Origin of the sequence: Bacillus sp. AR8-1, from assembly GCF_008042345.1 — a bacterium.
Lineage (GTDB): Bacteria > Bacillota > Bacilli > Bacillales > Bacillaceae_G > Bacillus_A > Bacillus_A cereus.
The window spans coordinates 230,686-288,356 of the sequence record NZ_QNUB01000005.1; the positions used below are offsets into that span (position 1 = coordinate 230,686).

Consider the following 57,671-nt stretch of genomic DNA (forward strand, 5'->3'; position numbering starts at 1 on the left):
AAGCAATTAAAAAAACTAGGCGTTAAATCTATCGTTGTTCTTGCACATAACGGAGGTATAACAGATGGGAACGGCGTAACAAATGGTGATATCGTCCGATTAGCAAATGAGACTGATCCAGAAGTCGATGTTATTTTTGGTGGGCATAGCCACACCTATGTAAATGGAACTGTTAATAATAAACTTGTCGTACAAGCAAATTCATATGGTATGGCTTTTGCTGATGTTGATGTAAAGATTGATCGTAAAACACAAGATATTGTTGAGAAAAAAGCAGAAATTGTTACAACTTACCATGAAGGCATAGAGCCTGATAAAAAAATCAAGAAGAAGATGGAGAAATATCAAGCAAAAATCGCACCTCTTGTTAATGAAGTTGTAGGTAAGTCTATTGCGCCACTAGATCGCAAACTCAATACGGCTGGTGAATCTACTCTTGGAAATTTAGTTGCTGATGCCCAGCGTACAACAATGCAATCTCAAATTGCACTTATGAATCCTGGTGGTATTCGTAATGACTTAGATGCTGGTGATATTACATGGGGAGAGATATATGGTATTCAACCATTCGGAAATCAATTAATAAAAGTAAATTTAACAGGTCAAGACATTCGTGATATTTTAAATCAACAATGGCAAAAAGACATAACAAGAATGCTTCAAATTTCAGGAATCCAATACACTTGGGATGCGAACAAGCCTAATGGAGAAAAAGTAACAAGTATTCGCTTAACAAATGGAGAAGAAATCATTCCTTCTAAAACTTACAGCGTCGTTGCGAACGCATTTCTAGCTTCAGGTGGAGATGGATTTGTATCCTTTAAAAACGGTAAAGATGCTGAAACAGGACCAACTGATTTTGAAGCATTAGTAGATTATATAAAAAAATCAAAAGAACCAATTCAGTCTATTATTGATGGAAGAATTCAAAAAATAAATTAGTTTTTTATTAATCTCAAAAACAACTAGATTACCTGTGCACTATACTTTTTAGTGTGCAGGTAATCTATTTTTTTGATTTGAAATAGTCTAACTGTGGCCAATGGGTATACTGTCTAGATGCAGAGTGCCGAAAAAAATGAAGTGAACAAAAAATAACCCCTAAATTAACTCTATGATAAAGAGGCTACAAACAATCAAAATTTGGAACTTCATATTAACCATATATTAACTACGTTAATAATACATACTGAAATTGAATACTTTAGATAACATCATTTATAACAAATATCTGTACATTATAATGTTATGCAATGAGGAATTTACAATACAATGAATTGAAGCTTATTTAGTTTTATATTCGTATAAGTGAATTAAGAATTTCTTAAGAACCTATTAAGAAATAAGTGAGTTTTAGGAACTAGAATAAATGTATCTTAACAGTAATAAGAAAATGAATGTTTTAAACGGAAGTTGGCAGAGTATGTCAAAAAGCTATAAGTAAATATTTCAGGAGGTTTTTTATGAAAAAGAAAATAATTATTGCAATTGTTGCTTCTGCTATAACAATGACTCATTTTGTAGGAAATACTTATGCAGATTCGAAAACAGAGGTTTTTGTTACAGCTCCCTATAATACAAATCAAATAGCGAAATGGTTAGAAGCACATGCAAAGCCTTTAAAAACAACTAATCCAACTGCATCTCTTAATGATTTGAAACCACTTAAGGATATGGTAGGTTCAGCTTCAATTGTAGGTTTAGGTGAAGCTACGCATGGGGCTCATGAAGTTTTTACGATGAAACACCGCATTGTTAAGTATTTAGTATCTGAAAAGGGCTTTACCAATCTAGTTTTAGAAGAGGGATGGGACAGGGCCTTGGAACTTGATCGATATGTTCTTACTGGTAAGGGAAACCCAAGCCAACATCTAACACCTGTATTTAAGACGAAAGAAATGCTAGATTTACTTGATTGGATTCGGCAATATAATGCTAATCCAAAACATAAATCTAAAGTACGTATCATCGGGATGGACATTCAATCAGTAAACGAGAATGTTTATAATAATATAACAGAATATATTAAAGCGAACAATTCAAAACTATTGCCTAGAGTAGAAGAGCAGATAAAAGGTCTTATTCCTGTAACAAAGGATATGAATACTTTTGAAAGTCTTACGAAAGAAGAAAAAGAAAAGTATGTTTTAGATGCTAAACAAATTAGTGCTTTATTAGAGGAAAATAAAAGCTATTTAAATGGAAAATCTAAAGAGTTTGCATGGATAAAGCAAAATGCTCGTATTATTGAACAGTTTACTACAATGTTAGCGACACCTCCTGATAAACCAGCGGATTTTTATTTGAAACATGATATTGCAATGTATGAAAATGCGAAGTGGACTGAAGAACATTTAGGAAAAACCATTGTATGGGGACATAATGGACACATTTCGAAAACAAATATGCTTCCTTTTATATATCCTAAAGTAGCTGGGCAGCATTTAGCAGAATATTACGGAAAACGGTACGTATCTATTGGAACGTCAGTTTATGAAGGACAATACAATGTCAAGAATAGCAATGGTGAATTCGGCCCATATGGAACATTAAAATTAGATGATCTAAACAGTTATAACTACATTTTTGGACAGGTGAAAAAAGATCAATTTTTTATTGATTTACGTAAGGCGAACGGCGTGACAAAAACTTGGTTAAACGAACAACATCCAATTTTCGCTGGAATAACTACCGAAGGGCCTGATATACCAAAAACTGTTGATATATCATTAGGTAAAGCGTTTGATATACTTGTTCAAATTCAAAAAGTGAGTCCATCTCAACTACATCAATAAATTTAGAATAATGTGCCTTAATGACAAATTTCATAGTGTTTCATATAACACTATGAAATTTGTTTTATATAGCAAGAAGAATAATCGCATTAGAAAAAATCAGCAATTTAAGCTGTTAAGAGTAAAACGAATCTTCAATATGTAAAGCGCAAAAAACACTGAAGCGAAAAGCATCGGTGTTTTTTGCGCTTTCGGGCACAGATGCTACTTCAACCCTATTGTACAAGTGATTTTGTATGTAAGGAATTTGTAAGGAATAGGTAAGAAAAAAGAGATTTTCATTGTGTAGGATAAAAATATAAGGAGGCGTGAAGGGGGGAACAATTACGGCCTACATATAAAACAAACAATCAGTAACAAGAGTGTTTTGTGAAAATAATGAGTACAATGATTGCAAATGCATTGTTGCCTTTTCATCATTTGGAGAATGGATAGCTGTGTGGTTCGTATATGACACTTCTATCAACTATCTATACAATTTTAATAGAAGAGAGGAATTTTTTATGAAAACACGCAGTAAAATTACATGTGCAAGTCTAGCACTTTTAATAGGTGGAAGTTCCCTGTTATACATAACACCAACATCAGTTGTAAAAGCAGAACCTACGCAAAATGTATCTAGTTCGTTACAAACAAGTACGCAAAGCGATCGTAATTCCGTTAAGAAAGCAATACGAGATGAACTGCAACTTGGATACCCGGGAATACTCGCTCAAATTTCTAAGGGTGGTAAAACTTGGAGTTATACCGCTGGGATAGCGGATCTGAGAACTAAGAAACCAATGAAAGCAGATTTTCGCTTTCGCATTGGTAGTGTGACGAAAACGTTCATTGCAACAGTTCTACTTCAATTATCTGGAGAGAACCGTTTGAATCTAGACGACTCCATTGAAAAATGGTTACCTGGTGTTATTCAAGGAAACGGATATGATGGTAACCAGATTACTATCCGGCAAATATTGAATCATACAAGTGGTATTGCTGATTATATAAATTCAAAAGACTTCGATATTATGGATACAAAAAAATCGTATACGGCTGAAGAATTCGTCAAAATGGGGATTTCTCTTCCCCCAGATTTTGCACCAGGAAAGGGCTGGTCTTATTCAAACACAGGTTACGTATTACTGGGGATCCTTATTGAAAAAGTAACTGGCAACAGTTATGCGGAAGAGGTTGAAAACCGAATTATTGAACCGCTTGATTTGTCAAATACATTTCTACCTGGTAATTCAAGCGTGATTCCAGGCACCAAGCATGCCCGTGGCTATTTGCAACTAGACGGAGCGAGTGAGCTAAAAGACGTTACTTATATTAACCCAGGTAGCTCGGATGGAGATATGATTTCTACTGCTGACGATTTAAACAAATTCTTCTCTTACTTACTCAGTGGTAAATTACTGAAGGAACAGCAGTTAAAACAAATGCTTACTACAGTTCCTACAAATAGAGAGGGAACCGGATATGGTCTTGGAATCCTTGAAATTAAGCTTCCGAATGGTGTCTCGGTATGGGGACACAGAGGTGGCGTTCTAGGGTTTTCCACTTTTGCTGGTGGAACACTTGGAGGCAAACATACATTGGCCGTCAATTCGAACAGTTTTAAGATTAATAATCCAGAGTCTTTTAAAAACGTTTTAATTGCTGAATTTAGCAAGTAGGCAAAAAGGAAAAACAGAAAAATTTTGTCATTTGTAATTTCAATCGGAATGGATTAACGCTTGAAATGAGTATAGAAGGCGTTAAGTATCTAGGAATAATCAAACTAATCATGAGAGATGGCTAAGTAAAAGGATTGGTTTATATATTGTATTCTCTCCAGCCGATTAAAGAAGTAACAGATATAATGAGTGATTATTATGTATATATTATTGTAGTTGTGTTTGTATCGTCACTGATTATAAATTTGTATAAGGTGCGAAGTCTAATTTAGGACTTCGCACCTTTGCTGTTTAACAGCTATTATTACTAAGCTATTAATAATAGCAAAAAGGAGAATGTAACTAGTTATGCAGATGAATCTTGGCACAGGTGCTATGTAGGAGATTTTGCTGAAAATAAATTTAGAAGAATATATGAATTAGAGACATGAAAGCTGAAATGAATTTTAGTAGTTTTTATGTTCATCAGTTACTTAAAATTCTAGCTGTTTTGTATACAGAGTTTTTCCCACCGTGATTGATAGCGCGTAAATATCATTCTTAATTATATGTAGTGTGCATTGAGTGAGATTTTTTAGAACTAAATACAGTGTCATCTCCTAATGGTGAAAATAGTATTTGAATATTGTAGGGATCTTAAGTGTTTTTAGATTTTTAAAGCCCGGTCATTTTAACCAAAATTTTCATAGAAATGCCTTTAAAAAGAACATGAGTTCGTATATAATAAGAACGAATGTTCTTTTTGTTAGGAGTGATAACCTTGTATGATTATTCTCTTTTACCGAATCGTATTATTCTTTGTGTAGACCTTCGTAGCTTTTATGCAAGCGTATCATGTATTAAAAAAGGACTTGATCCAAGATATACAAAATTGGCTGTCGTAGGGGATGTGAATCAGAGCGGATCAATTGTATTAGCAGCAACACCGCCATTAAAAGCGTTAGGAATAAAGAAGATGGCTCGTTTGTACGAAATACCGAAGCGACCAGATATTATTATTGTGAATCCAATTATGCATACGTATATGAAGTGTTCAACTTTCATAACGGGTTTGGCTTTGCAGTATGTCGCACCGGAAGATTTTCATCAATATAGTATTGATGAATTTTTTATGGATATGACCGCAAGTATTCATTTGTTTGCCAGTAATCCGCGCGATTTTGCATTAAAGTTCAAGCGAGAAATATATGAACGTACAAGGATTGAAAGTACGATTGGTATTGGGCCTAATTTATTATTAAGTAAAGTAGCGATGGATGTGGAAGCGAAAAAGAATAGGGATGGAATAGCGCAGTGGACGTATGACGATATACCCGAGAAGTTATGGAGTATTAGACCACTCAGTAAATTTTGGGGTATATCGTATAAAACAGAAATGAAATTGAATCGAAAAGGTATACATACCATTGGAGAGTTAGCTCAGTATCCTTTGAAATATTTAAAGCAATCATTTGGTGTAATAGGAGAAGAATTACATCTACATAGTAACGGAATTGATTTTAGTAGAATAGCAGAAAAATACGTTCCAGTGACAACATCTATAGCGAAAAGCCAAATATTATTGCGTGATTATTCGGTAGAAGAGTTCATAGTTATTTTATTAGAGCATATAGAAGAGGTTTGTTATAGATTGAGACGAGAAAAGAAATGCGCGCAAACAATTCATTTTTCAGTTGGATATAGCAGGGAATACGGTGGGGGAATAAAAAAGGCACATACGTTAAATAGAGCAACAAATTTAACGATGGATATTTATAATGTTTGTACATATTTTTTATATGAGCGCCATACAGGAGAGCCGATTCGATCAGTAAGTGTTTCATTAACAAACCTTATTAATGAAGGGGAAGAGCAAATTTCGCTTTTCGATAACATTGTACAAAGAGAAAAAGAAATGAGATTAACGAAAGTTATGGACGAAATTCGAACACGATTTGGTAAGAACAGTATTTTACGAGGTATTTCCTACACAAGCGTCGCAACAGCAAGATATAGAAACACATTATTAGGAGGGCACAAATCGTGAAGAATGCTAATATGCCAAAAGGAAGAGGTATGGTAAAGTGGCAACCGTTTGCCAGTATGCCGGAGCAGTTCGCAGTTATTAAAGAAATGATAAAGGAGCAAACGAAAGCCTCGCGTCCAATTGTAACGCAAGATGCAAAAGAAATGATTGAAAATAAGCTATTAACTTCATTTTTAGGTGAGGAAGAGGTTTTACTTACATATTATAAAGATGGTTATTTATATAAAAATTACATAACAGTAGTGGATATTAATCCATTAATAGAGACGATTACTTGTACGGATGCTTTTTGTAATAAGCGTACTTTTAAGTTTTTTGATGTAATTGAGATTGATTAAAGTATGTTTCTATGCAGCAGGTGTTTTTTTAGCCTACTGCATAGAAAGGTCAGTTACAGTATTACGCTTATACTAAAAATAAGATACCCTTTATTACCATTGACGATAGTTGCATTTCAGATGAAAGAATGTGGGGAAACAAACCCCGTTAACGATAGAATAAGCATTAACAGCAGTTATAGGGTTTCTTAAAATTATGAATATTAGTTGTTAGATGGTGCGATATTTATTTAGAAAAAGCCGTTTTAGATACTAATAGATATAAGTAAGACAAGACTTAATAACTAAAGAAAATAAGTATGTTACACTTCAATTATAATAGGGAGGATCATTGGTTTTCTTTTTGTATGTGAGTATATAAAGTGACCAAGTGATTCTCGTATTTCTCTTTTTAGAACATTCCATTGATTAATATGTGCTTTTTGTAATCTGTTGACAGTTTCTACAACTAATTGATTAATTTTATTTAAGAAATCTTCTGAGTCCCGAACATATACAAACCCGCGAGAAATTGTATCAGGGCCAGAAATTATTTTCTCTTCTGTTTTACTCAAGGTTATAACTATTACAAGCATACCATCTTCAGAAAGTTGTTTGCGATCGCGCAATAAGGCGTTTCCAACATCTCCAATACCTAATCCATCTACATATATATTACCTGCAGTAATACGTCTTGTTTGCATAGCAGTTTGATTTTTAATATCAACAACATCTCCATTGCCGATAACATAAATATTATCTTTCTTGACACCAACAGATTCTGCCAATTGACGGTGATGATGTAACATTCTAAATTCACCGTGTATGGGAATGAAATATTTAGGCTTCATTAAAGTAAGCATCAATTTTAATTCCTCTTGATATGCATGTCCAGAAACATGCATTCCTGTTGAACTTCCAGATCCATAAATAACATTTGCTCCTAATAGAAATAAGTTATCTATAATACGTGAAACATTACGTTCATTTCCTGGTATGGGGGAGGCAGATAAAATGACTGTGTCACCTGGTAAAATATCAACTTGTCGATAGTTGCCACTAGATAATCGGGACAGAGCAGCCATAGGTTCACCTTGACTACCAGTGCAAAGTATAGCGACTTTTTCCGGTTCCATTTGATTAATCTCATTTGCTTCGATTAACATTCCTTCAGGTATATTTAAATAGCCTTGTTCTAAGGCGACAGAAACTACGTTCACCATACTTCTTCCGAGGAGGGCAAGCTTTCTATTTGTTTTTAAAGCGGCATCTACTATTTGCTGTACACGATTCACATTAGAAGCAAAGGTAGATATAATAACTTTTCTGTGAGCCTTTACAAAGGCTTCTTCAATTTTTTCGCCTACTAACCGTTCTGATGGAGTAAATCCAGAACGTTCGGCATTCGTACTTTCTGAGAGGAGAGCTAAAACTCCGTTACTTCCGATATTAGCCATTTTGTGAATGTCTGGATATTGATTGTTTATGGGAGTCAAATCAAATTTAAAATCACCTGTATGGACTACTGTACCTTCTGGTGTATGAAAAGCAATCCCGAGGCAATCGGGAATACTATGGTTTGTTTTGAAAAAAGATAGGTTTATCTGTCCAAACTCAATTAAAGACTCAGAGTCAATAACAATTAACTGTGTCGAATCTTGAAGTTTATGTTCTTTTAATTTAATGCCGATTAAGCCTAAGGTTAATTTTGTTGCGTAAATTGGCACATTCAATTGTTTTAAAAAATACGGAATACCTCCAATATGATCTTCGTGTCCATGTGTAACAATTAAACCTCGAATTTTATCTTTATTTTCTTGTAAATATGTAACATCAGGTATTATTAAATCTATGCCTAATAAACTCTCGTCGGGAAACTTAGAACCACAATCAATGATTACAATGTCATCTGAATATTGTATGACATACATGTTTTTACCAATTTCATTAACACCACCTAAAGCAAAAATAGATAGTTTATCATTTATTGTACTCAAATGAATATCCTCCTCTTAAAATCAAATTTACTTGAATCTATGTAAAGGTTTGTAACCAACTATTAATAAATAGTTGGTTACAATTATCTCAAAGATCCATATCTTTTAATCCAGGACTATGTTCATTTGGCATTTCAGGAAGTTCTGGTACAGGAAAACCTTTTGGCGGTTCCGTTACTGTTAATGTTCCTTTGTTTCTACTTGGTGATTCACCTTGGAATATTTCTCCCATTCTTGTTGGATCTAAGCTAAAATTAAATTGTGCGTTATGGAACCCCATGTCTACATACTTTCTGCACTCTGGGTATTTATTAATATCATAGTTCGGTACAGGGAAGAGTTTCCCCCATTCAACACCCAATGTCTCTAAAGCTTTCGCAAAAGCATTTTGATGTGCATTATCACGTACAATTAAAAATGCAAGAGTTTCTCTAAATGTTTGATTAGAACTCATTTCATAAATTCTAGTTTTTTGAAGTACACCTGTAGATTCAAGTACTACGTTATCTAATAAATCGCTAATCAAATTCCCATGACTATATACCCAAGATCCATTCCATGGGTTGCCAGCTGCATCAACAGGCAATGAACTTTGAGCACCTACAATAAAGTGGTGAGGATTTGCATGTTTAATCGCTTCATCAAGCGGTGCTTTGTCAATACCAGCATTTCCTGGCGTAGGTTCACCAGATCCAGTTAATAGCTGATTAATTGTATGTTGTACAAGTTCTACATGGCTTATTTCCTCTAAAAAAACACCTCGAAGTAAATCACGATATTGCTTCTCTTTACCTCTAAAATTTGAGCTTTGGAAGAAATATTGCATCATTGTACGCATTTCACCATAATGCCCGCCTAATATTTCTTGTAAAACTTTTGCAGCAGCTGGATCTGGTTTATCCGGCTTAATCATATTAATTATTTCCTCTTTATAATAAAACATTGAAGTACACCTCTTTTAAGTTAGTTAACATTGTTATCGTGTCCGCTAGTTGGTTACTTAATACTTAAATTCATTTTTTTACCAATAAACCGTTACCTTAAAATGCAAAGTTTTTTGAAATAACTATTTTCGATGTGAGATGAAATTGGGGGAATAGCTACTTAGCATTTAATAAAAAAAGATAAGATTACGGAGTGTAATCTTATCTTTTCATTAAGAATAATAAATTGTAGCTTCAAGGCTTCAGAATGACTTTTATACAGTCATCTTCACGATTATTAAAAATTTGATAACCGTAGCTTGCTTCTTCAAGGGGGATTTTGTGTGTAATAATCTCTTTTGGATCAAATTCTTTATTTGTTATTTTTTCAAATAGTTCCGGCATAAAATGAATAACAGGTGCTTGTCCCATTTTAAGATTAATATTTCTAACCCAAAATGCTCCGAGTGGAAATGCATTATAATTGCCACCATAAACGCCAGTCATTTGAACCGTTCCATATTTTCTTACGGCTTTCGTAGCGATTTGAATAGGACCGAGAGTTCCGCCTTGTAATTTTAACTTTTGTTCTAGAAATTCTAGTGGCGATTTTTTTCCATCCATGCCCACGCAATCAATGACTACATCGGCACCGCCATGTGTGATTTCCTTTAAATGTTCTCCCATATCGGGGAATTTTGTAAACTCAAATACCTCAACATTGTTAATCTTTTTTGCATAATTTATACGATAATCTAAGTAATCGACTGCGATTACGCGCTTAGCACCTTGCATCCAAGCAAATTTTTGTGTCATTAATCCAACAGGTCCACAACCTAGGACGATAACAGTATCACCTGGCTTAACACCTGCGTTTATTACACTCCAATAGGCTGTTGGCAAAACATCGGATAAAAACAGTAAAGATTCATCTTCAAGTTCGCATGATTCCGGTATAACAAATGGAGTGAAATTTCCAAAAGGAACTTTTAAATATTCTGCTTGTCCGCCTGGATGGTTACCAAATTTCTCTGTATAACCAAAGTATCCACCAGAATCATAATGAGGATTGGAGTTATCACATTGGCTTTCCATTTCATGTTGGCAATAGAAACAATGTCCACAAGAAACGTTGAAGGGGATGACAACACGATCTCCTTTTTTCACTTTAGTAACATCTGGACCAACTTCTTCAACAATGCCCATTGGTTCATGACCAATAATGTACCCTTGCGGTAAAGGCATGTTCCCTTGATATAAATGTAAATCAGAACCGCAAATAGCGGTTGAAGTAATTTTTACAATAATATCGTCTTTTTTCTCTAACTTCGCATCATCAACTTGTTTAACTTGTACTTGGTTTGGTCCTTGATAGGTTACAGCTTTCATCTCATATCTCCTTATAAATTATTTTTCATAATTTATATGTATCTCTTGGCAAAACAGAAATCTTTAGTAAAGAGAAATTTATACATATTGTTGTTATGAAAGTACGTTATAGTAGCTCTTCTTTCTTATGTTTTTGCCCTATTTTAAGAAGAAACTCAATATTTATACATAATTTAATTCCCATAAAAAGGATAATTATTATTTCATAATTTGTAGCATATTAAAAACATTGGAGGTGAAACGATATGGCAAATAATAATAGTGGAAGTCGTAATGAATTATTAGTTCGAGGCGCTGAACAAGCTCTTGATCAAATGAAATATGAAATTGCACAAGAGTTTGGTGTACAACTTGGTGCAGATACAACAGCTCGTTCAAACGGATCTGTTGGTGGTGAAATTACAAAGCGTTTAGTAGCAATGGCAGAACAACAACTTGGTGGTAGAGCTAACCGCTAAGTAAATTGGCATAAAATATAGCAAATATGTAAATCAATTTCTTTTGTGTATTCATAAAAATAAAAAACCTTATATTAAACAGATTCTCACTCAAAGATTATTGATAATCTTCTTTCATAATCTTTGAGTATTTTATTTGTAAACGACTTTCCTAAACAATAAACACGCAGTGTTGGAAAGGTGTTTTCCATGCATAGTAGAAAATCTTTTGCAGGAAAAAGCATACTTAAAAATTTGATTTCAATATTGAAATCAATATTTATTATGATATTTTCGAAAGGGAGGAATTTAAAAATGGGTATTTTAAGTGGAAACCCTCAAAATGAACCGTTACATTACGGAGAAGTATTTGATATTTGGAGTTATCTTTTAGCAGCACAAGGTGCAATTGCAAGCCATCAAGTATTTATGAACCACACAGGTGACGAAGATTTGAAGAAGTTTTTAGAAAGCTTAATTGAAAATGATATGAATTCAGAAGTAGAAGAGTTAAAAACTCTTTTAAAGATTAATGGGGTAGCTTTACCGCCTGCTCCTCCAGAACGACCAGTTGCATCTATCGAAGACATTCCCCCAGGGGCACGTATTAATGATGTTGAAATTGCTGCTGCTGTTTCTGCAGGGCTAGCAGCTGGACTTGTGACATGTAGTCAAGTGATGGGGAAATGTCTTCGAGAGGATGTAGGGATGCTATTTGGACAATTTCATATGAAAAAAGCGCAAGCAGGTGTAACGTTGCTGCGTTTAAGTAAGAAAAAAGGGTGGGTAGTTCCACCTCCATTACATGTAAGAAATTCTGATCAAGCTTAATAAACAAAAATAAAAAAGTGGCATTGGCCACTTTTTTATTTTTTAGATGTATCCTCAACTTTAGATTTATTTATTGTAGAAGAATCCATATATTCATCTGACATTTCCATAGCATATTTATCATGATGAATATGGTTGTGATTTCTTAATTCATCATCGTTACGCAGTACTAGTCTCTTCATATAAATGTGGAAGAAAACCTCTATTCCGCCAATAATTAATGCGGCTAAGAATGAAGAAAGTCCAATATTACGAGTAGCATCTAAATTAGTAAACAAGGATGTTAGTAACCAAGTTCCGAAGAAGTTTAAGCCAAAATCTGCCATTGTAGCAATCATATTTCCGTATTTAGGTAAAATGAAGAGATCGCCGATTAAATAAGAAGCTCCTGTTAAGAAAAGAGAAATGAGTAATACTCTAGGAATGGAAATGCCTTGAAAAATACTGAGTACGATAAGTAATACTGCAGTTATCGCTGTGTATTTAATTAATAAGGCAACAATATGTTTCATCATTTTCCTCCATTGTTTAAACGTATATGGAATACAATATTTCATTAAAAACGGATTATACTTTTATATAGCGTAACCCGTTTTAATCACCCTTTAATGGTAAGAAGTACAACCTAGGTAAGAAGCAGGCTTATACTATAGATAGTATTTGCGGAATATCGTGCTTTATTCACAAAGGGTAGTTCCATTCTTATAATAGTGATGTTGCCTAAGTGCAATGTTTTTTATATTAAACTTAATATTTTTTGGTGTTTTGATTTTGCATTATATTTTGATTCGTTAATATAAAAACAAACAAAGTATTTCCGCATTTAATGCATCTTTTTATCTATATATTTTCCGTAATCAGGTACAGCAATTTTATCAAATTCTTGAACGAGTGTTTTGAGGCTCGTTGATAGCAATTCACCTGACATTGGTATCCCATGTCCAGTAATAGCGACTAGAGGCTTTAATTCTTCTAATTTAATGACTGATTCTTTAGCGGCTTTCCAGTCTGTTGTTAAATAACGAGGAGGACCGCTTATTTCCTGTTCTTGAGTTATTACTTTATACAGATACTCCTGTTTCACTGTAACAAAAGCGTCCCCAGCAATTAAAGTTCGGTCTTTCTCTCGGAATAATGAAATATGCCCAGGAGTATGCCCTGGTGTATGAATCCATCTAAACTCTGGCATATGGGGAACAGTTCCATCGATAGGTAGTGCTTTTACGCTATTTCCTAAATCAATCGGTTCATTAGGGAACAGGGGAGACATTTTCGCTACCATACCACCTTCAACTGTTGGATCTGGTTCAGGATAGCTTTGTTGTCCAGTCAAAAACGGTATCTCCATTTGATGGGCATAGACTGGAACATCCCAATATTTAATGAGTTCAATTATTCCTCCAACATGATCAAAATGCCCATGAGTTAAAATAATTGCTTTTGGACGGCTATTTGTACCAAATCGCTCCTCAGTAACAGAGATAATTTCATTTGCACATTTAGGCATTCCAGCGTCAACTAAAACAAAATCATCGGTATGCGGATTCCCAACAAAACATATGTTGACGATTTGAATCGTCTAGCAAAATAAATCAGGTAATACTTCGATGCCGTGACCACTTTCAATTGAAGTTGCTGGAATAAACTTGTAATCACTTCCATAATTCATTTCCTTGTTCACCTTTTGTCCCCCTTAATATGTTTCAATACGACATTATAGTTCCCTAATTTCTCAAATCCATTTTGGGGGATTTGAGAAAAGAATTAGTGGGGATTACAAAAAACAAAAATTAAGGTGGAGACATATCGATTTATATAAAGTGCAAACAGAAAATATTGATTTCACAAGTGTAGTTTTTACTATTTTTTGAGGAGGGGTTATGAGTTAATAAAATATTCATCTGAATATTTTAATATAGTTTTATAAAAAATACAGAACAGTAGCTAATAGAAATCTATTAAATGAGGCGATTACTTGTACCGATGCTTTTTATAATCAAAGGATATTTAAGTTTTGTGATGTAATTGAGATTGATTAAATTATGCTTTTCAATAGCTATTAACAGCCCTTTCAGTGATACTAATATCTCTTACTAGCTATATGATATATTCTATTTTTTATCTAACTAACGCTCTTAGTGTAGTTGGTGTCCTTGCATTGAGTACTTCATGGTTTTTATTCACTTTCAAATGTTTCATCCGAAAGAAAAACAGAAACCCCTTCTTTATTAGAGATAGGAAATTCCGGTTCATCTTTTTTATAGACAGTTCAATTGTATTTCAAATTCACATGATGATTCGGTAAATCACCTTGGATAAAGTAGGCTTTATTGATAGCGAATCTGTATTTCTTGATTGATTACCGCCTATTCCTCATACATCATTTTCCTCGTCATTCCACCGTCTACGACAAGGTTTATACCTGTAACAAAATCATTTTCACTGGCTGTTAAATACAGACAGGCTCGTGCAATATCATCTGGTGTTCCTACACGCTTTGATAGGTGCTGTTCATGATCAATTTTACTTAATTTTGAATAATCTCCGGTTTCAATCCAACCTGGGGAAATAGCATTCACGGTAATCCTATCTTCGCTAAATGAGGCTGCGAGCGCATGTGTAATAGCAACGATCCCACCTTTTGTGGCAGCATAAGATTCTGAATTTGGCTCAGACATAATCGCCCTTGTAGAGGCAATATTCACGATAGATCCACCTTCTTTGTTATGGCGCATATACTTTGCTGCTTCACGTGAACCCAAGAAAACGCTTCTTAGGTTTGTGCTTATTACATCGTCCCATTCTTCTAGCGAAATATCGTAAGGAGACTTGAATAACTCTTTTCCTGCATTATTAATTAAAATATCTATCTGACCGTATGTTTGATTAGCTACTTCCATTAATCGAATAATATCTGTTTCCAGCCTTACATCTGTTTGTACGAAAAGTGCTTCTTTACCCTGTTCTTTCATCTTAGTAACTGTTTTTGCACCTGCTTTTTCGTCTATATCTGCTAAAATAACATTGGCCCCTTTTTCTGCATAATGTAAAGCAATTTCTCTCCCGATTCCATTTCCAGCCCCTGTTATGATCACTGATTTATTAGAAAAATTCATTGTAATTACACTCCTTTTAAAAAAATATAACGTCTTTATTTTTTATATAACATACAAAAATTATCCTTCTGCATAAGCAATAGTTAATTAATTATGCTAGTATTTTTACTCTTCACTAATAAAAGGAGTAATTATCTTTTTTTCATAAGAAGATAACACAATATTCGTTGATGGAGTACCATATTGCATTGAATCATCAATAAATTGTTCTAAACTTTCTACAGAATGTGTTGCTATTTTGACAATATAGCTAATTTCTCCTGCTACTCTATAACACTCGAGTACATCTGGATGGTTATAGCAAAAGTTAGATAATGATTTACAATTTGTTGATTTAAACAGTATAAGTGCAGAAATTGGACGATTTATTTTTTTTAGAGAAACATGTGCATGGTAACCTTCAATAATTTGTTGTTCCTCTAACTTTCGTACTCGCTCAGTTACTGACGGGGAAGATAAGTGAACCGCTTCCGCTAAATCCTTCATTGAAATTTTTGCATTTGACTGTAATAGTCCCACGATTTTTTTATCAATTTGATCCATAAATTACCCAACCTTTTTTTATAAAATAGAATAACCTAAATTCTTTATAAAATAAAGCCGAACAATCAAATATCCTTATTGAACTTATTTATCAGCCTTCTATACTTGTATAAAATAAGGGTAGAAGGAGGCGGTTTACGATATGAAAAAGATTTTATTATTATTAGCTGACGGGTTTGAAGCAGTAGAAGCTAGTGTATTTACAGATGTACTAGGCTGGAATAAATGGGAGGGAGATGGATCAACCGAGGTCGTAACAGTTGGTCTTCGGAATAAATTAACTTGTACTTGGAATTTTACTGTCATACCGGAAAAAACGGTTGATGATATTCAATTAGATGAATTTGATGCACTAGCTATTCCAGGAGGATTTGAAGAGGCTGGTTTTTATTGGGATGCATACAGTAGAGAATTCTTACATGTTATTCAACATTTTTATGCCAAGCAGAAGCCTATTGCCAGTATTTGTGTTGCATCATTAACGCTTGGCAAAAGTGGAATTCTTGTAGGTAAAAAAGCTACCACATACAGTCATCCAACGAGTAAACGAAAAGAGCAGTTAAAGAATTTTGGTGCAATAGTACAAAATGATTTAATAGTACAAGATGGAAATATTATTACATCATCAAATCCAGGCACAGCTTTTGATGTTGCGTTTTTATTACTTGAAAAATTAACATCTAAAAAGAATGCTGAACATGTAAAGGACCTTATGGGATTTTAGGCATTTATTCTTTTTGTGAGTTTTTTGTGCTTGCTAGAAGTAATGTGAAAAGTCGCCGTGTTCTAGCTCTATTTGCTGAACCCGAGGAAAAAGAAAAAGGGTTTGATTATTACAATACTTATAATAGGAGAATTTTTATGATTATAACACTTTTCACATATATATTGTTAGGTTTATCTTTAGCGATACCTGCAGGTGCTATGACAGTCCAAATGACTAAACAAGGAATGAGAAATGGTTTCGTACATGGTTGGTTTGTAGGTATAGGAGGAATGACTGTAGATTTATCTTTAATAGTTCTGATTTATCTAGGGTTCTCTAGTGTATTAACCAACCCATGGGTAGAAACAGTTATGTGGCTACTAGGTTTTGTATTTTTAATGTTTATTGGAATAGAAAGTATTAAAGAGGCAAAGTCAGAAGTTAACATGGAGGGAGAAGATCCTAATAAATCTTTATTATCAGCTTATTTATCTGGTTTTATGATTGCTATATCACCGGCTAATATTGTATTTTGGATAGGGGTCTTTGGTCCGGTTCTAGTTTCTTCATTAGGTAATGCAAGCACATCTACATTTATATTAATAGCTGTAGGTATTTTATTAGGTATCTTAATGCATGATATGATCTTATTAAGCTTTGTTCATTTTACTAGACGTTTTCTAAATCCAACCTTTATTAAAAGGGTATCTATATTTGCCGCAATAGTCCTATTCGGATTTAGTGGTTATTTTGGTTACGAGTTTATAAAACAAGTAATGACTTTTATCTCAAAAGCATAGTTCTTATAAACTTAAATAGGATGGTTATAAGGTAAATGAAAAAGATACGTATTTTAAACGTAACGTAATTGTAAATATGTTATATCACGTAGGCAACCCCTTAGGAATTCATTGATTCCTGAGGGGTCTTTAAATTCCTTACACGTAGCCTCTACTATAATTGATGGTGTATGAGCTTAGCTCAATAGCGATGGGGTACTACCCGCATTTTAACGAAAATATACGCTAAGCAAATTTCGATATAAAAGAAGCCGAATTTTCTACTTTAAGAAACTTTCGGTTTCAATTCGTTATGACATTGCTCTATGTTGTTATAGATATATATAATTTAATTAAAGTTTCAATTAGTTTAGATCATCAAAAATAATGTCTTTTTTATCTAAATTTCTTAGAACTTATATATGAGATGAATATTAATTTATAAGCATTAAATATTTGTGAAGATTTAATTGACGAACATATTTTTTTGACTGTTATTGAAAGTGGATTACACTATAAAAATTTTAGAGAATGGCTATCTATATAAAAATTACATAACAGTAGCTAATATAAATCCATTAAATAAGACGATTACTTGTACGGATGCTTTTCATAATCAAAGAATGTTTAAGTTTGGAGATGTAATTGAAGTGGATTAGAGGGGGAGAAATAAAAATAGTTATCTCTTCCTAACTTAATTATATCATGTAAATCAAGTTCGAAATAGACTATTTATTCGTATTGACTCCTGCTACAATCAAGAACACATGCATAGTAAGGAGAGATGTTACATGAGTTCTTTTGTTCTCGATTTTCAGGAAATAGAAAACACGCAGCTTGCGCTCGTCGGTGGAAAAGGTTTGAATTTAGGGGAGTTAACAAACATTCAAGGTATACAAGTACCCGAAGGTTTTTGTGTTACAACGGTAGGATATGAAAAGGCTATCGAGCAAAATGAAGAGCTTCAAACTTTGTTGCAGCAGCTAACAAAGTTGAAAATGGAAGAGCGTGCTCAAATTGGTGAAATGAGTAAGAAGATTAGAGAAGTCATTATGGCAGTAGAAATCCCTACTGATGTAATGGAAGCAGTAGCTCATTATCTCTCACGTTTTGGAAATGAACATGCGTATGCCGTGCGTTCTAGTGCGACGGCTGAAGATTTACCGTATGCTTCATTTGCAGGTCAACAAGATACGTATTTAAATATTATCGGAGAAGAAGCGATTTTACAGCATGTAAGAAAGTGCTGGGCGTCTTTATTTACAGAGCGAGCAGTTACGTACCGCATGCAAAATGGTTTTGAACATAATCAAGTTTCTATATGTGTTGTCGTTCAAAAAATGGTTTTCCCTGAGGCTTCGGGCATTTTATTTACGGCTGATCCGATTACTTCTAACCGAAAGGTGTTATCAATTGATGCCAGTTTTGGACTTGGTGAGGCATTAGTATCGGGACTGGTCTCTGCCGATAATTATAAAGTAAAAGAAGGCGAAATTTCAGAAACGATGATAGCGACTAAAAAAATAGCTATTTATGCTTTAAAAGAGGGCGGAACAGAGACGAAACAGATTGATCCGGTTCAGCAAAAACTTCAAACATTGTCTGAACAACAAATTTTACAACTAGCACAGATCGGAAGACAAATCGAAGCTTATTTTGGTTGTCCGCAAGATATTGAATGGTGCTTAGCCCATGATACAATTTATATAGTCCAAAGCAGACCGATTACGACTTTATATCCAATTCCAGAAGTAAATGATGGGGAAAATCACGTGTATATATCAGTTGGTCACCAACAAATGATGACCGATGCGATGAAACCATTAGGTTTATCTTTTTTCCTGTTAACGACTAGTGCCCCTATGCGTAAAGCGGGAGGCAGGTTATTTGTTGATGCTACGCAACAATTAGCTTTACCTGCTAGCAGAGATTACTTAATAAACACTTTAGGAAAATCGGATCCACTCGTAAGAGATGCATTAACGACTATAATCGAGCGAGATGATTTTATTCAATTGTTACCGGATGATGAAAAAGAAAAGGATCTTAGTAAAAATGTGCCATCTGCAAGTTCGCAACAACAACCTGAGAATGATCCGGAAATCGTTACGAATTTAATAAAGAATAGTCAAACATCAATAGAAGAGTTAAAACGAAACATGCAAACGAAATCAGGGGTGGATGTACTTGATTTTATTTTAGAAGACATTCAGCAATTAAAGAAAGTATTATTTAACTCGCAAAGTATAGCTATTATTATGGCAGGTATGAATGCTTCATCATGGATTAATGAAAAGATGGAACAATGGCTAGGGGAAAAGAATGCAGCAGATGTACTTTCACAATCTGTACAAAATAATATTACTTCAGAAATGGGTTTAGCATTATTAGATGTTGCAGATGTGATTCGGCCGTATCCAGAAGTCATTGCGTATTTACAGCATGTAGAAGATGACAGCTTTTTAGATGAATTAATTCAGTTTAAAGGCGGGGAAAAAGTTCGGGATGCAATCGATGCCTTTCTAAATAAATATGGAATGAGATGCAGCGGAGAAATCGACATTACGAAAACGCGCTGGAGTGAACAGCCAGCTACAATTATACCGATGATTTTAAATCATATAAGGGACTTTGAATATGGTGCTAGTAAACGGAAGTTTGAAGAAGGGCTGCAGGAAGCTGTGAAAAAAGAAGAAGAGTTAGTAAATCGATTACAACACTTACCGGATAGTAAACAAAAAGTAGAAGAAACGAAGCGTATGATTCGCAACATCCGTAATTGTATCGGGTATCGTGAATATCCAAAATACGGCATGATTAATCGTTATTTCATATATAAGCAGGCGTTACTGAAAGAAGCTGAGCAACTTGTGCAGAGCGGTGTCATTCATGAAGTTGATGATATATACTATTTAACTTTTGAAGAGCTTCACGAAGTTGTTCGCACGAATAAACTAGATTACGAGCTGATACAAAAACAAAAAAATGATTACAAATTATATGAAAAACTAACGCCTCCTCGTATAATGACGTCTGATGGAGAAATCATTACAGGTAAATATAAACGAGAGAACCTCCCAGCTGATGCGATTGTAGGTTTGCCTGTTTCTTCAGGAGTGATTGAGGGAAGGGCACGCGTTATTTTAAACATGGAAGAAGCGAATTTAGAAGAGGGCGATATATTAGTTACTGCTTTTACTGATCCGGGCTGGACACCGTTATTTGTGTCTATAAAAGGGTTAGTCACTGAGGTTGGTGGACTTATGACACATGGAGCAGTGATTGCACGTGAATATGGATTACCGGCAGTTGTCGGTGTGGAGAATGCTACGAAAATAATAAAAGACGGACAACGAATTCGGGTACATGGAACAGAAGGATATATTGAAGTGTTGTAATGAAATAAAAGATCATCCGCTATTAAAGTGGATGATCTTTTATTATATAGCGGACTTATTTCTTTAAACCAGCTGCATAAAAAGGTCCATGAACTGCAATAGTTGATAAAAAGCGAGCAATCTCCTCAGGTGTTTCTTTTTGTCCATTATTTAACCATTGCTGGATGACACCTATATGTGCAGATGCCATATAAGAAGTTAAGTATTCGCTTGGAACAAGTAAATTATCCTTATTAATGAGAGGACCATTCGTATCTTCAAATAATGTTTTCCACATAAAGTCTTTCAGTTTTGTGTGGAAAGATAAATCTCCTTTCGGACTTAGTACAGCTCTCATAAAATCACTATTTTCATTTAGAAATTCAAGAATAGAAGTGATAAGTATAAATGGCATTGTTGGAGAAGGATTTGTTCCAAGGTCAGCAATAACTTCCGGGAATTTCTGTTTAGCAATGTTAGAAAACTCGTACATAATGTCTTCTTGGCATTTTGTCATTAAATCAAATTTATCTTGATAGTGCGCATAGAAAGTACCGCGATTAATGTTTGCTTTCGTTGTGATATCTTTCACTGTAATGGCGTCAAAACTCTTTTCTTCAATTAGCTCCACCAATGCGTTCCGTATGGCAGTTTTCGTACGAACAACACGCAAATCTAAATTACTATCGCGCAAAGCATGTCCCTCCTTAATTTTACTGAACACATTTAGAAAATGTGTCTTATAACCGACACATTCACGATTTTTGATTATTGTATAAGGTTCAACTCGAACATATAATTCAAAATATAAATAAACAACACGTTGTTGATTATTATAAATCAAATTAAAGGAGGAGAAAAGAAGATGTTTAAAAATAAACTTTTATTGTTATCACCAGTTATTGCCCTACTTGTTGTTTTTATTTTTTCATTAACGTTATTTCCAACTGTTCAACCGCAGCCGAAAAACTTGCCAATTGCAATTGTAAATGAGGATCAAGGTGTAGAAATTCCAAATCAACCGAAAATGAATATGGGGCAAACAATTGTTGATACGGTGAAAAAATCATCGAAATCAGAGGAAGAACCCGCAGTGAAGTGGGTAGAAGTAAAAAATAAAGAAGCCGTTCAAAAGGGATTAAACAATAAAGAGTATTACGCGGCATTAGTCATCCCGAAAGAATTTAGCGCAAAACAAGCGTCGTTACGAACACCACAGCCATCTTCACCTGAGATAGAAATATATATTAATCAAGGGATGAATACGGCTGCATCAACTATGGCAGGACAAATATTACAGGCGACCGTTGATAATATGAACAATAATGTTCGTACGCAAATATTAGAAGGGTTAAAAGCAAAAGGAGATACTGTAACAACAGATCAAGCTGTGAAATTAGTAACACCTATTGTAAAGAACGTGAAAAATATGAATGAGGTCGGCAAAAATAGTGCGAACGGTAACTCACCAATATCATTGTTCCAGCCGTTATGGATTGCAAGTTTAGCGAGCGCAGCGATTATTTTTATTGCGATTAGTAAAATACCGGTAAGTTCACGAAAAGAAAACTTTATATTGAAAGTAAAACAAATCGTAACAGGAGCTATTGCGGCACTTGTAATTGGATTTGGTCTTACATGGATTGCAGATGGGATGGTAGGATTAAATATTTCGAACTTCACGGATACAGCTCTATTCTTATCCATTACTTCTTTTAGTTTCTTCTTAATGATATCTGCGGTACTTTCATTAGTTGGGCTAAAAGGAATCGGTTTATTCGCTTTATTACTATTTTTCGGGGCGCCGTTATTATCATTAGCACCTGAGATGTTGTCTCCGTTTTATCAAGACTGGGTTTACCCATGGTTACCAATGAAATTTATGATCGAAGGCTTAAGAGAAATCTTCTTCTTCGGAAAAGGGGTAAGCTGGAATACACCTGTTACTGTACTCGTTTGGATTGGTATAGTAAGTGCGGTTATTATATTAGCAACTGCATTCAAACGTAGTGCAGTAAAAGGGCATAAAACAGAATTGAACGCTTAAAAAAAGCCGTTTCACTAAATTAGTGAAACGGCTTTTTTTGATGAAATCTATAAGTTGAAAAATTAGTATTTGCTGTTGTCGCCTTGGAATAAGTTTTGATGACTTTTTCTTAACGTAAATGTCTGATTGTTAAAAAGTGTTGTATGTAATTAAGCCGGAATTTCTAAAGATCGCGTACGTTCCAAACAATCTCACCGCGCTCGTCATCCCACGTACTGTGATGCCTCTTAAACCCTATCTTTTCTAGCACCCGGAGGGAAGCGATATTCCAAGCGCCTACAGTCGACCAAAGCCTGTGGCGCCCAGTAGCAATTGCAGCGTCCAGTACAACGGCTGCTGCCTCAGTCGCATAACCTTTTCCATGAGCGCTGCGGAACAATTCGTATGCAATCTCCGGCTCTTCAAGTGTGGAACGACCGATAATCAAGCCACAGTATCCAATAAAATCGCCTTCGTCTCGCCTACGAATAGTGAGAAGGGAAATGCCATTTTCGTCTGCTTTCTTGCGCATCTCAATAAGCCGGCTACGAACGGAATCAAGGGCTGGCATGTCCACACCACGTTCGCCAATTAATTTTCTCATCCAAACTGAATCGGATTCCTCCCACATACTCAGGTCAAGTCGTTCGGTTTTTAGCTGGAACTCCATAGTTTTAAATAAAGATGGCATAGCGGAACCTCCTAGTTATGTCACTGAATTCATAATAGCTTCGCACCGCATCATGTTGAACTTCTCGTTGATTCGCGAATGTATTTTCCCACTCCCGCGAGAGTTTATAGCAACAGTATACAATAGTGTTATTTTTATGCATAAGCAATTCTTTTGCAAAATAGACCATTTTCTCAAACTTTACTTTCAATCTAAAGCTGTCCCGTTATATACACATGCTCCTACTATTTCAAAATGCATAAAATGTTATGCGAAAGTATGGAGGGGATACAATGTATAATTCGAATTATTATGATTGGTATAGGCAGAATGATAAGTTGATAAGTGATATTGAGAAAGCTATAAATGGAGAGTATAGCGCTATAAGCTGCTATGCAAAATTAGCGAATATGGCTCCAAGTCAAGCAGAGAAAAAACAAATTCTTGAAATTCGTAATGATGAAATAAAGCATTTCCACAACTTTGTACAAATTTATACGAACTTAACTGGCAGGCAGCCGAAACCACAGATTACCGAAGACTGTCCGAATACCTACTTACAAGGATTAGAGTTCGCTATACAGGATGAGCAAAAGACAGTAGATTTTTATTTGGAAATTTCAGATAAGACATCGGATGCACATCTGAAAGATTTGTTACGGAGAATAGCTGCGGATGAACAAAATCATGCGGTATGGTTTTTATATTATTTTGTGAAGTCGAAGTGAGCATTAAGAATGACTGATGTGGTGAATATATTAGAAGTTATTTTAAAACGCAGTGCAACGATTGAATAAGATATGTAAATGTAAGTAGAAGGAAACCGTTTCGCTAGTAGTGGAGCGGTTTTTTATGATGCACATAGGTATCGACAAAATATAGTAATTAAATTTGATATATAATGTATGGAACAAAAATAAATAAGCTAGGAGCAGACATATGAAAAGAGGGATTACAGTAGATATTCTAGATGGATATGATAATTTACTTTGGAAAGTGTTAAAGCCAATTGATATTACTGCATTTGATTGGCAAGCCATGGGAAGGGAGGAAGCTTATATAATAGTAGGGAATGAATTAGGTCCAGAATTATTTTCAGAAGATAACGAGATCATGGCAGGTTCAGCTTTAAAAAAGCTAATAAAAGACAACATATATTATCTTTTATTTGTAGACTTAAAAGCATATCCAAAAGGGGAAGTACTAGGAGAAATTGAAACATATGAAGAATTTAAGGAGAGTAAGTGTGAAGTAGTCGTATTAGTAGCGGATGGTGATTACATACAAATTTATGTGAAAAACCAAGAAGAGATTGAAATGATGTATGAAAACGCACGGAATCAAGGATTGTATGTAGAATATATTACAGATGAAAATGATGGAAGGACTCGTATGTCAGTATGGTAGTAATGTGAAAGGGGAACAGCAATATGGAGAGAAATCTAAGTAAAGAATATACAATTCGAATTGCTACCGAAAATGAGAGTGATAGTATTAAAACTCTATTAAAAGAAGTAGCACAATGGCTACAACATAAAGAAGTGGATCAGTGGCAGTATCTTTTAGGAGAGGAAGCTACGGCTGAAATACTAGAACGTATAAGAGAGAAATATACGTATGTTGTTCTGAAAGAAGATGAAATAGTTGGTACGATTACAGTTTCTCCTAAACAAAATGAATGGGATGAACACATTTTTGGTAAAGAGGAAGTTTCTAATTCATTATATATTCATAGATTTGCGGTGAAACGAAAATATAAGGGGAATGGAATAGGAGAGAGGGTTTTACAGTGGATAGACGAGAATGTACAATGTGATAAAGAGTATTTGAAGTTAGATTGCGTGGGGCATAATCGTACGTTGAATGATTTTTATAAGAAAAATGGTTTTGAATATGTTGGAAGTACGGATGGGCTTAGTAAGTTTCAAAAGAAAAGGAGAATGTGAATGCATCCAATTAACGTAAGTTTAGTTGAAAAGTTAATACAGGAACAGTTTCCCGAATGGGCCCCTTTAGAAGTGAAACCTGTAAAGTTTAGTGGGCGTGATAATAGGACGTTTCACTTAGGGGATGAGATGAGTGTAAGATTGCCAAGTGATGTGGCATATGCACCGCAAGTAGAGAAAGAAAATAGTTGGCTTCCTATATTAAGTAAGGGACTTTCTTTACCAATTTCTACACCAATTGCGAAAGGAAATCCGTCTGAAGCGTATCCATTGCCTTGGTCTATTAATAAGTGGATAGAGGGAGAAACAGTTACGAAACAAAACGTTCGTGATTTAAATGAATTTGCAGCGGACTTAGGATCTTTTTTAGTAGAATTGCAATCTATTAATGCGAGTAACGGCCCTTTAGCTGGACCGCATAATTTTTACCGGGGCGGACTTATATCGGTATATGATGAAGAGGCGAGAGTTGCTATCGAAAATAATAAGGATATTTTTGAAGTTGCATTATTAAAGCATCTTTGGAATTTAGCACTTAGCTCAACGTGGGATCGTAAACCAGTTTGGGTGCATGGAGATGTAGCGCCGGGTAATTTACTCGTTAAAGGTGGAAAGCTTTGTGCTGTAATTGATTTTGGTATTTTAGGAGTAGGAGATCCTGCTTGTGATGCAGCGATGGCGTGGACGTTTTTTGATGAAAATAGTAGAAATGTATTTAAAGAAGTATTACGCATGGATGAAGAAACGTGGAATAGAGCGAGAGGATGGGCACTTTGGAAGGCGTTAATTACATATGATGCGAATAGGGATAGTAATGAAAAAGTAGCAGAAGAATCGTATCGTATCATGCAAGTGATTGTGGATGATTATGAGAGGTAATAGAAAAGCCTATTTTAAAATAGGCTTTTTCATATGATTAAATAGTAGAAATAGAAAGAAGGAATATAACGTAATTATACAGAATATTTAGATAATGGGAGGTGTCGAATTTTGAGTGAAATTGAATTAAAGAGTAATGTAATTAAGACAGGGCGAGAGAAGGGGATTATTCTTCGGTTTATACTTGCTAGTCTCGTTGGAGTGTTTATGTTTTTCGTTCCTGTTACGATAAACGGTGCATCGTCTATTATGATTGATCATATCGTATCGTGGATTAGGGCTTCCGTTCCAGGTGTAGTACCTTATTATGCATTATTTGTTATGGCAATTGGTGCGATTTATCCATTTTATACGAAGAAATGGAATGCATCTATCGTAGACGTTTGTTTTTCTATTTTAAAAGTAGTTGGCGTCGTTTTTGGAGTATTATATTGTTTGAAAATAGGGCCAGCTTGGTTCTTTGCACCAGATGTTGGGCCGTTTTTGTATGAGAAGCTAGTCATATCAGTAAGTTTGCTCGTTCCAATTGGTTCGGCATTTTTAGCGTTATTAGTTGGATATGGATTGCTTGAATTTATCGGTACATTTTGCCGTCCGATTATGAGGCCATTATGGAATACGCCAGGGAGATCGGCGATTGATGCAGTTGCTTCCTTCGTTGGAAGTTATTCGCTTGCCCTTCTTATTACGAATCGTGTGTATAAAGAAGGAAAGTATACGACAAAAGAAGCAGCAATTATCGCTACAGGATTTTCTACAGTATCCGCTACATTTATGATCATCATCGCAAAAACATTAGATATTATGCATTTATGGAATGTTTATTTTTGGACTACGCTTGTTGTAACATTCATCGTGACTGCTATCACCGTAAGAATCCCGCCCCTTAGTAGAAAACCAGATACATATGTAACAGAAGAAGGATTTCCAGAGCCTGTTTATAAAGAAAAAATGCTAGAACGTGCTTGGGAGGATGCGTTAGAAGTATCAAAGTCTGCACCGAGCATTATGAAAAATATTACAGTGAATTTAAAAGACGGATTTATTATGACAATGGGAATTTTACCATCTATTATGTCAGTAGGATTAATTGGTATCGTCTTAGCGAAGTTCACGCCAATATTTGATTGGATCAGTTATATTTTCTATCCGTTTACATGGCTATTACAATTACCGGAAGCAGACTTAGCTGCTAAAGCTGCATCAGTTGGTATTGCAGAAATGTTTTTACCGTCATTATTAGTAGTAAGTGCACCACTTGTGACAAAGTTTGTCATTGCAGTTGTTTCCGTATCATCTATACTGTTTTTCTCCGCTTCCATTCCTTGTATATTATCAACAGATATTCCGTTAAAAGTATCTGAACTTATTATTCTGTATGTGCAGAGAACGATTTTAACGTTGCTTATCATTACACCGATTGCTTATTTGTTGCTTTGAAGTTTTAATAAGATAAAGTTAAACAAAAGAAGCCGTCTGTAAAAAAGAGGGCTTCTTTTGTTTAAAAGCGGGATATTCTTATTTATTTTTCGTATATGACGTAACGCTTCTTAAGAAGATTCCTAGTCCCGCAAAAAAGAATCCTAAGCATAATAAGCTGCCTGGCGTTCCCCAAGTAATTTGATCTAGCATTTATTATCCCCTCCCGTTTATCATTATATAGAATTTATTGGAAATTATCAAAAAAATTCTTTTTTAAGGGTTACTGATGAGTCCTCCTACCTTATACGAGAAGAATATATTTGAAAAGAATTCTTTTCTTTATATTTCTTTATTCTTATAATACGTTTTTGATTCTTATGATATAGTAACAACAAAGGGGGCTTAAAAATGGAAATTATTCACGAAAGAGCAAAGTTGCGGTTAATGGATAATACTGATGTCGAAACTTTGTTTTCGATTGTAGAAGGAAATCGGGATATTTGGGCGTATTTAATCTCTAAAATGGATAGTGTGCAAGATATGCAACAATACGTTCAAAAAGCGATAAAGGGTTACGGAAGAGGTACTCAAATACCTTTCATAGTCGTAGATCAACAGTCGAATAAGATTGTAGGAAGTACACGTTTATATAATATTTCAGTAGAAGATAAGACAGTTGAGTTAGGGCAAACGTGGTATCATCCGAGTGTGCAACGTACGAGTATAAATACAGAGTGTAAGTATATGCTTCTTCAGTATGCTTTTGAAAAATTGCATATGCTTAGGGTACAAATTAAGACGGATGCAAGAAATGAAAAAGCACAACGAGCAATTGAAAGGTTAGGCGCAGTAAAAGAGGGTGTGCTTAGAAATGAAAGAAAATTATCGAATGGTTATGTGAGAGATGCGGTGGTGTACAGTGTTATCTCGAGTGAATGGCCAGGCGTAAAAGAACAATTGTTAGAAAAATTAGAGTTGTATAAAGAAAAGTTATAATTCGTGTTTTGAAAGGTATATTGTTCGTGAGATATGAAAAATATACCTTTTTTCTTACAAAATGCTACTTTATTTTAATTCCTTTTGTTTCATCGTTCCCTTCTGAGAAAAAATTCGTTACAATGTAGTTGTATGGTAATAAACTTATGAATTTAAAAAATGTAATGAAAACCGCAAATGAAAATGAATTGATAATCCTCAATTTTAAATGAAAACCCTTTTATACATAAATAACAAGTAAAGTTCCTTCTTTTAAATAAACTCAAACAAAACGATTTGATATAAATGTTTTTTATAGAAGTATGGATGATGTACGGAGGCAATTACAAATGAAAGAAAATAAGAAAAGTAAGAAAAGACGAATCTTTCAAGTATTTTTACTAATGATTTGTTCTGCTATTTTATATGTAAGTTATGCAGCTTACGATATTTGGAGTTATCGTTTTAAAGCAAATGATGACGTGAAAACGGATGCTGGTATCGTACTAGGCGCAGCTTCATGGAATGGAAAACCATCTCCTGTATTTAAAGAAAGAATTAATCATGCGATTTCTTTATATAGGAACGGAAATATTAAAAAGATTATTTTTACAGGTGGTACAAAGTTCGAGGCAGAACTTGAGGAAGCACGTACTGCAAGAGTATATGCAATGAAACAAGGTGTAAAAGAGGAAGATATTTTAATTGAAACTAAATCCCTTTTCACTGAAGAAAATTTAAAAAATGCGAAGCAAGTTGGAATAGAGAACGGTATACAAACATACACGATTGTAAGTGATCCACTTCATATGAAACGCGCAATGAGAATCGCAAAACATATTAATATTGAAGCGTATGCTTCACCAACGCCGACATCAGCATATAAAACGTTAGATACAGAAATACCATTCTTCTTTAAAGAATTATTCTCGTATATTGGATATGTAACCTCTTTGCCGTTAAAAGCATTGAAGGGGGACTAATATAAGAAAAGAATCTATCCTTAAATAGGAACTTTTCTTATTAGTCAAAAACATTGTATTTTTATCGGAATAGTGAAACAATAGAGAGGTAGCTTCATATAATCATAATGACAAAATGAACGGTTTATGAATCGAGCATAAAGTGAAACTTTAATCAGTGGGTGGGTTTCTCACTGATTATTAGTTGAACCAATCGGGCGTTTACGGGCAGTTGATCTCCCACCTAACTTCCTTTGCTTCACCTGAATTTTTAGGTGGGAGTTTTACTGCCCGTTAATGCGGGATAAAGGAGATTATAGTATGGCACTCTCATTTGTTGAAACAGAAGAACAGTCTTTAATTATTGAGAAAATAAATAAATTGATTCCGAAGTTCATGGAAAGGGAGCATCAGCTAAGTGAATTAGGATCATTTCCGTATGAAAATATAAATGATTTGAAAGATATTGGATATACGAAATTAACGTTACCGAAGGAATTTGGTGATAGTGCGATTTCTTTATATGACTTCGTTTTATTTCAAGAGAAAATCGCGGAAGGCTGTGGAGCTACTGCATTATCGATTGGCTGGCATCTTGGCATTGTGAAGGAGCTAGCGGAAAATCGCTCTTGGAATGATGAGATGTTCAAATGGTTTTGCGAAGAAGTACGTAATGGTGCGCTCTTTAACAGGGCAGCAACAGAACCGAAAACAGGGAGTCCGACGCGTGGCGGCAAACCAGAAACAATAGCGGTTCAACAAGGCGAGAAGTGGGTTATAAATGGAAGAAAAACTTTTACAACGATGGCGCCAGTACTTGATTATTTTATTATTTCAGCAAGTATGGAAGGCCAAGAAGAAGTTGGTGAGTTTGTCATTCCAAGAAATACACTCGGTGTATCTATTGAAGAAACGTGGGATAGCGTTGCAATGAGAGGGACTGCTAGCCACGACCTTGTCTTACAAAATGTAGAGATAGAAAGCCGCTTTTTTACGGATGTAAAAGGCGGGAAAGTGAAACAAAAGGGTATTGGCTGGTTGCTACATATACCAGCATGTTATTTAGGAATTGCACAATCAGCAAGAAATTATGCAGTTCAATTTGCGGGATCATACAAGCCAAATAGTTTAAACCATTCTATTAGTTTATTACCGAATGTTAGAAAATTAGTTGGAGAATTAGAACTCGAGCTTATGCAAGCTCGCGTCTTTTTATATCAAATTGCGAAAAAATACGATGAGGCAGAAGATAAACTGTCACTGCAAGCAGAATTAGCGGCAGTGAAATACGCTGTAACAAATGCGGCGATATCCATAGTGGATAAATCAATGCGCATCGTAGGAGCAAAAAGTTTATCAGAAAAAAATCCGCTCCATCGTTACTATTTAAACGTCAGAGCAGGATTACACAATCCACCGATGGATGATGCAACATTGTCTATGCTGGCGGATGCGGCGTTTCGGTCGTAGTATTTAAAGCTTACATTTTATTGTTTATGGATATTATAGTTGTTTTGAAAGCACGGGTTTGATTAGTAATCAAACCCGTGCTTTTTATGTGTATGAAGTACTTGGTTGAGATGTAGGTTTTTAATATAAATGATTATCATGGTTTTTTGATTGTTTCTTGTTGAAAATTCTTATTGTAATGCCAGTTTGGAGGCTGTATAAACATTTTTCGTATTTAATCCCAAATTAATGGTCTTTCTAAGTTTACCATTCGTAAATATTGTAAAAATTGACCTGCATGGACCGCATCATGATAGGCAATTCTTAATAGCATATCACCTAAATATCGTTGATAGCCAACATCACTTCTATCAATAAGTCTTGAATCTAGCTCGGCTATGCTTATTGATTGAACATATTCTATGAAGTCAGTAAAGTATGATTGTGCCAATTCAATTTCTTTTTTTACACAAGTAATTGGCTCGTCATCATACGGGGTACGTATGTCGTTTATTGAACCGTTGTTTTTTATAATCATATGATAGTAAAAAGTTGAGCTCCATACGTGACGAATCATTTCACCAAAGGACATAGCCTCAGGATCAGGCTTCCAATTAAGAAAATTATCGGGAAGAGAATTCCATAATTTTTCTGAGCGCCTTCTCGTTTCTTTTAAATTTAATATACTAAGATCAATTGCATTCATAATACATTCTCCTTTACTATTAAACTTAAAATAATTGTATCAATTTAATAGTTAGGGTATCATCGAAATATGAATGTATATCCGAATATCTCATATATAGCTAAACTAATTGCTGAACCTACAAGAGCAATCATCTTAGAGTGTCTAATGAATAATCAGGCACTACCTGCTAGTGAATTGGCTTATATGGCAAAAGTGTCACATCCAACAATTAGTTCGCATCTTTCTAAATTAGTAGAAGGGAATTTACTTACAGTTGAACAACATGGTAGACATCGTTACTATCGACTTGCTAATCAAGAAGTTGCAGAAGTGCTTGAAAAGTTAGGGACAATTGCACCAACAGTTCAAGTTCGCTCTTTAAAACAATCAAGCCAACTAAAACAAATTCGTTATGCTCGAACTTGTTATGATCATCTTGCAGGCAAACTCGGTGTAGAGATAACTGAAAAATTACTTGATAGGAAATTTATAATTTTAGAGGATGGAGAATACATTGTAACGGAACAAGGTAAGAAATGGTTTCTGAATTTTGGAATAAATATTGATAAGGCAGATATAAAAAGGAGGGTATTTGCAAAACCTTGTCTTGATTGGAGTGAACGACGCTACCATATTTCTGGTTGGTTAGGGTCTGCAATTGCAAAACTGCTTTTTGAACAGGGATGGATTACGAAAACGGATAAGAACCGAGCTGTCCATCTTACAAAGAAAGGTGTAAAGTTATTAGAAGATCAATTAGGCATTGATATGAAAACTGAGGAAAGAAAAGCTTGAAATTAGAAAAGTCCGTCAAAATGACGGGCTTTTTCATTATGGTAGGAGTGTACATGAATAATAGGATGTTATCAATAATCGTTGCTAATAAAAAATCTTTCTTTTCATTCTTCTTTTTTAAGTTTTAAAGGAGAAAGCTAGGCTTCTTATTTTTACTAATGTTATAATAAGAAAAAAGCACGAAAAGAGGTCATCTCATGCTAGAGGTTATTGCAACATGTTTAGAAGATGTAAAACGAATTGAAAGTGCTGGCGGGAAGCGGATTGAATTAATTTCATCTTATACAGAAGGTGGTTTAACACCGAGTTATGCTTTTATAAAGAAAGCGGTAGAAGCGGTAAGTATACCAATTCATGTTATGATTCGTCCGCATGCGAAGTCTTTTACATATACGGAAGAAGAAATTGAAATGATGAAAGAAGATATTGTAGTTGCTCAGAAATTAGGAGTAGCTGGTGTTGTATTAGGTGTATTAAATGAACGAAATGAAGTGGATGAAGGGAAATTAGCGAACTTACTATCTGTTGTAGATGGAATAAATGTAACGTACCACCGTGCGATAGATGATATAGAAAATCCAGTAGAAGCAATGAACACTTTAAAGAAGTTTCATAAAGTGACTCACGTTTTAACTTCAGGTGGACAGGGAAATATAGTAGAGAATATTCCGGTGCTTACAGAAATGCAAAAGGTAAGCGATGGTCAAATTCAACTTGTAGCTGGAGCTGGGGTGACGAAAGAAAATATAAAGCGATTGCTAGATGAAACTGGAATTTCGCAAGCTCATGTCGGTACAGCGGTAAGAGAAGGAAAATCATGTTTTTCTGAAATAGACCCTAATTTAGTACAAGAATTAGTTGAAATCATAAAATAAGTGCTTAAGAAAGAGGAGAAACGATGAAGGAAAATACGAAGAAAGAATTATTCTCTTGGGCTAAAACGATAGGTTTTACCCTTGTATTAATTGCTATTATTCGCGGTGTTTTATTTACACCTTCTTTAGTGCAAGGTGAATCAATGATGCCCACTTTAAAAAATAACGAACGAGTTCTCGTGAATAAGATTGGTTATAGTATAAGTGGATTAGATCGCTTTGATATTATCGTCTTCCACGGAAAAGAAGGATACGATTTAGTAAAACGAGTAATTGGTTTGCCAGGCGACACAGTTGAGTATAAAAATGATGTTTTATATGTAAACGGAAAAGCGATGGAAGAACCATATTTAAAAAAGTTTAAAGAAAAAGCAGTAGGCCGTGTATTAACTCCAGACTTTACGTTAGAACAAATCACTGGGAAAACGAAAGTGCCAGAAGGCCAAGTATTTGTTTTAGGGGATAATCGTGAAGTTTCTAAGGATGGTCGCATGTTTGGCTTTATTTCAGAAGATGAAATTGTCGGAAAAGGACAAGCTGTTTTCTGGCCGTTGGAACAAGTAAGAGCGTTATAAAGTGTGGTGAAGTATGGGAGAGATATTCTTCCATACTTTTTTATTTGCTTAAAATCTATTGAATGAATTGAAAGAATATTTTATAATTTTAAATTATATGTTTGTTTCGAAAAACGGAATTTAAGTTCCGTAATTCGGAACGAAAGGGAGATAGAATGAGTATAAATAAAACGGCAGTTAAGACAATGGATATTTTAGAGTTGTTTTATGAGCATGAAGAGCTAAGTTTAACTGAGATGGTTCAGCTTACAAATATGCCGAAAACATCTGTTTATCGTTTAATTGGTTCGTTGGAAGAGATGGAGTTTTTACAAAAAAACGAAAAGGGGAAATATCGTTTAGGGGTCGTATTTTTACGGTTCGGTCAACTTGTTTCACACCGATTATCAGTAAGAAATATAGCAATTCCTTATATGAAAGAACTTAGAGATAGTTTAGGACAGGCAGTTAATTTAATAATTCAAGATGGTAATGACGCAATTTATGTTGAAAAGATGGAAGGTGTTCAGCCAGTACGCGTGTATACGGCGGTTGGAAGAAGAGCACCACTTTATGCTGGTGCATGTCCGAGAATTTTACTATCGTATTTTTCTGAGGAAGAGAAACGGAGATACATAGAGGAAGTGGATTTAAAACAGTTTGCAGATGGAACAATTGTGGATAAGGAACAATTGCTAGAAGTGTTGCAAATGGCAAAAAAGGAAGGCTACACAATTAGTTATTCTGAGTTAGAAAATCATACAGCCGCAATAGCAGCGCCCATTTTCGCAAGTGATGGAACGGTTGTAGCAGGTATGAGTATTTCGGGATTAGCAATTGAGTACAGCGAAAGTAACATTTCATATTTTATCGCTAAGGTGAAAGAAACAGCACATCGCATTTCGAAAGAACTCGGCTTTTTGGCATAGAAAGAGGGAGTAGGATGAAATTTTCTGCGTTAGGGGATCAAGCAATTATTGTTACATTTGGTGAAGAAATTAAGATGGATATATATGAGAAAGTACAGCGGTTATTTCAAGCACTGCAGCAACATCCGTTTGCAGGAATGATTGAGTGCGTTCCGTCGTTTACTTCATTAGCTGTTTACTACAATGTATACGAAGTATGGAAGAGAAATGAGAGAAGTGAAAGGCCATATGATTACGTTCGCCAGTATATAAAGGAGCTGTGTGATTCTTATAAAGAAGAAGTAAAACAGGATGTGAAACATATTTCTATACCAGTGTGCTACGGGGGAGAATATGGACCTGATTTAGAAGAGGTTGCACATTATAAAGATTTACAAGTAGAAGATGTGATTCGAATACATAGTGAACCTACATATTTTGTATATATGTTAGGTTTTACACCAGGGTTCCCGTATTTAGGAGGACTATCAAAAGAATTAGAAACACCTAGAAAAGAAACACCACGGTTACAAATCTCTCCTGGTTCAGTAGGTATTGGCGGAAATCAAACAGGTATATATGCGCTTGAAACACCAGGAGGATGGAATATTATCGGCCGAACTCCTATTTCATTATTTAATCCGGAAGAAGAAATACCAACATATATTCAAAGTGGTATGTATTTACGATTTATCCCAATAACGAAGGAAGAGTACGTATCACTTGAGGGGGCTAAAGAATGGATGTAGAAGTTTTGCATGCGGGAATGTTTACAACAGTCCAAGATTTAGGGCGATCTCATTATCAACAATACGGTGTACCAGTTGGCGGGACTATGGATCAAAGTGCACTTCGGATGATCAATATGTTAGTTGGTAATGAGGAGAATGAAGCGGGACTCGAAATGACGATTATGGGACCTAAATTGTTAATAAAGAAAACGACTTTACTTGCGATTGGCGGAGCAGATATGGAACCGTTATTGAATGGAGAACGTATCCCGTTATGGCGTCCCATTTTAGCGGAAGAAGGTAGTATGCTTTGTTTTGGAAAAGTGAAAAGTGGTTGCAGAGCGTATGTAACTTTTGCGGGTGGTATACATATTGAGCGTACAATGGGAAGCAAAAGTACGTACATACGTGCTGCGATTGGTGGTATAGAAGGAAGAATGTTGAAAAAGGGTAACTACTTCCAAATTGGTGCACAACCAGAAATGGCGAGTCGTTTCATTCAAGATTTACAAAAAGATGCGAGAATAAAAACGAAATGGGCAATTAGCAACAGAGTACTACCAAAGTATAAGAAACATCCAAAGCTTCGTGTCATAACTGACTTTGAATATGATCAATTTACAGAAGAAAGTAGAAAGGCATTTTTTACGAAAGAGTATAAGGTATCTAATTATGCTGACCGTATGGGCTATAGGGTTGAGGGAGAAGTTTTAAATAGGAATGAAGAAAAAGAGATTTTATCGAGTCCTGTTACATTTGGAACCATTCAAGTTCCTAATGGTGGACAGCCGATTATATTAATGGCAGATAGGCAAACGACAGGTGGCTATCCGAGAATGGGAAGTATCATTTCAGTAGATTTACCTCTTCTTGCCCAGCTAAAGCCGGGGGACTATGTTTCTTTTGAGAAAATTACGCTTGAAGAAGCGGAACAATTGTACATAGAACAAGAAGTAAATATGAATCTATTAAAGAAATTCATCGCTTTACGAAGCTGAAATTAGGAGGAATACATTATGACTACAATCGATTTAAACTGTGATTTAGGAGAAAGTTTTGGCGCTTATAAAATGGGGAATGATGATGAAATTCTTCCGTTCGTTTCCTCTATAAACGTTGCTTGCGGTTTTCATGCGGGTGATCCGTCTATTATGCGTCAAACTGTTGAAAAAGCTTTGGAGCATAACGTAGCAATAGGGGCGCATCCTGGATTTCCTGATTTAATTGGATTTGGTAGAAGAAACATGAATATTTCAGCAAGTGAAGTATACGATTATGTTTTATATCAAACAGGCGCATTAGACGCATTTGTGAAAGCGGCAGGCGGGAAAATGCAGCATGTAAAGCCGCACGGTGCCTTATATAATATGGCGGCAACTAATCCGGAAATTACAGATGCAATTGCAAAGGCAATTTATTATATAAATCCAAGTCTATTACTTTATGGTTTAGCAAATAGCGAGGCGTTTATACAGGCTGCAGAAAAATACAAAGTAACTCTTGTACAAGAGGCTTTTGCGGATCGTACATATAAGCAAGATGGTACATTAACGAGCCGTACAGAAGAAAATGCGCTTATAAAAGATGAAGACGAAGCGATAAAGCAAGTACTTCAAATGGTGAAAGAAGGCCATGTAAATGCGGTCAATGGAGAGAAAGTAGCAGTTCAGGCGCAAACGATTTGTTTACACGGCGATGGGGAAAAAGCAGTGCAATTTGCGAGAAGAATATACAGAACATTCGAACTCAATGAAATTTCTATTTGTGCACCGAAATAAAAAATGAGAGGAAGTGCTAGAAATGATTAAATTAATTGGGATACTACTTGTTGCAGTGGGCTTTTTATTTAGATTAAATACACTTTTAGTAGTTATGGTTGCAGGTATTGTTACTGGTATGGTTTCAGGGTTAAGTTTTTATGATGTGATCAGCATGTTCGGTAAATTTTTCATAGAAAATAGATATATGTCTATGCCAATTATATTAACTTTACCGGTAATCGGAATTTTAGAGCGTTACGGTTTAAAAGAAAGAGCAGAAGCACTTATAACGAAATCAAAAGGAGCAACAACTGGAAGAGTATTAATGTCATATTTTACGATAAGAGAATCATCAGCAGCACTAGGGCTTAATATTGGTGGGCATGCGCAAACAGTAAGGCCGCTCGTTGCACCGATGGCAGAAGGGGCCGCGCAAGGTAAATACGGTAAACTTCCTGAAAAATTAAGAGAAAAGATTAAAGCAAACGCAGCAGCAGCTGAAAATACAGCTTGGTTTTTCGGAGAAGATATTTTCATCGCAACTGGAGCTATTTTATTAATGAAAGGATTCTTCGATTCAGTAGGTATGCATGTCGGAGTATGGGATATGGCACTTTGGGGCATTCCGACAGCAATATCTGCACTTATTGTAAGCTGGATTAGATTTAGAAGGTTTGATAAATATATAGAGAAAACAATGAAGGCAGAAGGAAAAAAAGAGAAGGAGGCAATCTAATATGAACATCATAACAATGGATACAATCTATTATGTATTAGGGATAATCGTTACTTTTATTGCTGTTCGTATCGCATTCGATCGTGAACATCCAAACAGATTCGGTTCTAGTTTATTTTGGGCATTGTTTGCAGTTACATTTTTATTCGGAAATGTAATTCCTTCGTTTTACGTTGGCTGTATAGTGCTCGCTATGGTCGTTTTAGCTTCACTAAATAAAGTAACAAAATCAGAGGAAAAAGAAGTTCCAGTACAAGAACGTGTGAAACATGCTGAGAAATTAAAAAATAAAATTTTTATGCCTGCACTTTTAATTCCTATTTTTACAATTATCGGTACGTTGACGTTAGGGAAAATCAAATGGGGAAATGTCTCTCTTGTTGATCCAGATAAAGTAACGTTAGTTGCATTAGCGCTTGGTGCATTACTTGCATTCGTTGCGGCGATGCGTATTACAAAATCAAAAATAACAACGCCTGTACAAGAAGGAAGCAGACTATTACAAGCTGTCGGCTGGGCTGTAATTTTACCACAAATGTTAGCAGCACTTGGCGGTATATTCGCGAAGTCTGGCGTTGGGCAAGTTGTTTCAGATTTAGTCGGACAAGTGCTGCCGACAGAGTATCCGTTCGTTGCTGTTATGGCGTACTGTTTAGGCATGATGCTATTTACAGTCGTAATGGGAAATGCATTCGCAGCGTTTGCTGTTATTACTGGCGGAATTGGCTTACCTTTAATAGTTCAAATGCACGGCGGAAACCCAGCAATTATGGCAGCACTCGGTATGTTTGCTGGATATTGCGGAACGCTGCTTACACCAATGGCAGCAAACTTTAATATCGTACCTGCGATGCTTTTAGAGCTAAAGGATAAAAATGCGGTTATTAAAGCGCAAGTACCAATTGCTCTTTCAATTTTTATCATAAATATGTTTATTATGTACGGCCTTGTATATCGTTTCTAATTAGGAGGATAAAACTATGAAAACAGTATTATTAACAGGGTTTGATCCGTTTGGCGGAGAAAATATCAATCCAGCTTGGGAAGTAGCAAAAGGTTTGCATGAAAAAACAATTGGAGAATACAAGATAATAAGCAAACAAGTACCAACTGTATTTCATAAATCAATAAGCGTATTAAAAGAGTATATAGAAGAACTAGCGCCGGAAATTATTATATGTATCGGACAAGCTGGGGGCAGACCAGATATTACGATAGAACGTGTCGCAATTAATATTGATGATGCAAGAATTGCTGATAATGAAGGCAATCAGCCGGTAGATGTACCAGTTGTAGAAGAAGGAGTGATTGCATATTGGTCTACACTTCCGATGAAAGCAATCGTAAAAAAACTTCGCGAAGAGGGCATACCGTCATCTGTTTCACAGACGGCAGGCACATTCGTTTGTAATCACTTATTCTATGGACTTATGCATGAACTAGAGAAACATGATAAGAAAATAAAAGGCGGATTCATTCACATTCCGTTCTTACCAGAACAAGCGAGTAATTATCCAGGGCAACCGAGTATGTCACTTTCTACTATTCGTAAGGGGATAGAATTGGCAATCGAAGTAACGACGACAGTTGAAGTAGATATTGTAGAGATTGGGGGCGCAACGCATTAAGTAAAATGAATTGTACAACACCTCCTGTAAACAACTGGTATAATAAGAATAGGAAAATACATAGAGGTGATTTTTGTGCAGCAATTTGAAGAGGTTCGTTCAATTTTAGAAAAAGCGAAGAAAATTACAGTATTAACAGGCGCAGGTGCAAGTACGGAAAGTGGTATCCCAGATTTTCGTTCAGCAAATGGATTGTATGCTGATGCGAATGTGGAGATGTACTTATCAAGAGGGTATTATAATCGAAGTCCGAAAGAGTTTTGGAAGCATTATAAAGAAATCTTTCAAATTAATACGTTCCATCAATATAAACCAAATCGTGGACATCGCTTTTTAGCTGCGCTAGAAGAACAAGGGAAAGATATTACGATTTTAACGCAAAATATTGACGGTTTACATCAATTAGGTGGCAGTAAGCATGTCATCGATTTACATGGAACACTTCAAACAGCACATTGTCCAAAATGTAAATCAGGCTATGATTTACAGTATATGATTAATCATGAAGTGCCGCGCTGTCAGAAGTGTAATTTCATTTTAAATCCAGACGTTGTTTTATACGGAGATACATTGCCGCAATATCAAAATGCAATCAAACGTTTATATGAAACAGATGTGCTTATCGTTATGGGAACGTCACTAAAAGTACAGCCTGTCGCTTCATTCCCGCAAATTGCAAAGAGGGAAGTAGGAGCAACAACCATCTTAGTAAATGAAGAGTTAACAGGACAGGAATATAACTTTGATTATGTTTTTCAAAATAAGATTGGTGAGTTTGTTGAGGGATTATCTTCAATGAAATAAACTATTAAAAAAACTGAGGTATCCACCTCAGTTTTTTATTTGAGTAATTGCTATATTAAACAACATGAAAACATGTCGATAGTGTAGTAACCACATCTCTATAATTTATAAAAAAGTGTTTCGTAGGTAAAATGGCAGAGTAAGAAGTAATATTATCTTTAGTGAATACACAGTCGTCATAAAGTAAGCTAATTTGTAGCTGTTGTGAAGATTTTATTCCGTTTTGTTTTAAGTATAAAACTAAGTCATTATAGAGTTGTTCACTATAATGACTTACGGAATATTCTATTGAAAGCTGACCTGCTATGCTAGTCCACCATACTTTAAAACTACATATTAATTCTATAAATGATTCCTCATCACATAAATTAGCGTCAAAAAGCTTCTCATAAAATATATGATTCTCCTCGTGAAAAATCTGTAAATCATATCTGTCGTTAGCAGTTTGCTTACGAAGAGTCAGCCATAATTCTTTGAAATTTGTTTTAAAGTCAGTGGAGAAATGTAATGTTTTTGTTATGTAAGGAAAACGAAAATTTTCTTTTTTTCCTTTTTGATTGAGATAAATATTTTGAATATAGATCATAAAGTTTAAACAATGTGGCGTATTAGTATGTATGATAAACGAATCTGTCATTTTCGTTCTCTCCTTAAGTAATGTCTTTTATGAATTTATTTCTTTAGTATACAAATAAATGTAAACGAATGGTATAAAAATCAATTTGCCCATTTTTCTTTTAGAATAATATTCATGTTATTGTGCATTAAGGGAATGGTAATAAATAGGATAATAAATTAAAAAACTGAAAATTAAATCTTTTATTTCTTTAGTAATTAATATAAAATTCTATATATATCATATAAATAAATTTGATACATAATGATTTTGCGTAGAAATGTTAATAGAATGAAGCGAGGGAGCGAAATGAGACAGAAAAAGGAGCAGAAAAAACAATCGAAAAAGAAAAAGACTCATATTCCATTTCGGTTAAATGTACTATTTTTTATTGTCTTTCTTTTATTTTCAGCTATTATAATTCAATTAGGTAAAGTACAAATCATTGATGGAGAAACGTATAGAAATGAAGTAAACAAAAAGGAAGATGTAACGGTAAGTACTCCCGTTCCTAGAGGGAAAATGTTTGATCGACAAGGTCACGTTATTGTAAATAATAAACCATTACGAACCGTTACATATACGAAAATGAGAGGAGTGGACTCGAAAGAAGTTTTACAAGTAGCAAGAGATTTAGCTAAGCTAATTGAAATGTCGCAAGAGGACATGGATAAGTTAACAGAGACAGATAAAAAAGATTTTTGGATGCAGTTAAATGAAAAGCGGGCAGCGGCGAAAGTAACGAAAGAAGATGAGAGTAAATTTAGAAAGCAAGAAATAGAAGGAAAAGAATTAGATAAAAAAGTAGAAGAACTGCGCCGGGAAAGAATTACACAAGAGGAATTAAATGAGCTTTCAAAGGAAGATATAGAAGTATTAGTGATTAAAAGCAAAATGAATGCGGGATATAAAATGACACCGCAAATCGTTAAAAAAGATGTAAGTGAAAATGAATATGCTGTCGTTAGTGAAAGGTTGGCAAGTTTACCAGGGGTAGATACGACAGTAGATTGGGAACGTGAATACCCAAATGATAAAATACTGCGCTCTATACTAGGTAGCGTTTCTAATGAAAATGAAGGGTTGCCAAGAGAACAATTAGATTATTATTTAGTTCGTGATTATAATCGAAACGACCGTATTGGTAAAAGTTACATCGAAAAACAATACGAAGATGCACTACATGGAACGAAAGAACAGTCTAAAAATATTATGGATAAAGCAGGGAAGATTGTTCGAACAGAAAAAGTGACTGAAGGAAAAAGTGGAAATAACTTGATGTTAACAGTCGATATGGATTTACAGAAAAGAGTAGAGGGAAGCCTTGAAAAGAATTTACGAGCCTTTCATGCTGCAGAGCCGATGATGGATCGTGCGTTCGTAGTAATGATGAATCCGAAAAACGGTCAAATTTTATCAATGGCAGGAAAGAAAATTGTAAATAAAGATGGCGGTATGCAAATAGAAGATTATGCATTAGGAACGATGACAAGTTCTTATGAGTTAGGGTCAACTGTAAAAGGGGCTACTTTATTAACTGGATATCAAACAGAAGCGATTAAGCCGTATACACACTTCTTTGATGCGCCAATGTATTTTAAAGGAAGTTCTAAGCCGAAGAAATCGTGGAAAGAATTTGGGGATATTGATGATTTAAGAGCTTTGCAAGTGTCATCGAACGTTTATATGTTTAATACAGCTTTAAAAATGGCAGGCATTAATTATGTTCCAAACAATCCATTAGATATTAAACAAGAAACATTTAATAAAATGCGCTACTATTTTAGACAATTTGGCCTAGGTGTGTCGACTGGTATTGACCTGCCAAATGAATCAATCGGTCAAATAGGTAGAACTGATAACATACCCGGATTTTTACTTGATTATGCGATTGGACAGTATGATACATATACGCCGCTTCAGCTTGCGCAATATATTTCAACCATTGCAAATGGCGGTTACCGAATGAAACCACAAATTGTACAAGAAGTTAGAGAGCAACCGAATAGACCAGAGGATGCAGGAAAAGTCGTTCGGTCGATTGAACCAGTTGTATTAAATAGAGTGGATATGGAAACTTCGTACATTAATCATGTAAAAGAAGGATTTAGAAGAGTTTTTCAAGAAGCTGACGGAACCGGAACCGGAACATTTAAAGGTCTACCATATAAACCAGCGGGAAAAACAGGAACAGCTGAGACAGTATATGGTGGAGAAAGTGATATTGGAAGAGATGAGAACAACAACCGAAAAAAATGTTATAATTTAACTCTTGCCGGTTATGCACCATATGATGCGGATCCGGAAGTAGCTTTTTCAGTTGTTGTACCATGGGTGAATGATGATAAATCAGGAATTAATTCTGCGATTGGTAAAGAGATTTTGGATGCGTATTTTGAATTAAAAACAAATAGATCAAATACAAATTCAATTCCAGTAGAACAACCGAACAAGGCACAGTAAAAATAGTATCACTGCATGGAAACATATTGTGCAGTGATATATTTTTTGAGTTAAAAAGCGCTTTATAAGGTGGGAATGGATATGAAAAAGGAGATTAAGAGAGGCTGGGGAAAGTACATACTATTTATATTGGTGATAGTCATAGGCTACCATTCTTTTACTTTATGTAAGGTGGAAGGGGAATCGATGCAGCCGACTTTATATGAAGAAGACTACGTATTTGTAAATAAAGCGGTAGTACGTCTTTCTAATTTACAACACGGAGAAATTGTCATTATAAAAGAAGAGGATGAATCGAAATATTATGTGAAACGTGTAATAGGGCTTCCTGGTGATGTAATTAACATAACGAACGGAAAGGTATATGTGAACGATAAAAAGCAAGAAGAACCATATACGAACAAAGATTTATTTAACAACACACAAGTGTTTTATAACTTTCAAAAGACAAAAATTCCGCCAAATAAGTTATTTGTAATGGGAGATAACCGCGAAGTAAGTAGAGATAGTCGCAATGGCTTAGGATATATTGAAGAAGATAACATAATTGGCAAGGTGGAATTCGTATATTATCCTTTTTCAAAAATGAAAATGATAGAATAAGTGGGGGATGAGCAAAACCCAACTTATTAAAGTTTCACTTTATTTTCTTTAAAAAACCTTTTGGATTAAATGATATGAAAAATTTATGTTTAGACTCGTCGATTATGAAGTTATTGTTTTTAGTTAAAAACTCTTCCACAGCTTCCATCGGGCCAGGACCCCAATCGGGAAGAAGCGGATTTCCGTTAATGGAGGTATCTTCTACAATTATATAACTGCCAGTAGTGACGATAGATTTATATAGCAAGAGTTCTTTGGAAACATGCTCTTTACTATGATCAGAATCTAAAATAACTAAAATCACATCATCAGGTTTGCGCATACTTACTATTGTTTGGATGGCCTGCACAGAAACAGAAGATGCTGTTAAATACGTAATCCGATTATGTGATGGCCGATTTGGCTGCGGAGTTATATCGATAGTAAGTACGTGACCTTTTCCAATTAAATCTAACATAGAAGCTAAATACAGTGCACTACCACCGTGAAAAGTCCCGCATTCAATAATTAAATCGGGCTTTAATTCATAAATGATTTCTTGATACAAAAAGAGATCAGAGGGAAGTTTACAGATTGGAACTCCAAACCAATGTGTATCTTTTAACCACACAAGGCTGTCGTAATATTGTTTTAGAAATTCATTGCTTATAGTATCGATTTTAAATTCTCCTTTCTAAAAAGGCTTCTCTCGTTTGACGTAAAGTGTTTACGCATGAAAGTTGTACTATATATTATGTAGTAAGGAATTGTAAGGCGAGTGTTTTTACTTGAAAATAAGCCAAATAACTCATGTGGCAAATGAAAGGAAATGATCGTATGTACAAATACACAATTTGCTTTATTAGAGAAAGCGATAAAATACTGCTATTAAATAGAAATAAAAAGCCGAATATGGGGATGTGGAATGGTGTTGGAGGAAAAATAGAAGAGAATGAAACGCCATACGAAGGAATAATTAGAGAAACGTTTGAGGAAACGGGCATAGAACTTTCAAGTGTAACGTATAAAGGGACTGTTGGTTTTAAAGGTAAAGGTGAGCCCCAGGCTAGTGAAGGAATGTATGTGTTCGTTGCTGATTTGCCAGATGGAATGCAAATGAATACACCATTACGTACGGCTGAAGGCTTATTAGAATGGAAAGAAATTGATTGGATATTAGATGGTGATAATAGAGGAGTAGTTAGCAATTTACCAAAATACTTACCGACAGTATTAACAGAAGAAAATAAGTTAAAACATATATTCACGTACGATAACCGGAATATTATTAATTACACAACTGCATGTTTGAAAGAAGATGATGCGAACAAGCGATATGAAAAACAACTTGTTTCTCAATAGAAGAGGAAAGTGAAAAATCACGTTTTTGCTCTCGTTATATATGCGAGGTGATTATAAGTTTCAGAAATACAATTCATTGGTCATAATTGTAATATGTATGATATAACTTTTCTTATGGTGAAAGAGTAGAGAACATACGTAAACGGAACAAAAAAGGAGGTGGCTTTGCCACCTCTTTTCCGTTAGTCACGAATCGCCTTAATCATAAATCGATGTTGCTTCACATCAAAATATCCTTTTTGCAAGATAATCTCATGTATACGATATAACTCCTCATAATACCTTTCGATAGTGAAATCAGGAATTTGCCACGGAATTACTTTTAAATAATAGACGATAGCGCCAATATCATAAAAGCGTTGGAAAGGGAATTCTTCTTTTGCTTCTAAGATAGTAACTCCGTTTTCCTGTAGTTCATTACATGCCGCTTCAAGCGACCAACTTGCAAATTCACTATTTAGTGGTGTGTCAAATTGGTCATTAAGTTCCGCGCAATCGAGACCGCCAACTTGTTGTGTAAGAAATGTTCCATTTGGAGAAAGGATTCTTTTTACTTCAGAAGCAGCATATGATTCATGTTGGTTTAGGATTAGATTAAACTGACCATCTTGAAATGGCAATGCAGTATCATCGTTCACCTCTACAACAGTAACCCCTAAAGGCTCTAATTTCTTTCGAGCAATTGGCACGTTTGGAGCGTAGCCCTCAGTAGCATAAATAGTTGACGGGAACGGTTGTAACATAGATAAAAACTCTCCGCCGCCAGTCCCCATATCGAGCATTGATTCTGCACGTTGCATAAGTTGAAAAGCAGTACTGCCGTACGACCACGATAATGGCTCGCTCTTCATTCGACCCGTTTCTGAAATGAAAGAAAAATCCCAGCCACTAAAGTTTGTATTTGCACTTTCTAATAAAGTTGAAAATAATGGATCACGTTTCATAAATTTGTCCTCCTATTTTTTAATGGATAATATGATGAGAAAAGAAAAAGGGAGGACCTCTTATTAAAATGAAGCAGTTTTATGTTTCGTGTTCGAATAGATTCATATAAATTTGCTCCTTGTGAGAATGGTTATTTATATATTCGGGATAAATAAGTGGAAATCCTTTGATCAAGAGCTAGGAAATTTAGTAGATATGACTAAGGAAGTTCTAAATCGCTTGGAAAGCATGATAAGTGATAAAAATATATTAATTGGAATGCACCGAGAGAAATAATTGTTATTCACGAAAAATTATAGATGGAGGAAGCTTTGTTAAACCTGGTTTAGAATGCAATAGAACATTCTAAACCAGGTGGTAACATAATGATTCAGGTCAAAAATTCTCCAATCTATATCGAACTAGTGATCCAAGATTTTGGAGAGGGAATTTTAGCTGAAGAATTACCTCATGTTTTTGAACGATTCTATAAATCAAGTAGTTCTAAAAAGCTTGGCTCGAATGGAATTGGGTTGGCACTTGTCAAAGCTATTATTTAGGCTAACTAACATATTGTATGTTTCAGTATCTATTTTATAAAAAAGGAAATAGATGTAACGGTCCTCCTTTTAATAAAAAAATCCTATAAAAATATAGTGCTCTTAAAAAGTTTTGTTACAAATTTGTTTTGTTTGGCTTTAAAAAAGGAAAGTAATATTTATTTGTAGAAAATTTTTAAGGATAAAAATAGGATGAATATCCATGGTAAGAAAAAGGGGGCACTTAAATGTTAACAAATGATTTAGATTTTCGATTAGAACCACGTTTAAAAGAACTGTATGAACAACATAAAATAAGAGCGCAGAAGATAGACTGGGCTTATCATGAGTTTTTACCATGGGATAAGGGAATGGACTTTAAAAGAGTTCCATGGGATGAAAGTCAAGTTACTCTCCCTTCTGGTGTAATTACGGCCATTGAAACAGCTTTATTAACAGAAGTGAATTTACCATGGTTTACAACGTATTTATCTGCGACTTTTAAAGGTTCCCTTTCTGTTATTACAGACTTTATTCATACTTGGACCTCAGAAGAGGATCAACATTCGAATTTATTAGAGACATATTTACTACTCACTCGAAGTGTAAACCCTAAACGTATACATGAATTAAGAAAATCAGTCGTTGAGTGTGGATTTGAGCCTGATTTTCATACACCAATCGAAGCCATGACATATACGACGCTACAAGAACTTGCAACAATGGTGTTTTACAATAATGTAGCTAAAGTTGCAAGTAAGCATGATCCAGATCTTGCTACGTTATTACGCCGTCTTGCAAAAGATGAAACACTTCATTATGCGTTTTATCGAGACGTTATTCGAACACATTTAGAATTGGAACCAAATTATTGCTACCATATTGCCAATGTGATTAGGAATTTTAAAATGCCAGGTGCCGTCATGCCTGATTTTGAAAATAGAATGGCTGTGATTGCAAAAGAAGCAAACTATGGCCCACTACAATATTTTGATCAAGTACTTGATGTAGTGGTTGAGTATTGGGGGTTAAAAGATTTACGACCAATTGCCCCTCTAGCAGAAAAAGCAAGAATTGAGATTTTGGAGTATCATATAAGATTGAAAAAAATACGGGATCGATTTGGCCGTTTTCAAGGGGAAATTGATCTACGTTAATGGGTGGAGATTTCAGGATATACGCGTATGAATTCCCTTTTCTTTTATTGGAAATCTCGAACGCTCTTTGGTATTTTACGGCTGTTTTACTTGATTTAACTTTTGAAGAAAAAAGTGATTGACACCTAAAATGAACTCGTGATATTATTAAATATTTGATAAAAAACAACATATGTGTTAAGCTTGAAAAGGTTACCACATATGGAGGTGGATTATATGTTTCAAATTGGCGATAACATTGTTTATCCAATGCACGGAGCAGGTATAATTGAAGCCATAGAAGAAAAAGAATTCTCAGGGGAAAAACAACAGTATTATGTCATCAAAATGTCAATCAGTAATATGCAAGTCATGATTCCTACGGGGAAAATATTAAATTCGAATATACGCCCAGTTACTGATATACTTGCATTAAAACACATTATACACATTTTTCAGCATGAAGAATCATGTAAATTACTGCCGTGGAAACAAAGGCATAAAGTGAACACGGACAAAATAAAAACGGGTGAAATACAAGAAGGTGCTGAAGTTGTACGCGATTTAATGCGTATGAAGAAAGAAAAAACACTGAATACAAGCGAAAAAAAATTGTTGGATGATGCATATAAGTTTTTGGTCAGTGAACTAGAATTAATTAAAGGAATCACTGAAAATCAAATAAAAAGTTTCTGTTAAGGTTCATTATAGATAATGTATTATATCTCCCGAAAATATCCTGAATTTTTCGAGAATATGATGAGTACTATAAGCAAATCATTTCAAAGACATTCAATTTCTTCAACTCATTTTTAGAGTAGGAACCTCTTTTGTTATTACTTCAATCTAATCCATTTTTATTTTTAAATTTATTTTACGAACATTCGAAGTTTTATTAAATAACTCGATTAAATAGTCACTTGATTTTTGCAATCCTGATTCACACTGGCACGGACAAGGAGCCGTAAGGATGAAAGAGAGGTAGGGCTTTCATTGTTTTAGGTAATATACTATCTAAGTCATTATTTCTAGAAGAAAAAACAATCAATCTCACCGCCATCTTTAAGAGTTCCTTACATCTACTGAGACAGTGAATAGTAATTGTTTATCTACTTTACGTAAAATTGATAAACGAACTGGTAATACCATATGGTAAACTACAAAAAATGGTTTCCAGACCAAGAAACCATTTTTTATTTTATTTACATAACAATAGTAAATTAAGCAGTAAGAAGGAGTCCGCACATGAAAAAAATGTTAACAAAAGAATTAAGTAATGAATTAAAGAAGCGAGAAGGGATTATTTCTATTACAGTTGAGCCTTATGAAAAAATCGAAGTTGGTGGAATTTGTGTAGATGGACCAGCTATTATTCTAATTAATCAAGAATAGGTAAAAATAGTTGCATGCAAGGAGAAAAGGATCGACCTTTAAGAAAAGGGGGATCCTTTTTGCTTGCTGCAGCCAATATGGGATATAAATAACTTTTATCTGATGTGTTGGGGTTAAAAGGAAGGAGAGGATGGAAATTATCATGGTGGAGAGCTTAATGTTGGTAGGATTTCTTTTTACGTTATATAAATTAGTTGATAAAAAAACAAACTAATTATTTAAAACGATAGATTGTTTCTTTTTTAAGGGCGAGATTTATCTGAGAGTGAAATGGATCATCTAAAGGAGGAATTAAAATGGATGCAAGGAAAAAACGCATAAAATACGAGAAGATGTCAAAGAATTATGATCGTATTTATTTAGTTTCGTTTATCCTATTAATTGTACTTGTTTGTAGTAGTGTGATTATCATAGGAGCTACAGGGGGAAAATATGGAGTATTTTTATTGTTAGCAATTTTACTTAACGCACGCATTACGAAAGAATCTCAAAAAAAATATGAGCACTATTCTAATAAAGGGCGTATTTAAAATGATACATAACCAGAAAGGAACAACCTAGATGTATATTCAAAATATCCCTTTATCATCTCCTATTAACTAGTAAAAGTAACTTTATATAAATCATTTTTTTAGCAATGTAGAAATAGAAACCGTACCCTATTAAAATGTTATTTCCGTCCATATAATGAATTATCCTTCTAGCATATTTATAAGATTTATATCATATATTAGTAGAAAGAATGCAAGTTAGAAAGGAGTCTTATAGAATGAGTTATTTGGAGGGAAATGACTTTAGTAAACAAAATATGGTAAGTGTGCCTAATCCCTATGTATATCAGACATTACAATCAGTAATTGGTAAACATGTGGTTATTGAAACTGTAAGAGGCAATATAAGAGGTAAATTAAAGGATGTGAAACCAGATCATTTGCTCATTGAAGATACGGTGCCATATATTGTACGCATTCAACAAATTGTATGGATTATGCCAAAACAATAATCAAATTGCCTGTAATTAATTTATAATAGATTAGCGTTATAGAGCATCAAATAAAAACACAGGGTTTTATCTCTGTGTTTCTTCGAATTTTCGTTTTTGAATATATGCTTGAGCATGGATAATTTCTTTCTGAAGTTCTTTTAATTCTTCCGTAGATCCAGATTCAATCCTCATGTACGTAGTAACTAGACTAATCATCATATCCATCTTCTCTACTATATTTTGAATGACCTGTTCAGATTGCTCTTTTTTAGGGTGTTGTATTGCTATTAAAGCATTTTCTATATAATTGTTCTTTCTTTGCTGGATATCATAAATAAACTGTTTTGTGTTTGAGTTCATTTGTTATTCCTCCGTTTTGGATATACTTCTATTCTATCATATTTGAATGGTGAATATTAGATTCCCCTAAATATCCACCTGTCACATACATTTCCTCAAATATAGAAACTAATTCCTTAACGTACAGGGAGTTAATCAAAATATATTAATTTTGTGTCTAAACGTACAATTTTCTTTTTTGATATGGTGAGTCCTAATTGTAGTACCCAATCCGATGTAAATTCCTCAATAACAACAGATTTTTCCATATCTCTAATGCCCTTATGTATTTTATACTTGAATATAATATCAGATTTAGATAAGCAAAACTATTTCAAGTGAATAGAATCCACTCTTTAAGAATACATAAAATATATACATACATACAAGTTTAGTCTACTCACTACATCATTAGTGAAGGTAGGATTCTATAAATTTTGGAGGAAGAGATATGCCTAAAAAGGTTCTCCTGTTTACAGATTTGGGGATTGATGATGCGTTTGCTATACTGTACACTTTTTTTCGTAAAGACATTAAACTTTTAGGAATTGTAGCTGATTATGGAAATGTATCGAGAAAAAATGTAATAAGAAATATTAACTATTTGAAGTACCTTGCGGGAAGAGAAGAGATACCTGTATTCCTTGGTGCTTCTGTACCGTTGACAGGTATATTGATTAAGTATTTTCCTGAAGTACATGGAAAAGTCGGATTAGGACCTATCATTCCTCCTGAAATTTCATATCCAGTTTATCCTCTAAATGATATTTATCAAATTATACAATCAAATTTAGAAGATCTTACAATTATCAATTTAGGAAGACTTTCTTCGCTAGCTACGACCTTTGTATTGAATTTAGAAACAATGCGAAACGTAAGAGAATGCATTTGCATGGGGGGAGCTTTTTTCTTTCCAGGTAACGTAACTGCCGTGGCTGAAGCTAACTTTTATGCAGACCCTTATGCAGCAAACCTAATTCTGCAGCATGCAAAGAACTTGACAATTATTCCTTTAAATGTGACTCAACATGCAATTGTTACACCTGAAATGGTCCAGAAAATAGATGCATTTCATCGGAATACACAGGATTCTGCAGGGCTCATCATCAAACCTATGCTAGATTATTATTATAATTTCTATTCCAAGTCTAATCCTGGTATAAGTGGAAGTCCTATGCATGATTTTGTAACAGTTTGGTATTTGCTAAATCAAGACGCTGTTAGTCTTTCAAGAGTACCTATTAAAGTAATCCCTGATCAAGGAGAAGGATTTGGTCAAAGCATTGCAGATTTTCGTTTTGTTACTAATCCAGGCTATAAAACGCATAATGTAGCTTTTCAGTTTGATTATGAAAAATTTAAGAAAGATATTATGGAAACGTTCCTAAAGAAGAGAGTGTAATAGAGTTTATTAACTCCAGATAATACGGATTATGAGAATCAAATGTCACTTCACTTAACTGTCAATATCAAATTAACAAAACAAGTTCCCCTAAAATAAAAAAGACGTTGACTTCTCTATGTAATTAACTGTCTTTTCATGTCCAGCGATGATGAGTAGCCAAATTGTTGAAAGGAGCTCGTTCTTATTCAACTTGTTTTCTTGCTCTCTTGTTTGAATGAGATCGTTTATCAAATCAGAATCAGGATTTAGACGCTTTTCGTTAAGTAATGTCTCAATGTAATGAATAAACTTTTAAGTGTTGTTTTAACTTCAGTTCCCTGAATAGGTTCCACAGAGGTGTCCATGAGTTTTTTGTCCATTTGCGGAACTGGTTTCGATCAGTGGCGGGAATCCCAAGCACCTCGGAAATGAAAATAATGGGTAGTGGTTAAGCAAAATCTGCAATGATTTCCATTTTTCCTTGTTCTTGTACAGCAACTAACAATTCGTTGGCAAGTTGCTGAATACGGGGACGAAGGTCCTCAATCATACGTGGTGTAAAGGGTTTAGAGACTATCCGACGCAGGCGAGTATGATTGGGAGGATCTATCGTAAGTATATTCGGACTCTAGATTCTACAACATTTCAACTTCCAGACAAGTTTTCTTGACATATACATTATTTTAGACAAACCTTTTATAATGCATATATGGTAAATTGTTAAATTTTGATTTTTTATATGTAAAATGATAATAAAGTTATTTAATTTCAAAAGTCCAAATAAGCATAACCCCGATCTAAATTTAGATCGGGGTTAAAAATATAGTTGTTTTAATCTTGATGTAAGAAACGTCACTAGATTGAAAAATATAACAAAAAAGTTATTGAAAAATGAATCTTTTCACTTTGTTATATATTTCTTCTGGAGCATTTATACATTTTCATAGTAACCAACCAGCTAATCAATATGATTCCTGCAAAAAGTAATAGTAAATTACTATACAAATGAGTGAAAGAATTAGCATTCATAGGTAGTAATTTTCGGTTTAGCAAATGTATCGATAATAATCCACCTACAATCGCAATCCCCATTCCTTTCGATAGAAAGCCTGGGAAATTAAGCAAACTCATTCTAGTACCAGCAGCCTTTTGTTCCAAACTACTGAAACACTGATAGAGATAACTGTTTTCGTCATGAACTCACTGTTGTAATATGTCTAGTGTGTCTTCATGGTATGTTTCAAGAAAAGGCCGAATGGCATATTCAGTAGTATTCCTTTTCGTTATTTCATACATTGCATTGAACGAGGTTTCAAAATCGTAAAGTCCATATTTTTCAACGTATTTTGCAAGAGGCATGTACATATATCCATTTGTAAATGTGCCTACTTCTGTTGTATTTTCTGGTCCTAATGTTTTCAGTAACATATGTATTGCGGCATTAAAATCTTTTTGTAAAGCATTGTGTAATTCATCTGCAATTGCTTCAATACGCTGTTTTAACTCTAAATTTTCAACTTTACAAGCTACAGAATCTACAAAGATGCTTTTAGAGAAACAAGGATCGTGTTTACAAATAGAATCAGCTATTTTTTCTGCTAATTCTTCATTAAATAAAAATTTTAACGGAACATATTTACCCATTTTTTCACCTCGGTGGTCAAATGAAAACAATTTTTATTTTTTAATCGACAATCCATAAACCAAAGTCTCACTCGGAGTCGTAATACTAAAACCTGTCGTCTTATAATCAAGTTTCACCGTATCACCAGTGTAGTCTTTCGTGAATGAATCCATTTGTACGATAAGCTCTGCATCTTCATATACAACATCATCTGCGTTATATGTATCCCAAATTAAATTGACATCAACGAAAATACTACAAGAGTTCGTCATTGTTCCTCTAATGCGAACGATCTTTTTATCTTCAAGTTCTAATCTATGTATAGCTGCTTTTGCTTCATCAGTAATGCGAATGTTCATTGTATCCCAACCTTTATTTATATTTCCTTTATTATTGCAAAAACAGGAGCAATAGGGAAGTAAAGAGGTTTGCAACAAAAAACGAGCAAACAAATTTGTTTGCTCGTTTCACTTTATTTTAGTTCACATTTATCAAGTGGAATCACTTTTGTTTTTTTCGTAAATTTATAACCTAACCATAGTACTAAGAAGAGTGGTAAACCGATGTAAGAAACGAGTACACCGTTCCAATCAATTGCTTCACCCATAAATGCGCCGTAGTTTTGTCCTAAAATTACGATGATACAAAGTGTAAATGCGAAGATTGGACCGAATGGGAACCATTTTGCTCTATATGGTAAATCATTTAAATCTTTTCCTTGTGCGATATATGCTTTACGGAAACGGTAATGACTAATTGCAATTCCAACCCATGCGATAAAACCAGACATTCCGGATGCGTTTAATAACCAAATGTATACAACACCATCACCGAATAAAGAAGCAATGAAAGCAATACTACCAACAATTGACGTTACGATTAACGCGTTAACAGGTACACCGCGGCTATCTAATTTACCAAGAAACTTTGGTGCTTTTCCTTGGCGAGCTAAATCCCAAAGCATACGAGTTGATGCATACATACCAGAGTTACCAGCAGATAATACAGCAGTTAAAATAACAGCGTTCATAACAGAAGCAGCAAAGGCAACGCCCGCTTTTTCAAAAATAAGTGTAAACGGACTTACTGTAACATCACTTGCAGCAAGGCTTTCAGTTGTATAAGGAATTAATAAACCGATAACGAGAATCGCAAGGATATAGAATAAAAGAATACGCCAAAAGATTGAACGAATTGCTTTTGGGATATTACGTTCTGGATCAGACGTTTCACCAGCAGCTACTCCTAATAGTTCAGTACCTTGGAATGAGAAACCAGCTGCCATAAACACACCGATAATTGCCATGATACCGCCGTTAAATGGTGCATCTGCAACAGTGAAGTTTTTAAATCCAACCGTTTCGCCGCCCATAATTCCAAAAATCATCATGAAACCAACAATTAAAAAGATAATAATCGTAACTACTTTAATAAGTGCGAACCAATATTCAGATTCACCAAACCCTTTAACAGATAAGTAGTTTAAAAGGAAAATAATAGCTAAACATAATCCGCTCCAAATAAGAGAAGGGGTATCTGGGAACCAAAATTTCATAATTAATGTTACGGCTGCAAGTTCAGCAGCAATCGTAATTGCCCAGTTATACCAATAGTTCCATCCAAGTGCAAAGCCAAGTGATGGATCAACAAATTTTGTTGCATACGTGCTAAAAGATCCAGTAACAGGCATGTAAGCAGCAAGTTCAGCTAAGCTTGTCATTAAGAAATATACCATAATTCCAATTGCGGCGTATGCGATTAGTGCACCGCCAGGACCAGCTGAATGGATTACACCACCGCTGGCAAGAAATAGTCCGGTACCGATTGTACCACCGAGAGAAATCATCGTAAGGTGACGCGATTTTAATCCGCGTTTTAATTCACCTTGTCCTTGTGTAGTTTGCGTTTTAGAGGTAGATTGATTTGTTGCGCTATTCATGTTCAACACTCCTTTTCTTGTAGGTTAGGAAGGAGCGGGGGAGAAAAATACAAAAAACCGCCAAAGGAATTAGGCGGAACGTTTCACAAATAACCACCCCATCATACCCTTCCGTTAAGATAGCACCCCACGTTTACACGGTAATTTTGTAAACGTGACAGTTCTGTTCCTTTCGGAGACAGCCCCAGCTCATATTTCCAGAGAAGAAATTTAAACTTCGGCAACTTTTCCTTTCAAACGGAGTCAGTGACATTCTCTGTGTCTCGTCCATTTTACTTTTAAAAGTCGCAACCTCTACCTCATCGGATTGATGAGGATTTATATATTGCTAAGATATTTAATATATGGCAATTGTAATGAGTTTCTGAATATATTGCAAGGAATTTTGTTAAGAAAAGTCAAAAAATATCGGTTATTGTATAGGAAACGCTTGCAAAACTCCACCCGAGCCTACTATTATGTAGCAATAAGCAAAGAAAAAATTGTTATACAAATGTTTCGCAAAAAATATTGAAAAACCCTCTAAATTAAAAGAAAATTCAGAAAAATATAATTCGACATTCATAATAAAGTCATATTATTTGTTATAATTAGAGTAATGTTTAAGTAAAAAGGGGAAATCAAAATGAAATTAGAAACAGAAAGGCTCTATATAGTGCCGTGTACAGAAGAGAGAGTTCAAGTTGCTAACGAGCAAGGATACAATAGCGGTCCGCATATTGTAGGGCATGTAAAGAATGTAAAACAAGATGCAGCTATTTTACCATGGGGCGCGTGGTATGTTCTTCGGAAAGAAGATGATAGCGTTATAGGTGATATTGGGTTTAAAGGGAAACCAAACGAGAATCGAACAGTAGAAATTGGCTATGGATTTATTGAGAAATATTGGAATAAGGGCTATGCAACAGAAGCTGTAAGAGAACTAATCGATTGGGCTTTCAAAACAGGAGAGGTAGAAACAATAATTGCAGAGACACTTCTAGATAATTATAGTTCGATTCGCGTTTTAGAAAAGTTACATATGAAGAGAGTAAATGCTACAGAAACGATGATTAATTGGAAAATAGAAAAATAAAAAATACCGCTCTAAATTGGGCGGTATTTTTTATAGTTATGGTAGCATTTGCTTCTGATCATTTGGATACTCAGCCGTTGATGCGTTAGGACGATTGGAATGATTTCGAACAGCAATGAAAATAGAAATAATAACGACAAGACCAACTGCAACGTAAGAAAGTGAAATAATAGTTGGATCCACTTTAAATGTAGTAAGCAGTGTACGAATGTTTGTAAAGATAATAAGACCACCAACTAATACGCCAAGTAAATGAGAAGGAACGATACGAACTAACCATGCAGCAATTGGAGCTGCGACAATACCGCCAAGCATTAACGCAAATACCCAAACCCAGCTTACTTGTTCCCAGCCAAGTGAGATGAAGAAGCCAATTGTTGCAGCGAGTGAAACAGGAAATTCACTCGTATCTACAGATCCAATAACTTTTCTAGCTTCATTTCCTCTTGCTAGAAGAACGGGTGTCGTAATCGGCCCCCAACCACCGCCACCAGTTGAATCAACGAATCCAGCGAATAAACCAAGCGGCACAAGTTGTTTTGCAGACATACGCTTATTTGAAGTGACAATTTGTTTTTGAATGATGAATCGTAATAAAATATAAAC

Annotated in this window: 57 protein-coding genes, 5 pseudogenes and 1 riboswitch (2 of these 63 only partly in view); of the genes and pseudogenes, 42 read left to right on the forward strand and 20 right to left on the reverse strand. The window is 34.8% G+C overall.

The window, feature by feature from the left end; all coding sequences use genetic code 11:
• The 5 genes from DN400_RS02450 to DN400_RS02470 all read left to right on the forward strand — a co-directional run.
• A protein-coding gene (locus DN400_RS02450; RefSeq protein ID WP_016512618.1) for a bifunctional metallophosphatase/5'-nucleotidase crosses the window boundary here: on the forward strand, positions 1–942 show its 3' portion. 648 nt of this gene lie to the left of the window's left edge; 942 of the gene's 1,590 nt are visible here — the last part of the coding sequence; its start codon lies beyond the left edge, outside the window; its stop codon occupies positions 940–942.
• Positions 943–1,463: 521 nt separating this feature from the next.
• Positions 1,464–2,795, forward strand: a complete 1,332-nt coding sequence (locus tag DN400_RS02455) for an erythromycin esterase family protein (RefSeq protein WP_147801527.1) — start codon at positions 1,464–1,466, stop codon at positions 2,793–2,795.
• Between the two features lie 503 nt (positions 2,796–3,298).
• On the forward strand, positions 3,299–4,456 hold the full coding sequence (locus DN400_RS02460; protein WP_000857802.1) for a serine hydrolase domain-containing protein: 1,158 nt from the start codon (positions 3,299–3,301) through the stop codon (positions 4,454–4,456).
• 760 nt (positions 4,457–5,216) lie between these two features.
• Positions 5,217–6,482 (forward strand): Y-family DNA polymerase, encoded by a 1,266-nt coding sequence (locus DN400_RS02465; protein WP_000272621.1) that lies wholly within the window; start codon positions 5,217–5,219, stop codon positions 6,480–6,482.
• A complete protein-coding gene (locus DN400_RS02470) occupies positions 6,479–6,820 on the forward strand; it encodes a YolD-like family protein (RefSeq protein ID WP_147801528.1) in 342 nt (113 codons plus the stop codon). Before DN400_RS02465 ends, DN400_RS02470 begins: the two co-directional genes overlap by 4 nt.
• 302 nt (positions 6,821–7,122) lie before the next feature.
• Here the strand turns inward: DN400_RS02470 and DN400_RS02475 are convergent, their stop codons facing one another.
• The 3 genes from DN400_RS02475 to DN400_RS02485 form a co-directional block, all read right to left on the reverse strand.
• Positions 7,123–8,796: a ribonuclease J gene (locus DN400_RS02475; protein WP_098211028.1), complete on the reverse strand. Its 1,674-nt coding sequence runs from the start codon at positions 8,794–8,796 to the stop codon at positions 7,123–7,125.
• Between the two features lie 88 nt (positions 8,797–8,884).
• Positions 8,885–9,739, reverse strand: a complete 855-nt coding sequence (locus DN400_RS02480) for a manganese catalase family protein (RefSeq protein ID WP_065229030.1) — start codon at positions 9,737–9,739, stop codon at positions 8,885–8,887.
• Positions 9,740–9,974: 235 nt separating this feature from the next.
• A complete protein-coding gene (locus DN400_RS02485; RefSeq protein ID WP_000649083.1) occupies positions 9,975–11,108 on the reverse strand; it encodes a zinc-dependent alcohol dehydrogenase in 1,134 nt (377 codons plus the stop codon).
• A gap of 245 nt (positions 11,109–11,353) precedes the next feature.
• Between DN400_RS02485 and sasP the strand changes: the two genes are divergently transcribed.
• On the forward strand, positions 11,354–11,566 hold the full coding sequence (gene sasP / locus DN400_RS02490) for a small acid-soluble spore protein, SasP family (RefSeq protein WP_000002841.1): 213 nt from the start codon (positions 11,354–11,356) through the stop codon (positions 11,564–11,566).
• Between the two features lie 294 nt (positions 11,567–11,860).
• A complete protein-coding gene (locus DN400_RS02495) occupies positions 11,861–12,376 on the forward strand; it encodes a DUF3231 family protein (protein ID WP_000512135.1) in 516 nt (171 codons plus the stop codon).
• Between the two features lie 35 nt (positions 12,377–12,411).
• On the opposite strand, the gene DN400_RS02500 is transcribed toward DN400_RS02495, so the two are convergent.
• From DN400_RS02500 to DN400_RS02520, 4 genes and pseudogenes are all read right to left on the reverse strand, one after another.
• The gene (locus DN400_RS02500) at positions 12,412–12,888 is read right to left on the reverse strand and encodes a YndM family protein (protein WP_142951771.1); all 477 of its coding nucleotides are present in this window, start codon (positions 12,886–12,888) and stop codon (positions 12,412–12,414) included.
• A gap of 311 nt (positions 12,889–13,199) precedes the next feature.
• A pseudogene (locus DN400_RS02505) lies at positions 13,200–14,057 on the reverse strand (MBL fold metallo-hydrolase).
• A gap of 685 nt (positions 14,058–14,742) precedes the next feature.
• Positions 14,743–15,492, reverse strand: coding sequence for a glucose 1-dehydrogenase (locus DN400_RS02515; RefSeq protein WP_065229027.1), 750 nt, complete (start codon positions 15,490–15,492; stop codon positions 14,743–14,745).
• A gap of 105 nt (positions 15,493–15,597) precedes the next feature.
• Positions 15,598–16,035, reverse strand: coding sequence for an Lrp/AsnC family transcriptional regulator (locus tag DN400_RS02520; protein WP_000372089.1), 438 nt, complete (start codon positions 16,033–16,035; stop codon positions 15,598–15,600).
• Between the two features lie 142 nt (positions 16,036–16,177).
• On the opposite strand from DN400_RS02520, the gene DN400_RS02525 reads away from it, so the two are divergent.
• From DN400_RS02525 to ppsA, 4 genes are all read left to right on the forward strand, one after another.
• Positions 16,178–16,759, forward strand: a complete 582-nt coding sequence (locus tag DN400_RS02525; RefSeq protein ID WP_147801529.1) for a DJ-1/PfpI family protein — start codon at positions 16,178–16,180, stop codon at positions 16,757–16,759.
• 137 nt (positions 16,760–16,896) lie between these two features.
• Positions 16,897–17,541, forward strand: coding sequence for a LysE family translocator (locus DN400_RS02530; RefSeq protein ID WP_000587495.1), 645 nt, complete (start codon positions 16,897–16,899; stop codon positions 17,539–17,541).
• Positions 17,542–18,011: 470 nt separating this feature from the next.
• Complete coding sequence (locus tag DN400_RS02535; protein WP_255258909.1) at positions 18,012–18,179, forward strand: YolD-like family protein; 168 nt, start codon at positions 18,012–18,014, stop codon at positions 18,177–18,179.
• Positions 18,180–18,311: 132 nt separating this feature from the next.
• A complete protein-coding gene (ppsA, locus tag DN400_RS02540; protein ID WP_098674826.1) occupies positions 18,312–20,918 on the forward strand; it encodes a phosphoenolpyruvate synthase in 2,607 nt (868 codons plus the stop codon).
• Between the two features lie 55 nt (positions 20,919–20,973).
• Here the strand turns inward: ppsA and DN400_RS02545 are convergent, their stop codons facing one another.
• Positions 20,974–21,591 (reverse strand): TetR/AcrR family transcriptional regulator, encoded by a 618-nt coding sequence (locus DN400_RS02545; protein WP_098674827.1) that lies wholly within the window; start codon positions 21,589–21,591, stop codon positions 20,974–20,976.
• A 171-nt stretch (positions 21,592–21,762) separates the two neighbouring features.
• Here DN400_RS02545 and DN400_RS02550 point away from each other — a divergent pair, with 171 nt between their 5' ends.
• On the forward strand, positions 21,763–22,944 hold the full coding sequence (locus DN400_RS02550) for a YhgE/Pip domain-containing protein (RefSeq protein ID WP_016512626.1): 1,182 nt from the start codon (positions 21,763–21,765) through the stop codon (positions 22,942–22,944).
• A 163-nt stretch (positions 22,945–23,107) separates the two neighbouring features.
• On the opposite strand, the gene DN400_RS02555 is transcribed toward DN400_RS02550, so the two are convergent.
• The gene (locus DN400_RS02555; RefSeq protein ID WP_001139527.1) at positions 23,108–23,614 is read right to left on the reverse strand and encodes a GNAT family N-acetyltransferase; all 507 of its coding nucleotides are present in this window, start codon (positions 23,612–23,614) and stop codon (positions 23,108–23,110) included.
• A 272-nt stretch (positions 23,615–23,886) separates the two neighbouring features.
• Here DN400_RS02555 and DN400_RS02560 point away from each other — a divergent pair, with 272 nt between their 5' ends.
• The 8 genes from DN400_RS02560 (at position 23,887) to DN400_RS02595 (ending at position 31,247) form a co-directional block, all read left to right on the forward strand.
• Positions 23,887–24,321, forward strand: a complete 435-nt coding sequence (locus DN400_RS02560; RefSeq protein WP_147801530.1) for a ferritin-like domain-containing protein — start codon at positions 23,887–23,889, stop codon at positions 24,319–24,321.
• 211 nt (positions 24,322–24,532) lie between these two features.
• Positions 24,533–25,000: a DUF2691 family protein gene (locus DN400_RS02565; protein ID WP_000820194.1), complete on the forward strand. Its 468-nt coding sequence runs from the start codon at positions 24,533–24,535 to the stop codon at positions 24,998–25,000.
• Positions 25,001–25,023: 23 nt separating this feature from the next.
• Entirely contained in the window at positions 25,024–25,539 is a 516-nt protein-coding gene (locus DN400_RS02570; RefSeq protein WP_000440793.1) for a GNAT family N-acetyltransferase, read from the forward strand.
• Complete coding sequence (locus DN400_RS02575) at positions 25,540–26,418, forward strand: aminoglycoside phosphotransferase family protein (RefSeq protein ID WP_147801531.1); 879 nt, start codon at positions 25,540–25,542, stop codon at positions 26,416–26,418. It begins immediately after the preceding gene.
• Positions 26,419–26,529: 111 nt separating this feature from the next.
• The gene (locus DN400_RS02580; protein WP_065229022.1) at positions 26,530–27,858 is read left to right on the forward strand and encodes a YjiH family protein; all 1,329 of its coding nucleotides are present in this window, start codon (positions 26,530–26,532) and stop codon (positions 27,856–27,858) included.
• 390 nt (positions 27,859–28,248) lie between these two features.
• Positions 28,249–28,836, forward strand: coding sequence for a GNAT family N-acetyltransferase (locus DN400_RS02585; RefSeq protein WP_097914066.1), 588 nt, complete (start codon positions 28,249–28,251; stop codon positions 28,834–28,836).
• 329 nt (positions 28,837–29,165) lie between these two features.
• The gene (locus DN400_RS02590) at positions 29,166–29,798 is read left to right on the forward strand and encodes a YdcF family protein (protein ID WP_000662218.1); all 633 of its coding nucleotides are present in this window, start codon (positions 29,166–29,168) and stop codon (positions 29,796–29,798) included.
• A 300-nt stretch (positions 29,799–30,098) separates the two neighbouring features.
• Positions 30,099–31,247, forward strand: coding sequence for an acyl-CoA dehydrogenase family protein (locus tag DN400_RS02595; RefSeq protein ID WP_001218355.1), 1,149 nt, complete (start codon positions 30,099–30,101; stop codon positions 31,245–31,247).
• Positions 31,248–31,461: 214 nt separating this feature from the next.
• On the opposite strand, the gene DN400_RS02600 is transcribed toward DN400_RS02595, so the two are convergent.
• A complete protein-coding gene (locus tag DN400_RS02600; protein WP_000991274.1) occupies positions 31,462–31,932 on the reverse strand; it encodes a DinB family protein in 471 nt (156 codons plus the stop codon).
• Between the two features lie 69 nt (positions 31,933–32,001).
• Between DN400_RS02600 and DN400_RS02605 the strand changes: the two genes are divergently transcribed.
• From DN400_RS02605 to DN400_RS02655, 11 genes are all read left to right on the forward strand, one after another.
• On the forward strand, positions 32,002–32,709 hold the full coding sequence (locus DN400_RS02605) for an ArsR/SmtB family transcription factor (protein WP_001103831.1): 708 nt from the start codon (positions 32,002–32,004) through the stop codon (positions 32,707–32,709).
• Between the two features lie 197 nt (positions 32,710–32,906).
• Complete coding sequence (locus tag DN400_RS02610) at positions 32,907–33,584, forward strand: copper homeostasis protein CutC (protein WP_000895115.1); 678 nt, start codon at positions 32,907–32,909, stop codon at positions 33,582–33,584.
• Between the two features lie 23 nt (positions 33,585–33,607).
• Positions 33,608–34,159, forward strand: a complete 552-nt coding sequence (lepB, locus tag DN400_RS02615; protein ID WP_000662498.1) for a signal peptidase I — start codon at positions 33,608–33,610, stop codon at positions 34,157–34,159.
• Between the two features lie 155 nt (positions 34,160–34,314).
• Positions 34,315–35,067, forward strand: coding sequence for an IclR family transcriptional regulator (locus tag DN400_RS02620; protein WP_000026359.1), 753 nt, complete (start codon positions 34,315–34,317; stop codon positions 35,065–35,067).
• 14 nt (positions 35,068–35,081) lie between these two features.
• Positions 35,082–35,795, forward strand: a complete 714-nt coding sequence (pxpB, locus tag DN400_RS02625; RefSeq protein ID WP_147801532.1) for a 5-oxoprolinase subunit PxpB — start codon at positions 35,082–35,084, stop codon at positions 35,793–35,795.
• Positions 35,786–36,775 (forward strand): 5-oxoprolinase subunit C family protein, encoded by a 990-nt coding sequence (locus tag DN400_RS02630; protein ID WP_147801533.1) that lies wholly within the window; start codon positions 35,786–35,788, stop codon positions 36,773–36,775. Before pxpB ends, DN400_RS02630 begins: the two co-directional genes overlap by 10 nt.
• Positions 36,776–36,793: 18 nt before the next feature.
• Positions 36,794–37,555, forward strand: a complete 762-nt coding sequence (gene pxpA, locus DN400_RS02635; RefSeq protein WP_147801534.1) for a 5-oxoprolinase subunit PxpA — start codon at positions 36,794–36,796, stop codon at positions 37,553–37,555.
• A 22-nt stretch (positions 37,556–37,577) separates the two neighbouring features.
• A complete protein-coding gene (locus DN400_RS02640; protein WP_016512633.1) occupies positions 37,578–38,273 on the forward strand; it encodes a DUF969 domain-containing protein in 696 nt (231 codons plus the stop codon).
• 1 nt (position 38,274) lies between these two features.
• Positions 38,275–39,237, forward strand: a complete 963-nt coding sequence (locus DN400_RS02645; RefSeq protein ID WP_016512634.1) for a DUF979 domain-containing protein — start codon at positions 38,275–38,277, stop codon at positions 39,235–39,237.
• Positions 39,238–39,253: 16 nt separating this feature from the next.
• Positions 39,254–39,901: a pyroglutamyl-peptidase I gene (gene pcp, locus DN400_RS02650; RefSeq protein WP_097997360.1), complete on the forward strand. Its 648-nt coding sequence runs from the start codon at positions 39,254–39,256 to the stop codon at positions 39,899–39,901.
• Between the two features lie 75 nt (positions 39,902–39,976).
• Complete coding sequence (locus DN400_RS02655; protein WP_142317204.1) at positions 39,977–40,705, forward strand: NAD-dependent protein deacylase; 729 nt, start codon at positions 39,977–39,979, stop codon at positions 40,703–40,705.
• Between the two features lie 55 nt (positions 40,706–40,760).
• Here DN400_RS02655 and DN400_RS02660 read toward each other — a convergent pair whose 3' ends face one another.
• Positions 40,761–41,342: a hypothetical protein gene (locus tag DN400_RS02660; protein ID WP_098211798.1), complete on the reverse strand. Its 582-nt coding sequence runs from the start codon at positions 41,340–41,342 to the stop codon at positions 40,761–40,763.
• 288 nt (positions 41,343–41,630) lie between these two features.
• On the opposite strand from DN400_RS02660, the gene DN400_RS02665 reads away from it, so the two are divergent.
• Together DN400_RS02665 and lepB (DN400_RS02670) are read left to right on the forward strand one after the other, a co-directional pair.
• Positions 41,631–43,784 (forward strand): peptidoglycan D,D-transpeptidase FtsI family protein, encoded by a 2,154-nt coding sequence (locus DN400_RS02665; protein WP_023522349.1) that lies wholly within the window; start codon positions 41,631–41,633, stop codon positions 43,782–43,784.
• Between the two features lie 81 nt (positions 43,785–43,865).
• Complete coding sequence (lepB, locus tag DN400_RS02670; protein ID WP_002094069.1) at positions 43,866–44,387, forward strand: signal peptidase I; 522 nt, start codon at positions 43,866–43,868, stop codon at positions 44,385–44,387.
• Positions 44,388–44,421: 34 nt separating this feature from the next.
• On the opposite strand, the gene DN400_RS02675 is transcribed toward lepB (DN400_RS02670), so the two are convergent.
• Positions 44,422–45,045, reverse strand: coding sequence for a cephalosporin hydroxylase family protein (locus tag DN400_RS02675; protein WP_265736938.1), 624 nt, complete (start codon positions 45,043–45,045; stop codon positions 44,422–44,424).
• A gap of 158 nt (positions 45,046–45,203) precedes the next feature.
• Between DN400_RS02675 and DN400_RS02685 the strand changes: the two genes are divergently transcribed.
• Positions 45,204–45,728, forward strand: a complete 525-nt coding sequence (locus DN400_RS02685) for an NUDIX hydrolase (RefSeq protein WP_098211799.1) — start codon at positions 45,204–45,206, stop codon at positions 45,726–45,728.
• A 182-nt stretch (positions 45,729–45,910) separates the two neighbouring features.
• On the opposite strand, the gene DN400_RS02690 is transcribed toward DN400_RS02685, so the two are convergent.
• Entirely contained in the window at positions 45,911–46,672 is a 762-nt protein-coding gene (locus DN400_RS02690; RefSeq protein WP_098211800.1) for a class I SAM-dependent methyltransferase, read from the reverse strand.
• A 163-nt stretch (positions 46,673–46,835) separates the two neighbouring features.
• Here DN400_RS02690 and DN400_RS30115 point away from each other — a divergent pair.
• The 6 genes and pseudogenes from DN400_RS30115 to DN400_RS02720 form a co-directional block, all read left to right on the forward strand.
• Positions 46,836–47,209: pseudogene (locus DN400_RS30115) on the forward strand (sensor histidine kinase); the annotation flags it as partial.
• A gap of 230 nt (positions 47,210–47,439) precedes the next feature.
• Positions 47,440–48,348, forward strand: a complete 909-nt coding sequence (locus tag DN400_RS02700; protein WP_000957093.1) for an acyl-ACP desaturase — start codon at positions 47,440–47,442, stop codon at positions 48,346–48,348.
• Between the two features lie 216 nt (positions 48,349–48,564).
• Positions 48,565–49,026 carry a CarD family transcriptional regulator gene (locus DN400_RS02705; RefSeq protein WP_000486293.1) on the forward strand — a complete coding sequence of 154 codons (462 nt, stop codon included), beginning with the start codon at positions 48,565–48,567 and terminating at the stop codon, positions 49,024–49,026.
• A 546-nt stretch (positions 49,027–49,572) separates the two neighbouring features.
• Positions 49,573–49,719, forward strand: coding sequence for a BC1881 family protein (locus DN400_RS02710; protein ID WP_098211801.1), 147 nt, complete (start codon positions 49,573–49,575; stop codon positions 49,717–49,719).
• A gap of 296 nt (positions 49,720–50,015) precedes the next feature.
• The gene (locus DN400_RS02715) at positions 50,016–50,249 is read left to right on the forward strand and encodes a hypothetical protein (protein ID WP_000340044.1); all 234 of its coding nucleotides are present in this window, start codon (positions 50,016–50,018) and stop codon (positions 50,247–50,249) included.
• A 239-nt stretch (positions 50,250–50,488) separates the two neighbouring features.
• Positions 50,489–50,722: a YuzF family protein gene (locus tag DN400_RS02720; RefSeq protein ID WP_000120818.1), complete on the forward strand. Its 234-nt coding sequence runs from the start codon at positions 50,489–50,491 to the stop codon at positions 50,720–50,722.
• A gap of 66 nt (positions 50,723–50,788) precedes the next feature.
• On the opposite strand, the gene DN400_RS02725 is transcribed toward DN400_RS02720, so the two are convergent.
• The gene (locus DN400_RS02725) at positions 50,789–51,064 is read right to left on the reverse strand and encodes a hypothetical protein (protein ID WP_001087712.1); all 276 of its coding nucleotides are present in this window, start codon (positions 51,062–51,064) and stop codon (positions 50,789–50,791) included.
• 430 nt (positions 51,065–51,494) lie between these two features.
• Between DN400_RS02725 and DN400_RS02730 the strand changes: the two genes are divergently transcribed.
• On the forward strand, positions 51,495–52,445 hold the full coding sequence (locus tag DN400_RS02730; protein ID WP_001125074.1) for a nucleoside hydrolase: 951 nt from the start codon (positions 51,495–51,497) through the stop codon (positions 52,443–52,445).
• 117 nt (positions 52,446–52,562) lie between these two features.
• Here the strand turns inward: DN400_RS02730 and DN400_RS29745 are convergent.
• The 5 genes and pseudogenes from DN400_RS29745 to DN400_RS02760 all read right to left on the reverse strand — a co-directional run.
• A pseudogene (locus DN400_RS29745) lies at positions 52,563–53,052 on the reverse strand (cytochrome P450 family protein); the annotation flags it as partial.
• 284 nt (positions 53,053–53,336) lie between these two features.
• Positions 53,337–53,620: pseudogene (locus DN400_RS29750) on the reverse strand (tetracycline resistance MFS efflux pump); the annotation flags it as partial.
• Between the two features lie 10 nt (positions 53,621–53,630).
• A pseudogene (locus DN400_RS02750) lies at positions 53,631–54,071 on the reverse strand (hypothetical protein); the annotation flags it as partial.
• A gap of 33 nt (positions 54,072–54,104) precedes the next feature.
• Entirely contained in the window at positions 54,105–54,410 is a 306-nt protein-coding gene (locus tag DN400_RS02755; RefSeq protein WP_001026168.1) for an iron-sulfur cluster biosynthesis family protein, read from the reverse strand.
• 113 nt (positions 54,411–54,523) lie between these two features.
• A complete protein-coding gene (locus DN400_RS02760; protein ID WP_086409731.1) occupies positions 54,524–55,990 on the reverse strand; it encodes an amino acid permease in 1,467 nt (488 codons plus the stop codon).
• Between the two features lie 112 nt (positions 55,991–56,102).
• Positions 56,103–56,295: riboswitch (Lysine riboswitch) on the reverse strand.
• A 320-nt stretch (positions 56,296–56,615) separates the two neighbouring features.
• Here DN400_RS02760 and DN400_RS02765 point away from each other — a divergent pair.
• Positions 56,616–57,065: a GNAT family N-acetyltransferase gene (locus tag DN400_RS02765; RefSeq protein ID WP_065229014.1), complete on the forward strand. Its 450-nt coding sequence runs from the start codon at positions 56,616–56,618 to the stop codon at positions 57,063–57,065.
• A 36-nt stretch (positions 57,066–57,101) separates the two neighbouring features.
• On the opposite strand, the gene DN400_RS02770 is transcribed toward DN400_RS02765, so the two are convergent.
• On the reverse strand, positions 57,102–57,671 hold the 3' portion of the coding sequence (locus tag DN400_RS02770; RefSeq protein WP_001170740.1) for a sulfite exporter TauE/SafE family protein. Its footprint extends 333 nt past the window's final position; only the last 570 of its 903 coding nucleotides appear in the window; its start codon lies off the right edge, out of view — the gene reads right to left on this strand; it ends in the stop codon at positions 57,102–57,104.

What these genes read in the sequence shown, in the direction of transcription:
- DN400_RS02455 (WP_147801527.1), top strand. Translation starts at nt 1,464, where the DNA reads ATGAAAAAGAAAATAATTATTGCAATTGTTGCTTCTGCTATAACAATG.
- DN400_RS02460 (WP_000857802.1), top strand. Translation starts at nt 3,299, where the DNA reads ATGAAAACACGCAGTAAAATTACATGTGCAAGTCTAGCACTTTTAATA.
- DN400_RS02480 (WP_065229030.1), bottom strand. Translation starts at nt 9,739, where the DNA reads ATGTTTTATTATAAAGAGGAAATAATTAATATGATTAAGCCGGATAAA.
- DN400_RS02485 (WP_000649083.1), bottom strand. Translation starts at nt 11,108, where the DNA reads ATGAAAGCTGTAACCTATCAAGGACCAAACCAAGTACAAGTTAAACAA.
- sasP (WP_000002841.1), top strand. Translation starts at nt 11,354, where the DNA reads ATGGCAAATAATAATAGTGGAAGTCGTAATGAATTATTAGTTCGAGGC.
- DN400_RS02495 (WP_000512135.1), top strand. Translation starts at nt 11,861, where the DNA reads ATGGGTATTTTAAGTGGAAACCCTCAAAATGAACCGTTACATTACGGA.
- DN400_RS02500 (WP_142951771.1), bottom strand. Translation starts at nt 12,888, where the DNA reads ATGAAACATATTGTTGCCTTATTAATTAAATACACAGCGATAACTGCA.
- DN400_RS02515 (WP_065229027.1), bottom strand. Translation starts at nt 15,492, where the DNA reads ATGAATTTTTCTAATAAATCAGTGATCATAACAGGGGCTGGAAATGGA.
- DN400_RS02520 (WP_000372089.1), bottom strand. Translation starts at nt 16,035, where the DNA reads ATGGATCAAATTGATAAAAAAATCGTGGGACTATTACAGTCAAATGCA.
- DN400_RS02525 (WP_147801529.1), top strand. Translation starts at nt 16,178, where the DNA reads ATGAAAAAGATTTTATTATTATTAGCTGACGGGTTTGAAGCAGTAGAA.
- DN400_RS02530 (WP_000587495.1), top strand. Translation starts at nt 16,897, where the DNA reads ATGATTATAACACTTTTCACATATATATTGTTAGGTTTATCTTTAGCG.
- ppsA (WP_098674826.1), top strand. Translation starts at nt 18,312, where the DNA reads ATGAGTTCTTTTGTTCTCGATTTTCAGGAAATAGAAAACACGCAGCTT.
- DN400_RS02550 (WP_016512626.1), top strand. Translation starts at nt 21,763, where the DNA reads ATGTTTAAAAATAAACTTTTATTGTTATCACCAGTTATTGCCCTACTT.
- DN400_RS02555 (WP_001139527.1), bottom strand. Translation starts at nt 23,614, where the DNA reads ATGCCATCTTTATTTAAAACTATGGAGTTCCAGCTAAAAACCGAACGA.
- DN400_RS02560 (WP_147801530.1), top strand. Translation starts at nt 23,887, where the DNA reads ATGTATAATTCGAATTATTATGATTGGTATAGGCAGAATGATAAGTTG.
- DN400_RS02565 (WP_000820194.1), top strand. Translation starts at nt 24,533, where the DNA reads ATGAAAAGAGGGATTACAGTAGATATTCTAGATGGATATGATAATTTA.
- DN400_RS02570 (WP_000440793.1), top strand. Translation starts at nt 25,024, where the DNA reads ATGGAGAGAAATCTAAGTAAAGAATATACAATTCGAATTGCTACCGAA.
- DN400_RS02575 (WP_147801531.1), top strand. Translation starts at nt 25,540, where the DNA reads ATGCATCCAATTAACGTAAGTTTAGTTGAAAAGTTAATACAGGAACAG.
- DN400_RS02585 (WP_097914066.1), top strand. Translation starts at nt 28,249, where the DNA reads ATGGAAATTATTCACGAAAGAGCAAAGTTGCGGTTAATGGATAATACT.
- DN400_RS02590 (WP_000662218.1), top strand. Translation starts at nt 29,166, where the DNA reads ATGAAAGAAAATAAGAAAAGTAAGAAAAGACGAATCTTTCAAGTATTT.
- DN400_RS02595 (WP_001218355.1), top strand. Translation starts at nt 30,099, where the DNA reads ATGGCACTCTCATTTGTTGAAACAGAAGAACAGTCTTTAATTATTGAG.
- DN400_RS02600 (WP_000991274.1), bottom strand. Translation starts at nt 31,932, where the DNA reads ATGAATGCAATTGATCTTAGTATATTAAATTTAAAAGAAACGAGAAGG.
- DN400_RS02605 (WP_001103831.1), top strand. Translation starts at nt 32,002, where the DNA reads ATGAATGTATATCCGAATATCTCATATATAGCTAAACTAATTGCTGAA.
- DN400_RS02610 (WP_000895115.1), top strand. Translation starts at nt 32,907, where the DNA reads ATGCTAGAGGTTATTGCAACATGTTTAGAAGATGTAAAACGAATTGAA.
- lepB (WP_000662498.1), top strand. Translation starts at nt 33,608, where the DNA reads ATGAAGGAAAATACGAAGAAAGAATTATTCTCTTGGGCTAAAACGATA.
- DN400_RS02620 (WP_000026359.1), top strand. Translation starts at nt 34,315, where the DNA reads ATGAGTATAAATAAAACGGCAGTTAAGACAATGGATATTTTAGAGTTG.
- pxpB (WP_147801532.1), top strand. Translation starts at nt 35,082, where the DNA reads ATGAAATTTTCTGCGTTAGGGGATCAAGCAATTATTGTTACATTTGGT.
- DN400_RS02630 (WP_147801533.1), top strand. Translation starts at nt 35,786, where the DNA reads ATGGATGTAGAAGTTTTGCATGCGGGAATGTTTACAACAGTCCAAGAT.
- pxpA (WP_147801534.1), top strand. Translation starts at nt 36,794, where the DNA reads ATGACTACAATCGATTTAAACTGTGATTTAGGAGAAAGTTTTGGCGCT.
- DN400_RS02640 (WP_016512633.1), top strand. Translation starts at nt 37,578, where the DNA reads ATGATTAAATTAATTGGGATACTACTTGTTGCAGTGGGCTTTTTATTT.
- DN400_RS02645 (WP_016512634.1), top strand. Translation starts at nt 38,275, where the DNA reads ATGAACATCATAACAATGGATACAATCTATTATGTATTAGGGATAATC.
- pcp (WP_097997360.1), top strand. Translation starts at nt 39,254, where the DNA reads ATGAAAACAGTATTATTAACAGGGTTTGATCCGTTTGGCGGAGAAAAT.
- DN400_RS02660 (WP_098211798.1), bottom strand. Translation starts at nt 41,342, where the DNA reads ATGACAGATTCGTTTATCATACATACTAATACGCCACATTGTTTAAAC.
- DN400_RS02665 (WP_023522349.1), top strand. Translation starts at nt 41,631, where the DNA reads ATGAGACAGAAAAAGGAGCAGAAAAAACAATCGAAAAAGAAAAAGACT.
- lepB (WP_002094069.1), top strand. Translation starts at nt 43,866, where the DNA reads ATGAAAAAGGAGATTAAGAGAGGCTGGGGAAAGTACATACTATTTATA.
- DN400_RS02685 (WP_098211799.1), top strand. Translation starts at nt 45,204, where the DNA reads ATGTACAAATACACAATTTGCTTTATTAGAGAAAGCGATAAAATACTG.
- DN400_RS02690 (WP_098211800.1), bottom strand. Translation starts at nt 46,672, where the DNA reads ATGAAACGTGATCCATTATTTTCAACTTTATTAGAAAGTGCAAATACA.
- DN400_RS02700 (WP_000957093.1), top strand. Translation starts at nt 47,440, where the DNA reads ATGTTAACAAATGATTTAGATTTTCGATTAGAACCACGTTTAAAAGAA.
- DN400_RS02705 (WP_000486293.1), top strand. Translation starts at nt 48,565, where the DNA reads ATGTTTCAAATTGGCGATAACATTGTTTATCCAATGCACGGAGCAGGT.
- DN400_RS02710 (WP_098211801.1), top strand. Translation starts at nt 49,573, where the DNA reads ATGAAAAAAATGTTAACAAAAGAATTAAGTAATGAATTAAAGAAGCGA.
- DN400_RS02715 (WP_000340044.1), top strand. Translation starts at nt 50,016, where the DNA reads ATGGATGCAAGGAAAAAACGCATAAAATACGAGAAGATGTCAAAGAAT.
- DN400_RS02720 (WP_000120818.1), top strand. Translation starts at nt 50,489, where the DNA reads ATGAGTTATTTGGAGGGAAATGACTTTAGTAAACAAAATATGGTAAGT.
- DN400_RS02725 (WP_001087712.1), bottom strand. Translation starts at nt 51,064, where the DNA reads ATGAACTCAAACACAAAACAGTTTATTTATGATATCCAGCAAAGAAAG.
- DN400_RS02730 (WP_001125074.1), top strand. Translation starts at nt 51,495, where the DNA reads ATGCCTAAAAAGGTTCTCCTGTTTACAGATTTGGGGATTGATGATGCG.
- DN400_RS02755 (WP_001026168.1), bottom strand. Translation starts at nt 54,410, where the DNA reads ATGAACATTCGCATTACTGATGAAGCAAAAGCAGCTATACATAGATTA.
- DN400_RS02760 (WP_086409731.1), bottom strand. Translation starts at nt 55,990, where the DNA reads ATGAATAGCGCAACAAATCAATCTACCTCTAAAACGCAAACTACACAA.
- DN400_RS02765 (WP_065229014.1), top strand. Translation starts at nt 56,616, where the DNA reads ATGAAATTAGAAACAGAAAGGCTCTATATAGTGCCGTGTACAGAAGAG.